The sequence below is a fragment of the Streptomyces sp. NPDC018833 genome, from assembly GCF_044390825.1.
In the GTDB taxonomy this organism is placed as follows: domain Bacteria; phylum Actinomycetota; class Actinomycetes; order Streptomycetales; family Streptomycetaceae; genus Streptomyces.
This window is the reverse complement of the sequence record NZ_JBIRZM010000002.1, coordinates 304,057-361,727: the sequence shown is the minus strand read 5'-3', so window position 1 is coordinate 361,727 and position 57,671 is coordinate 304,057. Positions and strand designations below refer to the sequence as shown.

45 protein-coding genes (2 of these 45 only partly in view) are annotated in these 57,671 nt (G+C 70.8%); 27 read left to right on the top strand and 18 right to left on the bottom strand.

The features are described 5' to 3' along the window. On the top strand, positions 1 to 159 hold the final stretch of the coding sequence (locus ACH5AF_RS05540; protein ID WP_398900125.1) for a HAMP domain-containing protein. The gene continues 2,787 nt to the left of window position 1, outside the view; 159 of the gene's 2,946 nt are visible here — the last part of the coding sequence; the start codon falls outside the window, past its left edge; its stop codon occupies positions 157 to 159. An 89-nt stretch (positions 160 to 248) separates the two neighbouring features. On the opposite strand, the gene ACH5AF_RS05535 is transcribed toward ACH5AF_RS05540, so the two are convergent. Then, positions 249 to 2,507, bottom strand: a complete 2,259-nt coding sequence (locus ACH5AF_RS05535) for a SpoIIE family protein phosphatase (RefSeq protein WP_398900124.1) — start codon at positions 2,505 to 2,507, stop codon at positions 249 to 251. A 259-nt stretch (positions 2,508 to 2,766) separates the two neighbouring features. Between ACH5AF_RS05535 and ACH5AF_RS05530 the strand changes: the two genes are divergently transcribed. Then, positions 2,767 to 3,090 carry a plasmid stabilization protein gene (locus ACH5AF_RS05530; RefSeq protein WP_215180035.1) on the top strand — a complete coding sequence of 108 codons (324 nt, stop codon included), beginning with the start codon at positions 2,767 to 2,769 and terminating at the stop codon, positions 3,088 to 3,090. A gap of 214 nt (positions 3,091 to 3,304) precedes the next feature. Here ACH5AF_RS05530 and ACH5AF_RS05525 read toward each other — a convergent pair whose 3' ends face one another. Together ACH5AF_RS05525 and ACH5AF_RS05520 are read right to left on the bottom strand one after the other, a co-directional pair. Continuing rightward, positions 3,305 to 4,009, bottom strand: coding sequence for an endonuclease (locus ACH5AF_RS05525; protein ID WP_398900123.1), 705 nt, complete (start codon positions 4,007 to 4,009; stop codon positions 3,305 to 3,307). Further along, positions 4,006 to 5,130, bottom strand: coding sequence for a Vms1/Ankzf1 family peptidyl-tRNA hydrolase (locus tag ACH5AF_RS05520; RefSeq protein ID WP_398900122.1), 1,125 nt, complete (start codon positions 5,128 to 5,130; stop codon positions 4,006 to 4,008). Before ACH5AF_RS05520 ends, ACH5AF_RS05525 begins: the two co-directional genes overlap by 4 nt. Before the next feature lie 128 nt (positions 5,131 to 5,258). On the opposite strand from ACH5AF_RS05520, the gene ACH5AF_RS05515 reads away from it, so the two are divergent. Then, entirely contained in the window at positions 5,259 to 5,495 is a 237-nt protein-coding gene (locus tag ACH5AF_RS05515) for a DUF6158 family protein (RefSeq protein WP_215180030.1), read from the top strand. Positions 5,496 to 5,670: 175 nt separating this feature from the next. On the opposite strand, the gene ACH5AF_RS05510 is transcribed toward ACH5AF_RS05515, so the two are convergent. The 4 genes from ACH5AF_RS05510 to ACH5AF_RS05495 form a co-directional block, all read right to left on the bottom strand. Continuing rightward, the gene (locus ACH5AF_RS05510; RefSeq protein WP_398900121.1) at positions 5,671 to 6,228 is read right to left on the bottom strand and encodes a type 1 glutamine amidotransferase domain-containing protein; all 558 of its coding nucleotides are present in this window, start codon (positions 6,226 to 6,228) and stop codon (positions 5,671 to 5,673) included. A 191-nt stretch (positions 6,229 to 6,419) separates the two neighbouring features. Beyond that, entirely contained in the window at positions 6,420 to 7,409 is a 990-nt protein-coding gene (meaB, locus tag ACH5AF_RS05505; protein WP_398900120.1) for a methylmalonyl Co-A mutase-associated GTPase MeaB, read from the bottom strand. A gap of 3 nt (positions 7,410 to 7,412) precedes the next feature. After that, positions 7,413 to 9,617, bottom strand: coding sequence for a methylmalonyl-CoA mutase (gene scpA, locus ACH5AF_RS05500; protein WP_398900119.1), 2,205 nt, complete (start codon positions 9,615 to 9,617; stop codon positions 7,413 to 7,415). Further along, a complete protein-coding gene (locus tag ACH5AF_RS05495) occupies positions 9,617 to 11,500 on the bottom strand; it encodes a methylmalonyl-CoA mutase family protein (RefSeq protein WP_398900118.1) in 1,884 nt (627 codons plus the stop codon). Before ACH5AF_RS05495 ends, scpA begins: the two co-directional genes overlap by 1 nt. 177 nt (positions 11,501 to 11,677) lie before the next feature. Here ACH5AF_RS05495 and ACH5AF_RS05490 point away from each other — a divergent pair, with 177 nt between their 5' ends. The 7 genes from ACH5AF_RS05490 (at position 11,678) to ACH5AF_RS05460 (ending at position 21,025) form a co-directional block, all read left to right on the top strand. Continuing rightward, the gene (locus ACH5AF_RS05490; RefSeq protein ID WP_398900117.1) at positions 11,678 to 11,905 is read left to right on the top strand and encodes a hypothetical protein; all 228 of its coding nucleotides are present in this window, start codon (positions 11,678 to 11,680) and stop codon (positions 11,903 to 11,905) included. A 126-nt stretch (positions 11,906 to 12,031) separates the two neighbouring features. Further along, positions 12,032 to 13,891, top strand: a complete 1,860-nt coding sequence (locus ACH5AF_RS05485; RefSeq protein WP_398900116.1) for a transketolase — start codon at positions 12,032 to 12,034, stop codon at positions 13,889 to 13,891. Further along, positions 13,888 to 14,793 (top strand): non-homologous end-joining DNA ligase, encoded by a 906-nt coding sequence (gene ligD / locus ACH5AF_RS05480; RefSeq protein ID WP_398900115.1) that lies wholly within the window; start codon positions 13,888 to 13,890, stop codon positions 14,791 to 14,793. The genes ACH5AF_RS05485 and ligD overlap by 4 nt, the downstream gene beginning before the upstream one ends. Positions 14,794 to 14,883: 90 nt before the next feature. Then, on the top strand, positions 14,884 to 15,414 hold the full coding sequence (locus ACH5AF_RS05475; RefSeq protein ID WP_398900114.1) for a DUF6328 family protein: 531 nt from the start codon (positions 14,884 to 14,886) through the stop codon (positions 15,412 to 15,414). Positions 15,415 to 15,528: 114 nt separating this feature from the next. Beyond that, on the top strand, positions 15,529 to 16,128 hold the full coding sequence (locus tag ACH5AF_RS05470) for an LAETG motif-containing sortase-dependent surface protein (protein WP_398900113.1): 600 nt from the start codon (positions 15,529 to 15,531) through the stop codon (positions 16,126 to 16,128). A 595-nt stretch (positions 16,129 to 16,723) separates the two neighbouring features. Beyond that, positions 16,724 to 20,185, top strand: coding sequence for a phosphodiester glycosidase family protein (locus ACH5AF_RS05465; RefSeq protein WP_398900112.1), 3,462 nt, complete (start codon positions 16,724 to 16,726; stop codon positions 20,183 to 20,185). A gap of 540 nt (positions 20,186 to 20,725) precedes the next feature. Further along, entirely contained in the window at positions 20,726 to 21,025 is a 300-nt protein-coding gene (locus ACH5AF_RS05460) for a DUF6506 family protein (protein ID WP_398900111.1), read from the top strand. Positions 21,026 to 21,110: 85 nt separating this feature from the next. Here the strand turns inward: ACH5AF_RS05460 and ACH5AF_RS05455 are convergent, their stop codons facing one another. Together ACH5AF_RS05455 and ACH5AF_RS05450 are read right to left on the bottom strand one after the other, a co-directional pair. Beyond that, on the bottom strand, positions 21,111 to 22,391 hold the full coding sequence (locus tag ACH5AF_RS05455) for a hypothetical protein (protein ID WP_398900110.1): 1,281 nt from the start codon (positions 22,389 to 22,391) through the stop codon (positions 21,111 to 21,113). 158 nt (positions 22,392 to 22,549) lie between these two features. Continuing rightward, positions 22,550 to 23,602 carry an enoyl-CoA hydratase/isomerase family protein gene (locus tag ACH5AF_RS05450; protein ID WP_398900109.1) on the bottom strand — a complete coding sequence of 351 codons (1,053 nt, stop codon included), beginning with the start codon at positions 23,600 to 23,602 and terminating at the stop codon, positions 22,550 to 22,552. 181 nt (positions 23,603 to 23,783) lie between these two features. Here ACH5AF_RS05450 and ACH5AF_RS05445 point away from each other — a divergent pair, with 181 nt between their 5' ends. Continuing rightward, the gene (locus ACH5AF_RS05445) at positions 23,784 to 24,965 is read left to right on the top strand and encodes a serine hydrolase domain-containing protein (RefSeq protein WP_398900107.1); all 1,182 of its coding nucleotides are present in this window, start codon (positions 23,784 to 23,786) and stop codon (positions 24,963 to 24,965) included. 93 nt (positions 24,966 to 25,058) lie between these two features. Then, positions 25,059 to 26,270 (top strand): acyl-CoA dehydrogenase family protein, encoded by a 1,212-nt coding sequence (locus ACH5AF_RS05440; RefSeq protein ID WP_398900106.1) that lies wholly within the window; start codon positions 25,059 to 25,061, stop codon positions 26,268 to 26,270. 207 nt (positions 26,271 to 26,477) lie between these two features. On the opposite strand, the gene ACH5AF_RS05435 is transcribed toward ACH5AF_RS05440, so the two are convergent. From ACH5AF_RS05435 to ACH5AF_RS05425, 3 genes are all read right to left on the bottom strand, one after another. Beyond that, positions 26,478 to 28,094 (bottom strand): ADP-ribosyltransferase domain-containing protein, encoded by a 1,617-nt coding sequence (locus ACH5AF_RS05435; RefSeq protein WP_398900105.1) that lies wholly within the window; start codon positions 28,092 to 28,094, stop codon positions 26,478 to 26,480. A gap of 645 nt (positions 28,095 to 28,739) precedes the next feature. Next, a complete protein-coding gene (locus tag ACH5AF_RS05430) occupies positions 28,740 to 29,420 on the bottom strand; it encodes a macro domain-containing protein (protein ID WP_398900103.1) in 681 nt (226 codons plus the stop codon). 348 nt (positions 29,421 to 29,768) lie between these two features. After that, positions 29,769 to 30,464 carry an NADPH-dependent F420 reductase gene (locus ACH5AF_RS05425; protein WP_398900102.1) on the bottom strand — a complete coding sequence of 232 codons (696 nt, stop codon included), beginning with the start codon at positions 30,462 to 30,464 and terminating at the stop codon, positions 29,769 to 29,771. A 64-nt stretch (positions 30,465 to 30,528) separates the two neighbouring features. On the opposite strand from ACH5AF_RS05425, the gene ACH5AF_RS05420 reads away from it, so the two are divergent. The 4 genes from ACH5AF_RS05420 to ACH5AF_RS05405 all read left to right on the top strand — a co-directional run bounded on the left by ACH5AF_RS05420 (position 30,529) and on the right by ACH5AF_RS05405 (position 36,072). Continuing rightward, positions 30,529 to 30,963 (top strand): winged helix-turn-helix transcriptional regulator, encoded by a 435-nt coding sequence (locus tag ACH5AF_RS05420; protein ID WP_398900101.1) that lies wholly within the window; start codon positions 30,529 to 30,531, stop codon positions 30,961 to 30,963. Between the two features lie 313 nt (positions 30,964 to 31,276). Next, the gene (locus ACH5AF_RS05415; protein ID WP_398900100.1) at positions 31,277 to 32,221 is read left to right on the top strand and encodes an oxygenase MpaB family protein; all 945 of its coding nucleotides are present in this window, start codon (positions 31,277 to 31,279) and stop codon (positions 32,219 to 32,221) included. Further along, on the top strand, positions 32,203 to 34,467 hold the full coding sequence (locus tag ACH5AF_RS05410) for a tetratricopeptide repeat protein (protein ID WP_398900098.1): 2,265 nt from the start codon (positions 32,203 to 32,205) through the stop codon (positions 34,465 to 34,467). The genes ACH5AF_RS05415 and ACH5AF_RS05410 overlap by 19 nt, the downstream gene beginning before the upstream one ends. 72 nt (positions 34,468 to 34,539) lie before the next feature. Then, complete coding sequence (locus ACH5AF_RS05405; protein WP_398900097.1) at positions 34,540 to 36,072, top strand: phytoene desaturase family protein; 1,533 nt, start codon at positions 34,540 to 34,542, stop codon at positions 36,070 to 36,072. A 19-nt stretch (positions 36,073 to 36,091) separates the two neighbouring features. Here the strand turns inward: ACH5AF_RS05405 and ACH5AF_RS05400 are convergent, their stop codons facing one another. Next, entirely contained in the window at positions 36,092 to 37,909 is a 1,818-nt protein-coding gene (locus ACH5AF_RS05400) for a serine hydrolase (protein WP_398900096.1), read from the bottom strand. A gap of 149 nt (positions 37,910 to 38,058) precedes the next feature. Here ACH5AF_RS05400 and ACH5AF_RS05395 point away from each other — a divergent pair, with 149 nt between their 5' ends. Further along, positions 38,059 to 39,168, top strand: coding sequence for an NAD(P)H-dependent flavin oxidoreductase (locus ACH5AF_RS05395; RefSeq protein WP_398900095.1), 1,110 nt, complete (start codon positions 38,059 to 38,061; stop codon positions 39,166 to 39,168). Further along, entirely contained in the window at positions 39,165 to 40,928 is a 1,764-nt protein-coding gene (locus tag ACH5AF_RS05390) for an acyl-CoA synthetase (protein WP_398900094.1), read from the top strand. The genes ACH5AF_RS05395 and ACH5AF_RS05390 overlap by 4 nt, the downstream gene beginning before the upstream one ends. A gap of 440 nt (positions 40,929 to 41,368) precedes the next feature. Here ACH5AF_RS05390 and ACH5AF_RS05385 read toward each other — a convergent pair whose 3' ends face one another. Further along, entirely contained in the window at positions 41,369 to 41,647 is a 279-nt protein-coding gene (locus tag ACH5AF_RS05385; RefSeq protein WP_398900092.1) for a hypothetical protein, read from the bottom strand. 754 nt (positions 41,648 to 42,401) lie between these two features. Continuing rightward, positions 42,402 to 44,018, bottom strand: coding sequence for a phospholipase D family protein (locus ACH5AF_RS05380; RefSeq protein ID WP_398900091.1), 1,617 nt, complete (start codon positions 44,016 to 44,018; stop codon positions 42,402 to 42,404). Positions 44,019 to 44,459: 441 nt separating this feature from the next. Between ACH5AF_RS05380 and ACH5AF_RS05375 the strand changes: the two genes are divergently transcribed. Continuing rightward, positions 44,460 to 45,620: a BTAD domain-containing putative transcriptional regulator gene (locus tag ACH5AF_RS05375; RefSeq protein ID WP_398900089.1), complete on the top strand. Its 1,161-nt coding sequence runs from the start codon at positions 44,460 to 44,462 to the stop codon at positions 45,618 to 45,620. 29 nt (positions 45,621 to 45,649) lie between these two features. Then, a complete protein-coding gene (locus tag ACH5AF_RS05370; protein WP_398900087.1) occupies positions 45,650 to 46,441 on the top strand; it encodes a hypothetical protein in 792 nt (263 codons plus the stop codon). 289 nt (positions 46,442 to 46,730) lie between these two features. Here ACH5AF_RS05370 and ACH5AF_RS05365 read toward each other — a convergent pair whose 3' ends face one another. Further along, positions 46,731 to 47,246, bottom strand: a complete 516-nt coding sequence (locus ACH5AF_RS05365) for a hypothetical protein (protein WP_398900085.1) — start codon at positions 47,244 to 47,246, stop codon at positions 46,731 to 46,733. A gap of 627 nt (positions 47,247 to 47,873) precedes the next feature. After that, positions 47,874 to 48,290, bottom strand: a complete 417-nt coding sequence (locus tag ACH5AF_RS05360; protein ID WP_398900083.1) for a hypothetical protein — start codon at positions 48,288 to 48,290, stop codon at positions 47,874 to 47,876. 630 nt (positions 48,291 to 48,920) lie between these two features. Between ACH5AF_RS05360 and ACH5AF_RS05355 the strand changes: the two genes are divergently transcribed. Both ACH5AF_RS05355 and ACH5AF_RS05350 read left to right on the top strand, forming a co-directional pair. Next, positions 48,921 to 49,445, top strand: coding sequence for a hypothetical protein (locus tag ACH5AF_RS05355; protein WP_398900081.1), 525 nt, complete (start codon positions 48,921 to 48,923; stop codon positions 49,443 to 49,445). A 902-nt stretch (positions 49,446 to 50,347) separates the two neighbouring features. Next, positions 50,348 to 50,881 carry a VOC family protein gene (locus ACH5AF_RS05350; protein WP_398900080.1) on the top strand — a complete coding sequence of 178 codons (534 nt, stop codon included), beginning with the start codon at positions 50,348 to 50,350 and terminating at the stop codon, positions 50,879 to 50,881. A gap of 479 nt (positions 50,882 to 51,360) precedes the next feature. Here ACH5AF_RS05350 and ACH5AF_RS05345 read toward each other — a convergent pair whose 3' ends face one another. After that, positions 51,361 to 53,145, bottom strand: coding sequence for an acyl-CoA synthetase (locus ACH5AF_RS05345; RefSeq protein WP_398900078.1), 1,785 nt, complete (start codon positions 53,143 to 53,145; stop codon positions 51,361 to 51,363). A 187-nt stretch (positions 53,146 to 53,332) separates the two neighbouring features. On the opposite strand from ACH5AF_RS05345, the gene ACH5AF_RS05340 reads away from it, so the two are divergent. From ACH5AF_RS05340 to ACH5AF_RS05320, 5 genes are all read left to right on the top strand, one after another. Further along, positions 53,333 to 54,142, top strand: coding sequence for a crotonase/enoyl-CoA hydratase family protein (locus tag ACH5AF_RS05340; RefSeq protein WP_398900077.1), 810 nt, complete (start codon positions 53,333 to 53,335; stop codon positions 54,140 to 54,142). Between the two features lie 32 nt (positions 54,143 to 54,174). After that, a complete protein-coding gene (locus ACH5AF_RS05335) occupies positions 54,175 to 55,260 on the top strand; it encodes a Zn-ribbon domain-containing OB-fold protein (protein WP_398900076.1) in 1,086 nt (361 codons plus the stop codon). Then, the gene (locus ACH5AF_RS05330; RefSeq protein WP_398900075.1) at positions 55,257 to 56,312 is read left to right on the top strand and encodes a thiolase domain-containing protein; all 1,056 of its coding nucleotides are present in this window, start codon (positions 55,257 to 55,259) and stop codon (positions 56,310 to 56,312) included. Before ACH5AF_RS05335 ends, ACH5AF_RS05330 begins: the two co-directional genes overlap by 4 nt. A gap of 1 nt (position 56,313) precedes the next feature. Then, the gene (locus ACH5AF_RS05325) at positions 56,314 to 57,480 is read left to right on the top strand and encodes a thiolase domain-containing protein (protein WP_398900073.1); all 1,167 of its coding nucleotides are present in this window, start codon (positions 56,314 to 56,316) and stop codon (positions 57,478 to 57,480) included. A gap of 154 nt (positions 57,481 to 57,634) precedes the next feature. Continuing rightward, a protein-coding gene (locus ACH5AF_RS05320) for a DUF397 domain-containing protein (protein WP_398900443.1) crosses the window boundary here: on the top strand, positions 57,635 to 57,671 show its beginning. 179 nt of this gene lie beyond the right edge of the window; 37 of the gene's 216 nt are visible here — the first part of the coding sequence; its start codon is at positions 57,635 to 57,637; its stop codon lies beyond the right edge, outside the window.

Here is a 57,671-nt window from a genome sequence, read left to right as displayed (position 1 = left end):
CGGCACGTGCCGATCGTCGTCGTCACCGCCAAGGCCATGCCGGGCGACAGGGCCGAGGCGCTCGCCGCCGGGGCCGACGACTATGTGGCCAAGCCCGTCGACACCCTCCAGCTGCTGACGAAGATCCGGACCCTGCTGTCGGGAGAGCCCCGCCCGTGACGCGTGACCCGTGACTCGCCGGCACCCGGCACGGGCACCCGCACGGCAGCCATGTGCGTACGTGGCGGGGCCCACCGGCCGACCCCGGCTCAGCGCAGGCGGATGGCGATCAGGCTCGTGTCGTCGTCCGTGTCCCCGGTGGCCCCGCCGAGCAGCCGGTCCACCTGCTCCTGGACGGAGCAGGGCCCGAGCTCCTCGGCGGTCAGGCGCAGTGCGTCCAGCCCCTTGTCCAGGCCGTCGTGCCGCCGCTCGATGAGACCGTCCGTGAACAGCAACAGTGTGTCACCGGGGACCAGCCGGGTCGTGCGCTCCTCGTAGGAGGACGTGGGCAGGGCGCCCAGGAGGATGTCGTGCGGCGGCTCCAGCAGCCGGCCCCGGCCCTCGCGCACCAGCAGCAGTGGCAGATGACCCGCGCTCGCCCAGCGCAGCACACGGTCCGAGGGGTCGTACAGCGCGCAGACCGCCGTGGCCGTGGGGTGCCCCGGCGCATGCAGCGTCACCTCGTTGAGCCAGCCCATGAGCCGGCCCGGCGGATGACCCGTGAACGCCAGTCCCCGCAGCGCGTTGCGCAGCGCGACCATGCCCGTCGCCGAGTCGATCCCGTGCCCCGCGACATCGCCGACCGCGACCAGCACCTGCCCGCCCGGCAGCGGCAGGATGTCGTACCAGTCGCCGCCGACCCGGTACTCCGCCGCCGCCGGCCGGTAGCGGGCCGCGGCGCTCAGCCCCGGCAGCACGGCCGGTGACGGGATCTCGGGCACGATGGCCTGCTGCAACTGGAGCACCACCCGGTGCCGCAGCAGGGCCTGCGCGCGCACGGCGTTGAGCTGGTCGAACGTCGCGGTGAGCGCGACCTCGGTGTGGTACTCGGCGGAGATGTCCTGGTAGACGCCCGTGATCCCGGTGAGCGTGGACTCGCGCAGCAGCGGCTCGGCGGCGATCCGCACATGCCGCGGCCCGCCGTCCTGCCGCAGCACCCGGACCACGGCCGCCGCGCCCTTGCGGCGCTCCACCACATCGGCCAGCAGCTCGGCGAGATCGTCCGCGTCCTCGGGGTGCACGCGCGAGCCCAGTTCGGCGAGGGGGATGGGGGTCGCGTCCCGGGGCATGTCGAAGATCGCGTACGTCTGTTCGGTCCACGCCGTCCGGCCCGTGACCAGGTCGTCCTCGAACAGCGCGAGCCCCTGCAGCCGCCCCACCGCCCGGCCCACCGCGGTGCGGCGGTCGCTCGCCGTGTGCCAGAGGACGACGGCGCGGTCCCTGCCCGCCGGCAGGACCCGCACGTCCAGCAGCGGAGCGGGGGAGTCGCCGTTGTGCTCGGCGGGCAGTCGCGCCGCCCGCTGGAGGAACCCCGCGTACTGGGCGCGCCGGGCCATCGCCGACAGGTCCTTGTGCACCAGCGGGAACGCCACTTCGATGGGACGCCCCGCCACCCGGTGGGCCCCGCCGAGAGCCTCGGCGGCGTGCGCGTTGACGTGCTCGATGGACAGCTCCGAGGTGCCAGGGTCCCGGTGCAGGGTCATGGCGGGGTGGACCAGGGAGTCCAACAGATCGTCCAGCGCGGGGAATTCGGCGATCGGCTCGGCCGTCGCGCCCAGCAGCCGGCCGGCGACCTCCACCAGACCCGGCAGCACCATGCGCACCTCGTCGTCCAGCTCGGTGCTGTCCGGCCACACCGCCAGGGCAAGGCCCACCGCCGAGCCGCGCACCCGCAGCGGGAGGACGGCCCGTGCCGCCCGCTCGGAGGGGCCGGGCAGCACATGGCCGTCGGTGGTGCCCGACGGCAGCCAGACCGGTTCGCCCTCCATGAGCGCCTCGCGTACGGGCAAGGGGACGGCAGGCGGGATCCACCGCCACTGGGCCGCCTCCAGGGCGCTGACACCCGCATGCCCCACGAGCTCCAGGCAGCCGGACTCCGTCAGCCGCCACAGCCACAGCGCCTCCACTCCCAGCGGACGCAGACCGCCCTCCAGCAGCGTGGCCGCACCCTGCGACACCGAGTCCTCGGCCTCCGCCGCGGCCGTGACCCGGCGCAGCCGGCGTGCATCGGTCCACACCGTGCTGCCGGCGGACGGTGCGGACACGGCCATGGACCCGGCCACACCATTGACGATGTCGGCGGCGATGTCCTCCTGGCGGGTCGCCGCGGACCGCGCCAGCCGTGCCAGATGCTCGGCCGCCTCCGACGGGGTGGTCCGCAGCTGTGCGGCAAGGATGCCGGTGGCCAGATCGGTCAGATGCCGCCGGGTGATGTCGTCCCGCAGCGCGGCGTTCTCCTCGGCGAGCCGCTGGAGGATCGCCGGCGTGCCGTTCTGCCCGCCGCCTCCGAAGGACCCGTGCGCAGGCATGGTCTCGACCACTCCCCTTCCGGGCAGCGGTGGCGACCGGGAAGGATCGCCGCCCGCTGTGGAGTTTACGCGCGGCCGGGAGTCGTGGCACGTGTGCGCGAGCACTGCGGGCGCTGCCGGATTGCCGCCGGACGGCGCGGGTACCCGAAGTACCTAATCGCCGCCGCAGTCCGGTCGCGGCGATTGCGGCGATTGCGGCACCGTTCGGTGCGGCGCACGGTGGACGGGTCGGATTCCGTCCAGGTCAGAAGGAGTGGTCATGCCACGCGGTTCCAGTTCCAAGAGGGAACGGCAGTACGAGCACATCAAGGAGAGCGCCGAACAGCGCGGAGAAAGCACCAAGCGCGCCAAGGAGATCGCGGCGCGGACGGTGAACAAGGAGCGGGCCCGCTCGGGCGAGTCCCGTACGGCGAGTAAGACGTCCAAGCAGGACATGTCCTCCTCGAGCCGGGGCGGGAAGCGTTCAGGGAGCGGCGCCGGAGGACCGACGTACGACCAGCTGTACGCGGAGGCGCAGCGCCGCAATGTGCACGGCCGCTCCTCCATGAACAAGGCGGAACTGAAGCGCTCCCTCGGCAAGTGACGGCCTTCCCCGGCCCGGCCCTGCCCGGCGGTCCGGCCGACCGGGCACGCGTACGTCACCCGGCCGGCCGAACCTGCCGGATGTCCGTCGGCGTCCCGATGCCGTGAGCGTTCGGGTCGCGATGACCGTCACCGTCCCGATGCCGTGAGCGTTCGGGTCCCGGTGACTGTCACCGTCCCGATGCCCGTCACCGTTCAGTCCCGATGACCACCGTTCAGCGGTGCTCCGCCGTCTCCCCGGCCTCGGTCCTCACCGCATCGGCGACCTCGTTGTCCACCGCCGCCCGTACCAGCGCCGCCGCGAGGTGCGCCGGATCGGTGTGCCCCGTGGACTTCAGGCTCCGTGCGGCCTTCAGGAGGGCTTCCCCATCGGCGGGCAGTCCCAGCCGGCGTGCCCCCTCCAGGGCCTTGTCGTCCAGCAGTGGACCCGCCTCGGGCCACACGCTCTGCACCTCTCGCAGGAAGATCTCCACCCCGGCCGGCCCGAGACCGGGCACCTCGCGCAGCAGTTTCCGCAGTTCGCCGGCGTCCCTGCCGGCTTCCTCGCGCATCCTGCGCAGATCTCCGCCGTACTTGTCGATCACCAGCTCGGCCGCCTTGCCCAGCTGGGTCGCCGTGCTCTCGTCGTAGCGCCGGTAGCCGCCCCGGCCGAGGGCGTCGACCCGGTCCTGCCAGGACGCGTCGGCCATGGCGCGTGCGCTGCGCATGCCCGCCCCGCTCAGCTCCCTGGCGGAGGCGACCGCGGCCGAGCTGCGGATACGGGCACTCAGCAGACAGGTGAGCACCAGCAGCCGGTACAGCGGCTGTGGGGTGTCCCGCAGCCGGATCCCGGCCTCCTCGGCGTAGGTGGCGCCGTGCTTGTCCAGCAGCACCCGCAGCACCTCGCGCTGCTCGGGCGGTGACACGGTCCGCGCCGTCATGTCCGCCCACCGTCCCCGTACGGCCCGCGCAGCAGCGCACCGAGACCGCCTGCCGGGATGTCGTCGCCGGCCGCGGGGTGCACACACTCCACCCGGGCACCGGTCATTGCCGCCGACCGCAGCAACGCGTCGTCGGCACGGGCGGGCTCGGGGCGCGTCTCACCGAGGTACCGGACTTCGGACCTGCGCACCGAGAGCTGGTCGGGCTCGGGCCCGATCCAGACCACCTGGCCGTTGTCGGAACCGTCGGGCCGGACGAGGAGCTCGGCGATCCGGTGCTGCCGCGCCGCCTCGACCAGCGCCGGAACACCCTCGGCGGTCGCTTCGTGGGCCGAGCGGAACCGGTCCAGCTCGTGGTCGGCCCGCCGCCGCACATGCTCTTGCCGCGCCCGGTCGACGTCCTCGTCGAGCAGCCGGGTCGACGCGCCCCCGGCCCGGCCGCCGTGCTCGGTCTCCACCACCAGGTCCTGCAACGCCTCGGGCAGCCTGCGGTGCACCGCGGCGCGCTCACGGGGATCACCGGCGAGGACGATCAGATCGGCGTGGGTGTCCGCCTGGCACTGGGCGACGGCCGCCGCGGTCTCGGCCGCGTTGTGTTCCCAGGTGTTCTCGATGCTCCGCTGGAAGTGCCGTGCCGACCAGTCGGCGCGGCCCGTGCGGTGCACGGGATACTCCCTGCCGCCGACCGTCCCGGCGTCGCGTCCGCCGAGGGGCATGCGGACCTCCAGGCCGGCGCCCAGCCGGTCGACGCAGGCGATGACGCACACCGGATCCTGCGCGGCGAGGTCCGGCAGGGGCGCGACCCTGGGCAGCGCGGACCAGGTCACGTCCATGGGAGCGGGCGGCCGCGCGCTCAGCGGCTGGTCGAGCACCACTTCGCCTCCCGCGGCGTAGACGGCACGTCCGGCACCGTCCGCGCCGTCGGGACGGGCGGTCAGCGCCTCGTACACCGCGGCTCCGGTCGCCTCGTCGCAGCCGAATGCGGCGAGTTCGTCGCAGATGTCGCGCGCCTGGAGCTCGCGCCGGGCGGCAGCGGACTCGTCCGTCCACCCCGTGTCGACCTGCACGCTCGCCCAGGGTCCGGGACGCTCGTAGAGAGGTGTGAGAAACGCCGGCTCCATGGTCTTCCTCCCTCGGAGGCCGGGTATCGCGTCACAGGCGGGTACCCGCGAGGTGGCCGGCCATACGCCGGACCCCGCGCCCGTCGAGGCGGCGCGGGAACCGCGAGAATCGGAAGGGACGGTCAGCCGTGAACGAGACCGAGCGCAAGGGTGTCGACCCGGCACGTCTGGACGAGCAGGACCTGCTGCGGGAACTGGAGACCATCCACCGCAGCCGCCACGACACGCTGCTGTACGGATCCGCAGCCGCGCTCGCGGCGCACGACGTGCGCATGAAGGAACTGGAGAGCGAGTACCTGCGCCGTCACCCCGACCGCCCGGTCGCCGCGGGGCGTACCCGTGAAGGCGCCCGGCACCGGACGTGACCCTGGGGCGGGGCCGCTCGTGGCACCGACAACGTGACCGGTGGCGGGCGGCCCCTCGCGGCCTCGCGGATCCGTCCTCACGGGATCGGCTCCCGGGCGCCCCTCGCGGATCAGCCCTCCGGGATTCAGCCCTCCGGGATTCAGCCCTCCGGGACTCCGCCCTCGCGGGACTGGCTCAGCGGCCCGCCGTGACGCCCGCGCTTTTCGCGAACTCGGCGGTGAACGCCTCGCAGAACGCCTTGAGGTCGGCCGGCTTGCGGCTGGTGATCAGGGTGCTCGGCGCGGCCTCGCAGACCCGCACCTGCTCGTCCACCCACTCGCCGCCCGCATTGCGGATGTCGGTGCGCAGACTGGGCCAGGACGTCAGGGTGCGCCCGCGGACGACGTCTGCCTCCACCAGCGTCCACGGGCCGTGGCAGATCGAGGCGACCGGCTTGCCCGCCTCGAAGAAGGACTTGATGAAGGCCACCGCCTTCTTGTCCATGCGCAGGGCGTCCGGGTTGGCCAGCCCGCCGGGCAGCACCAGGGCACCGTAGTCGTCCGCGGACGCCTCGGAGACCACCTGGTCCACCGGGAAGGTGTCCGCCTTGTCGAGATGCTTGAAGGCCTGGACCCGGCCCGGCCGGGTCGAGATCAGCCGGGGCTCGTGGCCCGCGTCCTTCGCGGCCTGCCACGGATCGGTGAGCTCGATCTGCTCCACGCCTTCGTGGGCCGTCACAAACGCGATCAGCATGATGAACGCTCCTTGCTCTGTCCCCTTGCTGCTTCGCCCGGCCGGGTACCCGGAGCGCCCGGCGGCGACACCATCGCCCACGCAGGTTTGGAGCGGACACAGCGGGGGACCCGGCCGTCCGGTCGAGCGGCCGATGGGATGAGGCCGGGTGCGGACGGCGGACCGCACCCGGCCCGCCTCTCGAGCGGGCTCTACTGCGGCCGTGCGAATGCTTCGAGGAGGCGCTCCGCGGCCAGCGTCGCGGTCAGCTTCCCCTCCCGTACCCGCTGTTCGACGTCCGGCGCGAGATCCCGTACGGCCGGATGCCGGTGCAACCGCTCCACCAGCGCGTCGCGGACCATGGCCCACGTCCAGTCGATCTGCTGGTCCCGCCGCTTCGCCGCGAGCCGCCCGGTCGACTCCAGCACCGTCCGGTGCCGCTCCAGCCGCTCCCACACCGCGTCGAGCCCGCTCTCCTCGCGGGCGCTGCACGACAGCACCGGGGGAGTCCACGCCGCGTCGGCCGGGTGCATCAGCCGGAGCGCACCGGCCAGTTCACGAGCGGCGGAACGGGCGTCGCGCTCGTGCGGGCCGTCCGCCTTGTTCACGGCGATCACATCGGCGAGCTCCAGCACACCCTTCTTGATGCCCTGGAGCTGGTCCCCGGTCCGGGCGAGGCTCAGCAGCAGGAACGAGTCCACCATGTCCGCCACCGCGGTCTCGGACTGGCCGACGCCCACCGTCTCCACGAGGACGACGTCGTAGCCGGCGGCCTCCATCACGATGATCGTCTCGCGGGTCGCCTTGGCCACGCCGCCGAGCGTGCCGGCGCTGGGGGAGGGCCGTACGAACGCGGCCGGGTCCACCGCGAGCCGTTCCATCCGGGTCTTGTCACCGAGGATGGAGCCGCCGGTACGCGTGGACGACGGATCGACCGCGAGCACCGCGACCCGGTGGCCGAGGCCGGTGAGCATCGACCCGAGCGCGTCGATGAACGTGGACTTCCCGACGCCGGGCACACCGCTGATGCCCACCCGCCGGGCGGAGCCCGCGTACGGCAGCAACGCGGTCAGCAACTGCTGGGCGAGCACCCTGTGGTCGGCGCGGGTGGACTCGACGAGCGTGACGGCGCGGGCGACGTACGCCCGCGACCCGTCCCGCACGCCCTTGACATAGGCGTCGATGTCGATCTTCGGCGGCATGGCCTACAACTCGTGGCCGAGGGACGCGGCCAGGGTCGCCACGAGATCCCGCGCCGCGTCGGGGATCACCGTCCCCGGCGGGAACACCGCCGCCGCGCCCGCGTCGTGGAGCGCCTGGACGTCCTGCGGCGGTATCACACCCCCCACGACGATCATGATGTCCTCGCGCCCCTCGGCCGCCAGCTCCTCGCGCAGCGCGGGCACCAGCGTCAGATGTCCCGCGGCCAGCGAGGAGACGCCGACGATGTGCACGTCCGCCTCGACCGCCTGCCGTGCCACCTCGGCGGGTGTCTGGAACAGCGGACCGACGTCGACGTCGAAACCGAGGTCGGCGAAGGCGGTCGCGATCACCTTCTGGCCGCGGTCGTGCCCGTCCTGCCCCATCTTGGCGACCAGGATGCGCGGCCTGCGGCCCTCTGCCTCCTCGAACGCGTCCACCAGGGCACGGGTACCGTCCACCGCGGGTGACATGCCTGCCTCGTTCCGGTATACCCCCGAGATCGTACGGATCTGGCCCGAGTGCCGTCCGTACACCTTCTCCAGGGCGTCGGAGATCTCCCCGACAGTCGCCTTCGCGCGCGCCGCGTCCACGGCCAGCGCCAGCAGATTGCCCTCCAGGCCGCCGCCCTGCCCGGGCCCGGCCTCCGCGGCCGCGGTCAGGGCGCGCAGCGCGTCCTGACAGGCCGCCTCGTCGCGCTCGGCGCGCAGCCGGCGCAGCTTCTCCACCTGCTGTGCCCGGACCTGGGAGTTCTCGACCTTGAGCACGTCGATCTGCTCGTCCGACTCGACCCGGTACTTGTTCACGCCGATCACCGGCTGGCGGCCGGAGTCGATCCGGGCCTGGGTCCGCGCGGCGGCCTCCTCGACCCGCAGCTTGGGGATGCCCGCGTCGATGGCCTTCGCCATGCCGCCCGCCGCCTCGACCTCCTCGATGTGCTGCCAGGCACGGCGCGCGAGATCGTGCGTGAGCCGCTCCACGTACGCGCTGCCGCCCCACGGGTCGATGACCCGGCACGTCCCCGACTCCTGCTGGAGGAGCAGCTGGGTGTTGCGGGCGATGCGCGCCGAGAAGTCGGTCGGCAGGGCCAGCGCCTCGTCAAGGGCGTTGGTGTGCAGCGACTGTGTGTGGCCCTGCGTCGCGGCCATCGCCTCGATGCAGGTACGAGTGACGTTGTTGAACACGTCCTGGGCCGTCAGCGACCAGCCTGATGTCTGCGAATGGGTGCGCAGCGACAGCGACTTGGGGTTCTTCGGGTCGAACGTTTTCACCAGCTTCGCCCACAGCAGCCGCGCGGCGCGCAGCTTGGCGATCTCCATGAAGAAGTTCATGCCGATCGCCCAGAAGAACGAAAGCCGCGGTGCGAACGCGTCCACGTCCATGCCCGCCGCGATACCGGCCCGCAGATACTCCAGACCGTCGGCCAGCGTGTAGGCGAGCTCCAGGTCGGCCGTCGCTCCTGCCTCCTGGATGTGGTAGCCCGAGATGGAGATCGAGTTGTAGCGGGGCATCTTCTGCGAGGTGTACGCGAAGATGTCCGAGATGATCCGCATCGAGGGCGACGGCGGATAGATGTAGGTGTTGCGGACCATGAACTCCTTGAGGATGTCGTTCTGAATGGTCCCGGCCAGCTTCTCGGGCGGTACGCCCTGCTCCTCGGCGGCCACGATGTACAGCGCCAGCACGGGCAGCACCGCGCCGTTCATCGTCATCGACACGCTCATCCGGTCCAGCGGAATGCCGTCGAACAGCTGCCGCATGTCCAGGATCGAGTCGATCGCCACACCCGCCATGCCGACGTCGCCGGTCACCCGCGGATGGTCGCTGTCGTAGCCCCGGTGCGTCGGCAGGTCGAAGGCCACCGACAGGCCCTTCTGCCCGGCGGCGAGGTTGCGCCGGTAGAAGGCGTTCGACTCCTCGGCCGTGGAGAAACCCGCGTACTGACGGATCGTCCAGGGCTGGTTGACGTACATCGTCGGGTACGGGCCGCGCAGGAACGGGGCGATGCCCGGATACGTGCCGAGGAAGTCGACCCCGTCCAGATCGGCGTCCGTGTACAGCGGCTTGACCGGGATGCCCTCCGGCGTCTCCCACACCAGCTCGCCCGCGTCCTTGCCGGTGGCCGCCTTCAGCGCCGCACGCCAGGTGTCCTCACCCGCCGCGCCCGCCGCGGGCCCCAGCTCGATCCCCGTGAAATCCGGGATTCCCATCACGCCACTCCGATCCGGTCGAGCACCGAGGTCAGCACGGCGACCGCGTCACCGCCCGCGACGACGAACTCGTCGACCCCGGCCTTCTCGTACGTCTCACGCTGCTCGCCGGGACGGCCGGCGAGGAACACCCACCGCGCGCCCGCCGACTTGAGGGCCTCAGCGACCGGCCCGGCCTGCTCCGCGTACCCGGCGTCGCTGGAACAGAGGCACGCCACCTGCGCACCGCTCATGGTGAACGCCGACGCGGCCGACCCCGCGTCGACGCTCACCGGCTCGTGGACCGGCTCGATACCGCCGGCCTGGAACAGGTTGGCCGCGAACGACGCCCGCGCGGTGTGCGCGGACGCGGGCCCGAGAGCCGCGAGGAACACCCTCGGCCGTGCGCCCGTGGCCGCCAGATGCGCGTCCGAGCGGGCCCTCAGCTTCTCGAACGCCTCGTCGCGGCGCACCACCGGCAGACCACCGGCCGGCCGCGCCGGTGCGGCGTCGCGCCGCACCGGGGCCTCGGCCGGCAGCGGGAACTCGCTGACACCGGTGACCGGTTCGCGGCGCGTGGCGAGCCGACGGCTGCGGTGCGCCCACGTGGCGCCGATCCGCTCGCCGATCAGACCGCCGCGGAGCGCGGCCGCCTGCCCGCCCGCCCGCTCGATCTCCTGGAACCACGCCCACGCGGCCTGCGCCAGCTCGTCCGTGAGCTGCTCCACATACCAGGAGCCGCCCGCCGGATCGATCACCCGGCCCAGGTGCGACTCCTCCATCAGGATCGTGGAGGTGTTGCGGGCGATCCGGCGCGCGAACGCGTCCGGCAGGCCCAGCGCATGGTCGAACGGCAGCACGGTCACCGAATCGGCGCCGCCCGCTCCGGCGGCGAGCGAGGCCACCGTCGTACGCAGCATGTTCACCCACGGGTCGCGGCGCGTCATCATCACCGACGACGTCACCGCGTGCTGACGCTGCGCCCCGAAGTGGCTGGCGCCGCCGGACACCTCGGCGACACGGGACCACAGCCGGCGCGCGGCCCGCAGCTTGGCGATCGTCAGGAACTGGTCGGCCGTGGCCGCGAACCGGAACTCGAGCTGTCCACAGGCCGCGTCCACGCCCAGCCCGGCGGCCGTCAGCTCGCGCAGCCACGCGACCCCGGTCGCCAGGGAGCAGCCGAGCTCCTGCGCGGCGCTCGCGCCCGCCTCGTGGTAGGGCAGAGCGTCCACCGTCACCGCCCGGAGGCCCGGGTACGACGCCGCACACCGTCGGGCGAGGTCGGCGGTCGCCGCCATCCGGCCGTCGAGACCCTCGTACCGGCCGGTGCGCGCGGCGAGGCCGAGGGGATCGGCGCCGAGGTTGCCGAGCGCCGCCGCGGGGGCGACACCACGCTCCTCGTACAGCCGCAGCAACGCCTCGGCCGCCGCCTCGAAGCCCTCGCCCGCGTCCAGCACGACCGGGGCGAGATCCAGCAGCACGCCGTCCAGCGCGGCGCCCAGCGCCCCGACGGGCAGCCCGGCGTCCCCGACGGTCAGCCACAGCGAGGTGACGCCGTTCTCCAGGTCGGTCAGCACCGCCTCGTTGGCGGCCACCGGATCGGGCCGGTCGTGGCGCTGGCGTACGTCCCAGCCGGACACCACGCCGCCCTCGGGCCTGCCGCCCCGGGTGAAGGGGGCGAAGCCGGGAAGGCCGGAGCTGTCCGCACCGCCGCGGGCCGTGTACAGGGGACGGGTGGTGAGCCCGTCCTCCAGGGCCGTGGACAGTACGTCCTCGGCCGCCGTGCCCTGGGCGTCCTTGCCTGCCTTGCGCAGCACGCCTTCGACCAGGCGCTGCCACTGCTCATGGGTCGCATCCGGGAACTCGGCGGCCAGTGAGAACCCGTCATCGGGGAGGACCGTCATGCTCGGATGTTAGGACAGGTGCGCAAAGGTGCAGCAGGGGAGAAGGCTGTGACCTTGCCCTCTCCGGTCCGCTCTTGATCCTTTGGGCGGCGTGCCCTATCCGCGGGCATGTCCCTACCGCAGTCGGGTACCTGAAAACGGACGATCCGAGCAGACCGACATGAAGAGGTGAGTCGCATGGGTCTGGGCGGGTGCATCATCCTGATCGCCGCCGGAGCAATACTCACGTTCGCCACCGACTGGGAGGTGGAGAGCGCCAACCTCGATGTCATCGGGGTGATTCTCATGGCCGTCGGATTCATCGGCGTCGCCACGTTCACGAGCATCGCCAAGCGCCGCCGCGTCGTCGTACCCCCGACGACACCCGTCGTGGACGAGAAGCCGAACCACCGCACCTACGAGTGACCTGCCCTTTTCGCCCCTCCCGGCCATGCGGCGAGCCCCGGCCGGCGGTTTGGGAGCCGGGCCCGCGGGCACCCGCACAGCGCTCCGCCTGCGCGTGCGCGGTGTCCCCCTCCAAGGAGCGAGAAGATGCGAGTCCCATCAGCCGAAGCCGAGCAACTCGCCGAACTCGGACAGCAGTTGCGCGTCGACGCGGTGCGCGCGGCCGACGCGGCGGGGTCCGGGCACCCCACGTCCTCGATGTCCGCGGCCGACCTCGCCGCCGTCCTTCTCGCGCGCCATCTGCGCTACGACTTCGCCCGGCCCGAGCACCCCGGGAACGACCGCCTCGTGCTCTCCAAGGGCCACGCCTCACCCCTGCTGTACGCCCTCTACCTGGCCGCCGGGGCGATCGACGAGGATGAGCTGCTCACGTTCCGCAAGCGCGACAGCCGCCTCGAAGGCCATCCGACACCGCGGCTGCCCTGGGTCGACGTGGCCACCGGATCCCTCGGCCAGGGACTGCCGGTGGGCGTCGGCATGGCGCTCGCGGGCAAGAGGCTGGACCAGATCCCGTACCGGGTCTGGGTCCTCTCCGGCGACAGCGAGATGGCGGAAGGCTCCGTTTGGGAGGCCGTCGAGCACGCCGCGCACGAAGGGCTCGACAACCTGACTCTCGTCGTCGACGTCAACCGCCTCGGACAGCGCGGCCCCACCCGGCTGGGCTGGGACCTCGACGCCTACGCACGCCGGCTGGAGGCGTTCGGCTGGCACACCCTGCGTATCGACGGCCACGACGTCACGGCGATCGACGCGGCACTCGCCGACGCGGAGGCCACGACCGGCCGGCCCACCGCCGTGCTCGCCAGGACCCACAAAGGACACGGCGTGGCCTCCGTACAGGACCAGGAGGGCAGGCACGGCAAACCGCTCCCGGAGGCGGACGAGGCGATCAGGGAACTCGGCGGCGTCCGCGACGTCCGGATCGAGGTGGCCCGCCCGCCCGAGGTCCGCGTATTGCACCGGCGCGGCGGCGGACTGACGCTGCCCGTGTACGAGATCGGTGACGAGGTCGCCCCCCGCACCGCCTACGGGCAGGCGCTCGCCGCCCTCGGCTCCGCGCGCACCGACGTCGTCGCCCTCGACGCGGAGGTCGGCGACTCCACCCGCACGGAACTGTTCGCCAGGGAGCACCCGGGGCGCTACTTCCAGTGCTACATCGCCGAACAGCAGCTCGTCGCCGCCGCCGTCGGCATGTCCGCACGCGGCTACGTCCCCTTCGCCGCCACCTTCGCCGCCTTCCTCACCCGCGCGCACGACTTCATCCGCATGGCCGCCGTCAGCCGCTCCTCCATCAACGTCGTCGGCTCGCACGCCGGCGTCGCCATCGGCGAGGACGGGCCGTCGCAGATGGGACTGGAGGACCTGGCGATGTTCCGCGCGGTGCCCGGCAGCACCGTGCTGTACCCCTGCGACGCAGCGCAGACCGCCAGGCTCGTCGCCGCCATGGCCGACCTGCCGAACGTCAGCTACCTGCGCACCACCCGCTCCGACATGCCCGTGCTCTACGGCCGGGACGAGGACTTCCCCATCGGCGGATCCAAGGTGCTGCGCTCCTCCGGCCGGGACCGCGCCTGCGTCGTCGCCGCCGGAGTCACCGTGCACGAGGCGCTCGCCGCCGCCCGTGCACTCGAACGGGAAGGCATCCCGGTCCGGGTCGTGGACGCGTACTGCGTCAAACCCATCGACACCGCGACCCTGCAGAACGCCGCGGACGACACCGGCTGTCTGATCACCGTCGAGGACCACCACCTCGAAGGGGGCCTCGGCGACGCGGTTGCCGAGGCGTTCGCCGACGGACGCCCCGCGCCCCGGCTCGTACGCCTGGGAGTTCGCGGTGTTCCCGCATCGGCGACGGCCGCGGAGCAGTTGCACGCGGCGGGCATCGACGCCGAGTCGATCACCGCCGCCGTACGGCTGCTCGTCGCGGAGGCGATGGTGAGCCCATGAGTCCCCATCGTGTGGCGGCGGGCGGGCGCAGCGTCGAGATCAAACGTCCCGACAAGCTGCTGTTCCCCGACGACGGGATCAGCAAGGCGGACCTCGCCGCCTACTACCGCCGGATCGCGCCGTACATGCTCCCCGAACTGCGCGGCAGACCACTGATGCTGGAGCGGTACCCGGACGGCACCGGCGGACCGCGCTTCATGCAGAAACACACACCGGACCACTACCCGGACTGGGTTGGCAGGGCGGAGGTCGCCAAGGAAGGCGGCACCGTGGTGCACACCGTCTGCGACACCACGGCCACCCTCATGTACCTCGTCGACCAGGCGTGCGTCACCTTCCACCGATGGCAGTCCCAGGTGAAGGCGGCCGACAACCCCGACCGGCTCGTCTTCGACCTCGACCCGCCCGGCGACGACTTCACGGCCGTACGCCGGGCCGCCCACCAGCTCGGCGAACTCCTCGACGAGCTGCGGCTGCCCTCCTGGCTGATGACCACCGGATCCCGCGGACTGCATGTCATCGTGCCGCTCGCCGCCACCACCGGCTTCGACGAGACCCGGGCCTTCGCCCAGGACGTGGCCGAGACGCTCGCCGCCCGCGACCCCGCCCGCCTCACCACGGCGGCGCGCAAGAAGGCACGCGGGGATCGGCTCTATCTCGACGTCCAGCGCAACGGTTACGCGCAGACCGCCGTGGTCCCGTACTCGGTGCGGGCGAAACCCGGCGCTCCGGTGGCCACCCCGATCGGCTGGGACCAACTGGACGACCCCGCACTCACCGCACGCCGCTGGACGATCGCCGACGCACTCGACCAGGCGCGTGCCGAGCCGTGGAAAGGGGTCGCCGGCGGCCGCAGGGCAATCGGCCCGGCCGGTCGCCGGCTGGCGGGCTTGCGTCGGTGAGCGTTCGTGGGCGGTCCGTCGGCCACCCCCGATCCGGCAAGTGCCCGCACGGTGCGGCGAGCACACCTCCCGAGGCGAAGGGAGTCCGTGATGGAACAGGTCAGGGAAAGCGGCCGGCATGGCCGTGACGAGACGGAGGAGGAGCGGGCGGACCGCCGATTCGGTGATCTGCTCCAGGAGTTGCGCGTCGCGCAGACCGGTGTACAGATCCTCTTCGGCTTCCTGCTGACCGTCGCCTTTCAGCCACGCTTCACGGAGCTCTCCGGCACCGACCGCACCATCTACACCGTGACCGTCCTGCTGGGCGCCGCGACCACCGGCGTCCTCGTCGGCCCGGTCTCCTTCCACCGGATGCTGACGGGCAGACGCCTCAAGCCGCAGACGGTCGCGTGGGCCTCCCGGCTGACCATGCTGGGACTGGTGCTCCTGCTGTGCACGATGGGATCGGCGCTGCTGCTCATCCTGCGCGTCGTGGTCGACGACGCGCATGCCGCCTGGCTGGTCGGCGTGATGGTGGCGTGGTTCGTCGTGTGCTGGTTCGTCCTGCCCGTCTGGACCCGTGCGAAGGAACGCCCCAAGGAACACCCGACGAAAGGTCCGGAAGGACGTCCGGAGCACTGACGCGAATTCAGCCGCCGTCGCCGACAGGCCCCGAGGCGGATACGGCTTCATCACTCCATGGCGGTACTGTGCGCGCACGCCAGCAGTGGTGGCGTGTCATACATGGAGGAACCAGTGACAGAAATCAACAGAACGCGGTGGCGTTCCGGGGCTCTCATAGCCGCCGCCGCGGTCGGTGCGCTCGCGGTCGGACTCTCCGCCGCACCCGCCGTCGCCCACACCCCCACGTGGACGGTGACCTGTGACGAGGTCAGCCTCGTACTGACCAACTACGGCCACAACGCCCGGAACAGCGTGACCGTCACGGCCGACGGCAAGGAGCTGCTGCCGACGGAGACGTTCACCAACGACTTCAGCCGGACGCTGAAGCTCCCGGAGCACGACAAGGAGATCGCGGTCCGTCTCGTCATCACGGCCAGCGACGGAGACCAGTTCGGGCGGGACGAGACCAAGACGGCGCCTGTGTGCGAGGAGGAGTCCCCCACGCCTACGCCCACCCCCACGCCTACGCCCAGCACCGCGTCCCCCACACCCAGCGAGACGCCGAGCACCTCCGCGCCCGCCACCCCAGCGCCGAGCACCTCCGCGCCGGGCCTGGCCGAGACCGGCTCGTCCAGCTCGACCCCGCTCATCGCGGGTGCGGCTGCCCTGGTCATCGCGGCCGGCGGCGGCATCACCTGGGCGGCGCGCAGGCGCCGCGGCAGCCAGGACTGACGCACCGCGACCGAGGGGCTGCCGGGCCGGCAACGGCCTGGCAGCCCCTTTTTCGCTCTCCGGGGCGTTGTCGAGGCGCGTCCGAGCGCGCGCCCTCGACCATGCGGCTCTTCCTACCGTCGCCCGCCCACGCAGCGCTGACTCGCCTGTGAGCATGCCGCGTTCGGCGTGACTCGGGGTGGACGCGTACCAGCCGATGCTCCACGCGCAACCGTCCGGCCCCCGTCCGGATCCCTGGTCCCTGTCCGGACCCCGGACCCCGGACCGACCCTGCTCCCTGTCCGGACCTCGGATCCCTGGCCCCCGTCCGGACCCCGGACCCCTGCCTTCCCAACCGGCGCGACGCCTCGTGCACCATCGCGTGGTGACGTGCCCATCGATGTACACGGCCGGGCACAGATGCCGGGCGAAGCGATCGCTCCGCCGCCACCTCCTCAACGATCGCGTAGGCCGCCGTTCTCCCTTGTGTTGCCCGACACACCCTGGTGCGCACGCCCCCGCGCCGCGATGCTGTCCGCCGACAGCGCTTACTACGAGCTCAACCAGCCTCACTCCGGGAGAAGTTGTGGGCCTTGGCAGAGCAAGACACACCGTCGTGCTTTTCGCGACGCTGTCCGCACTGGTGGCCGGGGCGACCGTCCCCGCCACCGCCGATTCCCCACCCGCCCCGCCGCCCCGCGAGACCGCCGAGACACTGCGGCCCATCGCGCCGCCGCCCGCCGGTGACTCCGGCGGAGCACAGACCGCGGTCATCGACGAGAACGGCATCGAGACCGCCCGCAGCAGGCGTCCCGTCGCGCCCGGCGTCCAACTCACCTCCTACGACCGGCTGGAGGCCGCGAAATGGCTCCGCGTCGACGAACTCTCCGTCGACCTCGGCGGCGGCGTCCAGGCCGACTATCTCTCCTCCGGCAAGGTCGCCGACCGCCACAGCGTCTCCGACCTCGCCGCACGTCACGACCCCGGCAAGGGCAGGCGCACGGTCGCCGCCATCAACGCCGACTTCTTCGACATCAACCAGACCGGCGCCCCCCAAGGCGCCGGCATCCGCGACGGCAGGCTCACCCACTCACCCGCACCGGGCGCCCACCGGGCCGTCGGCATCGGCCCCGGCAGCGCGGGACGAGTTCTCCAGCTCTACTTCGACGGCGCCCTGACCGTGCCTGGCGGTACGCACCCGCTCGGCGCCTACAACGCCGCCAACGTGCCCGCCGGCGGCATCGGCGCGTACACCGCGGCCTGGGGCGAGGCCGACCGGGCGCTCACCGTCGACAACGCGGCCCCCGTCGCCGAAGCCGTCGTACGCGACGGCAGGGTCGTCGCCGTCCACGACTGGCCTGGCAGCGGCTCCATCGGCGAGGACACCACCGTCCTCGTCGGCCGTGAGGCCGGCGCCGCCGTGCTCTCGGCCCTGCGGCCGGGAGACCCGGTGTCCGCCGCGTACCGGCCCCGCACCGACGGCGGGCCGGTGCCCCGCACCGCCGTCGGCGGGCGCGAACTGCTCGTCGTCGACGGCGTACCGCAGAACCACGACGGCACGGGCAACAACGCCACCGCGCCCCGCACCGCCGTCGGCTTCTCCGAGGACGGCCGGGAGATGCACATCGTCACCGTCGACGGGCGGCAGGCCGACAGCGGCGGCGTCACCCTCACCGAACTCGGCCTGATGATGCAGAAGGCCGGCGCACACAACGCCCTCAACCTCGACGGCGGCGGCTCCTCCACCCTCGTCGCCCGGGAACCCGGCAGCGACACCCTCCAGGTGGAGAACAGCCCCTCCGACGGCAGCGAACGCGACGTCCCCAACGGACTCGCCCTCACCGCCCCCGACGGCAGCGGCAGGCTGCGCGGCTACTGGGTCGAGACCGCGATGCCCGCGGCCGGCGCCCCCACCGCCGACCCCGTCAAGGGCGGTCACCCCGAGCGGGTGTTCCCCGGCCTGACCCGCCGACTGACCGCCGCCGGGTACGACGAGACCTACGGACCGGCCGCGGGCCGTCCGCACTGGCTCTCCCGCAAGACGTCCGTCGGCCGCGTCGACGCCGACGGCGTCTTCCACGCCCGCGACAGCGGCACCACCGAGATCCGTGCCGAACGCGCCGGAATCCACGGCAGCATCCGCCTGACCGTGCTCGACGACCTGGCCCGCATCGAGTCGACCGTCCGGCGGGTCGGACTCGCCGACAGCTCCGCCACCGGCACATTCGGCATCGTGGGCTACGACGCCCAGGGCAACACCGCTCCCGTCGAACCGGACGACGTGCGACTCGACTACGACGATGAACGGTTCACCGTCCGCCCCGGCGCCGACGGATCCTTCACCGTCAGCTCCCGCGCCGGCGGCGACACCGCCGGGCGGATCACCGTGACCGTCGGCGGCGTGACCACCGTGCTGGCGGTGAGCGTGGGCCTCGCCCAGCAGGCGGTCAGCGCCTTCGACGACGCAGCGCAGTGGAAGTTCAGCCACGCCCGCGCGGGCGGCTCGCTCGCCCCGACACCCGACGGGCACACCGGGACCGGGCTGGAGATCAGCTACGACTTCACCCGGTCGACCGCGACCCGCGCCGCCTACGCCGCCCCGCCGCAGCCGATCGCCGTCCCCGGACAGCCAAGGGCCTTCACGCTCTGGATCAAGGGCGACGGCAACGGCGCATGGCCCACCCTGCACCTCAAGGACGCCGCCGGATCGGACCACTTGCTGCGCGGGCCCTACGTCACCTGGACCGGCTGGCGGCAGGTCACCCTCGCCCTGCCACCGGGCGCGGCCACACCGCTGTCCGTGTACCGCTTCTATCTCGCCGAGACGGCCGCGAACCGGCAGTACACCGGGCGGATCGTCATCGACGGACTCGACGCCCACGTACCGCCGACCGTCGACCTGCCCGATCCGCCGCGTGTCACCGACCCGCTCGTCGACACAGCCGCCGTGACCGGCGCACGCGACTGGCGCTTCGCCGTCATGTCGGACGCGCAGTTCGTCGCCCGTGCTCCCGACAGCCCCATCGTGGCGCAGGCGCGCCGGACCCTCAGGGAGATCAGGGCCGCACGCCCCGACTTCCTGGTCGTCAACGGCGACCTCGTGGACGAGGGTTCCCCGGCCGACCTGGCCTTCGCCCGGCGCGTGCTGACCGAGGAACTCGGGGACGCGCTGCCCTGGTACTACGTGCCGGGCAACCACGAGGTGATGGGCGGGAGGATCGACGACTTCGTGGCCGAATTCGGTCCAGCGCACCGGGTGTTCGACCACCGCGGCACGCGCTTTGTCACGCTCGACACCTCCAGTCTGAGCCTGCGCGGCGGTGGCCTCGCCCAGATCAAGGCGCTGCGCGCCCAGCTCGACGCCGCCGCCGACGACCCGGCCGTGGACTCCGTGATGGTCATCGAGCATGTGCCGCCGCGGGACCCGACCGTTCAGAAGGGGAGCCAGCTCGGCGACCGCAAGGAGGCCGCGCTGGTCGAGGACTGGCTCGCCGCGTTCCGGCGCATGACGGGCAAGGGCGCCGGACTGATCGGCAGCCACGTCGGGGTCTTCCACGCCGCGCACGTGGACGGCGTCCCCTACCTCGTCAACGGCAACTCCGGGAAGGCGCCGGCAGGCCCGGCGGGCGAGGGCGGCTTCACCGGCTGGTCCATGGTCGGTGTCGACGAGGTCTCCCCCGCCGAGCAGGCGGCGGGCCGCCGGGCCCCGTGGGGCCCGCGCCCCGACTGGGTCTCGGTCCAGACCCGGGCCCACACCGACGCGGTGCAACTGGACGCGCCCACTGTGCTGCAGCCCGGAGAAACGGGCGAGGCGCGGGCGACGGTCCTGCAGGGAGCCCGCCGCGTACCGGCGGCATGGCCGGTGAGCGTGGACTGGTCGGGCTCGCCGAACCTCCACATCGGCAGCGCGCACGACGCGGGCCCCCGGCACGCGGCGTCGCTCGACCCGTCGACGGGCCGGATCACAGGCCTGCGCCCGGGCAGCTTCACACTGGCCGTGACGGTGAACGGCACGACGCGCTCGCTGTCGATCGCGGTGACGACCCCATCGGAGTCCCGCCACAGGGACGCGGCGTAAGAGGGCGGGAGTCGCGTTCACGTGGTGGCCGGGGGTGGGCCGTTGCCCAGCGGCCCGTCCTGCTCGCCCCTGGCAGGCGGGCCGGGCGGCCGGGGGGCGGGTGTGCCGCGCCGAGGCACGCCCGCCCCAGTCGCCTCAGCGGGCTGGCTGGACAAGCCCCTTGGCCACCATTCCCGCTCACCGATCTCGGCCTGGTGTACGTCGGTGCGTGTCCCCAAGCGCCGCCGGCGCGGCACCACCCCGCAGTTCACCATCCGGGAACTGGAGAAGCAGCTCATCGCCACCCGCGAGCCCAGCGGCCGTGCGCCCTCCGAGAGGGACTGGCTGTACCACCGGCAACTGACCCACCGTCACGGCAACATCGTTGCCTTACCAGGGCTTGTCCGACGGGTCATGCGAGTGTGGTCCGCGTTGTTGTGCTCGGACGGTGCGGGATCGGGAGTGCGGCGCGGATCACTCACGAATCATCTCCGTTCCAGGCCATTCCAGCCCTGGCTCTGCTTGGCTGGTGGCTCTGACGATCACAGGAGGTCGATACGCATGGCGCTCACGCACTGGGGATTCATCTACACGGCGGACGGCAGCGCGGCAGGTGGCGATGTCAGCGTCGTGGACACGGGTACGTGCCGCAGTGTGTTCGTCGGGGTGGAGAAGCCCGAGGAGAGCATCGAGGCCGCGCGCCGCCTGGTGGGCGAGGGCGTGCAACTGATTGAACTGTGCGGGGGGTTCGGACCAGTATGGGCCGGGCGTGTCATCGAGGCGATCGACGGCGCGGTCCCCGTGGGCGCGGTTGGCTATGGGCCCGAAGCGGTCGACCAGGTACACGCGATTTTCTCTTGACGTGTGCTGACACCTTCACTACCAGGGGGCAGCCCGGGCCCCTCGCACGTCAGCCCGCCCCGGGAGCGGCTCAGGGCTCTGTTGTTCAGTGCCGTTGGAGCGACTTGACTGCCACGTGCTCCGGCTGTTGGTAGGTGCCGATGTACGGCACATGATCAGTGCGCCTCTCCGGACGCAGCAGCGGGCGCCATTGCATCGGCGCGTACAGGGAGTCCATCGATCCCGATGCTCCGTCCACTCGCTGCGCCCGCTGTACTGACGGTTGTGCCGAGCCATAGGGCTCCCTGGGACGGTGAGGGAGCCGGAGCTCGAGCAGCCGGGCGAGGCGGAGGCGTTCTCCCGGAGAGGCCCAGGCCTGACGGCGGTCGAGGAACTGGACGGTGGCGGTGCCGAAGTCGGCCCTTGTTTGCCGGGTGCGGGTGATGGCGCCGAGGTAGAAGTCCAGGTTCGCGTTTCCCGGCGTTCTGGTGGGATCGGTCGCGGTCCGGCCAACCGGGGTGATCCCGAGTTGCAGGGCGGCGAGGCTGGGTAGCGTGATGGCTGCGCCGGGCAGCACGTTGCCTGTTGAGTGGGTCAGTCGCTGACGGCCGCGGGCGTCCCGTGTGTTCAGCAGCGCCATCAGCCTTGTGTTCAGTCTTCGGGCCAATTCCGTTCGGCTGGTTGCCAGCCGTGGCAGCTGGAGAAGCAACTGCCCGTAATAGGCGATGTTCAGGGCCTCGTTGATGGCTTCTTCGTTGTCGTTGTTCGCGTCGGCCCGGTGGAGGGTCTCGTGCGAGAAGACGTCCCCCAGCAGCCGGAAGTCCTCGTAGCGGTACCGCTGGTTGAACACGATGAATGGCCGTGGGTCAGTGGGCGGCCCGGACAGGACCATGGCAATCGCCTCCGGACGCGGCGTGATGCCGAAGACGACGCGCGAGAAGATACCTTGGCGGATCGCTCGGATGCTGCCCTGCCCGGGGCTGCCCGTCAGCGAGGCGAGGGCGGCGCGCAGGCCGGCGTCCGGCACCACGGCGGTGATCTGCGGGCTGCGGAAGACAGCCAGCCCTTCTTCGAGCGCGTGGCGGCCGCGAGGCCTGAGCGTCACCGTGAGCTGCTCGGTCAGCTCCCGGACGCTGATCTCGCGGGGCGGCGCGGGCTCCATCAAAGGGCCATCAGGGTAGGCCCCCGTGCTCAGCAGACTGAGATCGGTGGGCGGAAAGGGCGGCCGTGTCAGCAGCCGCACTGCCTCACGGTCCGGGGTTGTCTGAGCAGTGAGGGCGCCGCTGTCGGCCGCCACGGGGGCGTCTGCCGCCACGGATGCGGGCAGCAGCGTCACGGCGGCCAGCGCGAGGGCGGCGGCACGGTGACGGATGGGGAGTGCGGTCATACGGTGTGCCTATCCAGCCCCGATGGGCATTCGGTAGTACCGCGCCGCCCCGCAACGGGTCATTCATCCGCCTGGCTGATCCCGGTCGGCAGACGGCATCGGCGCACCGGATGAGTGCTCGCGGCCCCATCGGCCGGAGCTCGGTGGATTCAGGCCCGTCAGCCGACGAGTCCCAGACCGGGCACACCGGGCGGGGCGAAGTGACGCTCCACCTCCGAGCGCGTCACCTCGGCCAGGTGCGCCGGGGACCAGCGCGGACGGCGGTCCTTGTCGATGACCTGCGCCCGGATCCCCTCGATCAGGTCGGGCGAGGACAGGGCCGCGCACGAGACGCGGAACTCCTGCTCCAGCACGGGCTCCAGTGCGCCCAGCACCCGCGCCCTGCGGATCGACTCGACCGTCACCTTCACCGACCGCGGGGAGCGCGCGAGGATCGTCTCGGCGGTCTGCTTCGCCTCGCTCTTGCCGCACGCGAGCAGCCGTTCGACGATGTCCTCCACCGAGTCCGCGGCATAGCAGTGGTCGATCCATCCGCGTGCGTCAGCGAGCCGACCCTCCGGCGCGGGCTCCGCGCAGCGCCGTACCGCAGCGGTCACGCCCTCGGACGCGACGGCTGCGGCGAACTCCGCGAGCCGGGCGGACGGGACGAAGTGGTCGGCGAGCCCGAGGAGCAGTGCGTCGCCCGCGCCGACGGCCTCGCCGGTGACGGCCAGATGCGTGCCCAGTTCACCCGGCGCCCGTCCCAGCAGATGCGTGCCGCCCACGTCCGGGACGAAACCGATGCCGGTCTCCGGCATCGCGATCCTGGAGCGCTCGGTGACGACGCGGACACTGCCGTGGGCGGACAGCCCGACGCCGCCGCCCATGACGATGCCGTCCATGAGCGCCACGTACGGCTTGGGGAAGCGGGCGATACGGGCGTTGAGCCGGTACTCGTCGCGCCAGAAGCCGATGGAGGCCCGGACGCCGGTGCGCGCGTCGTCGTGGATGGCGCGGATGTCACCGCCCGCGCACAGCCCCCGTTCGCCGACCCCCGAGAGGACCACGGCCTCGATGGAGTCGTCCCGCTCCCAGGCGGCGAGTGCGGCGTCGATCGTGCGGACCATGGGGTGGGTCAAGGCGTTGATCGCGCGCGGGCGGTTGAGCGTGATGTACGCGGCGCGGCCCTCGGGGCGCAGCAGTACAGGGTCGTCGTGCCGGTCGAGGGCCATCTCGTCGTCCTTCCGGGGGAGGTGTCTGCGGGCGCCGCGCGGGATCTTCCGGCGCCATCCTCGCTCACCCGCCGGCCAACCCTCACGCGCCCCCTTCCCCTTCCATCCGACCGGTCGGTACGTTGCTTCGGGACCGGGCGCGGCGGCATGCCCGGACAGAACTCAGGCGACGGAGGTTCCCATGGCGGTTGGCAGCCACGAAGATGCACCACTGCGGATCGACGGCCACTGCGACGAGCGGTTCGCGGCCGTGCGCGACGCCTTCGAGGAGAACTTCCGCGAACGCGGCGAACTCGGCGCCGCCGTGAGCGTGCTGGTCGGCGGCGAGAGCGTCGTCGACCTCTGGGGCGGCTGGTCCGATCCGGCCCGCACCAGGCCCTGGGAGCGCGACACCCTGGTCAACGTGTGGTCCACGACCAAGGGCGCGACGGCGCTGTGCGCGCATCTGCTCGTCGACCGGGGGCAGCTCGACCTGGACGCGCCCGTGGCGGCGTACTGGCCGGAGTTCGCCGCGGCGGGCAAGGAGAAGGTGCTCGTACGCCACCTCCTGTCGCACCGGGCCGGGCTCGCCGGTCTGCGCGAGCCGCACTCCCTCGACGAGCTGTACGACTGGGAGCTGACCTGCGCGCGGCTGGCCGCTGCCGAGCCCTGGTGGGAGCCCGGTACCCGTTCCGGCTACCACGCGCTGACCTTCGGCCATCTGGTCGGCGAGGTCGTCCGGCGGATCACGGGCAGGCTGCCGGGGGACTTCCTGCGCGAGGAGGTCACCGGGCCGCTCGGGATCGACTTCACCGTCGGACTGCCGGCGGACGAGGCCGTGCGCGTCGCCGAACTGGAGCATCCGCCGGCCGGGCTCACCGGTGAACAGAAGGCCGTCTTCCAGCAGATGGCGCCGGTCGCGCTCGCGGCCATGCTCAACCCGGTGGTCGGCGCCGCCGGGGCCAACACACCGCAATGGCGCGCCGCCCATGTCCCCGCGGCCAACGGGCACGCGACCGCCCGCGCCGTCGCCGCGCTGTACGGAATCTTCGCCGGAAGGGGGATGCTCGGCGGCCGGCGGGTGCTGAGCGCCGAGGCCGCGGAACGGGTGCGCGAGGGGCAGGGCAGCTGCCGCGACCTGGTGCTCGGCACCGGATTCGCGCACGACACCGAGGTCGGCCTCGGCCTGTGGCTGAGCGGCGAGAACGGCTCGTACGGACCCAACCCCCGGGCGTTCGGCCACGACGGCTTCGGCGGCTCGTGCGGACTCGCCGACCCGGAGGCGGACCTCAGCCTGGGCTATGTGATGAACCGCATGGGCCCGCGCATCGCAGACGACCCCCGCAAGATGGCGCTCGTGGAGGCGGTGTACCACTCGCTGTAGATGGAGACGGCACGGCTCTTCCGGATTACTGCAACGCGTTCTACTGTGTGCGCCGCTGCGCAAGGGACGGACCGCGAGACTCCTGGAGGGGCCGTGCACCTTCGATACACGCCGGAGCAGCAGCAGCTGCGAGCCGAACTGCGCACCTACTTCGCCGAGCTGGTCCCCGACCACGCCTACAGCCTCCCCCATGGCCCCAAGGGCATGGGAGGTGCCCCCACCGCCGAACCGGCCGCGCGCAAGCGCTTCTACCGCGAGACGATCCGCCGTCTCGGCACGGATGGCTGGCTCGGTGTGGGCTGGCCGAGGGAATACGGCGGCCGCGGGCTGAGCCCGATGGAGCAGTTCATCTTCTTCGACGAGGCAGCCCAGGCGGGCGTCCCGCTGCCGCTGATGGCCCTGAACACCGTGGGCCCGACGATCATGCAGTTCGGCAGCGACGAGCAGAAGGCCCGCTTCCTGCCTGGGATCCTGTCCGGCGAGATCGATTTCGCCATCGGCTACAGCGAACCCGACGCGGGCACCGACCTCGCCTCGCTCAGGACCCGTGCGGTGCGCGAGGGCGACGAGTACGTCATCAACGGGCAGAAGATCTGGACGACCAACGGCGACACCGCGGACTGGATCTGGCTCGCCGTACGCACCGACCCCGAGGCCCCGCCCCACAAGGGCATCACCATGCTCCTCGTACCGACCTCGGACCCCGGCTACTCCTGGACTCTGATCAACACCCTCGCCTCCCATGACACCACGGCCGGCTACTACGAGAACGTCCGCGTCCCCGTCTCCCACCGCGTCGGCGAGGAGAACAAGGGCTGGCGGCTGATCACCAACCAGCTCAACCACGAACGCGTCACCCTCGCCGCCCACGGCACCATGGCCATCCGTGCCCTGCACGACGTCCAGCGCTGGGCCGCCGACACCAAGCTCGCCGACGGCCGCCGCGTCATCGACCTCGGCTGGGTCCGCGGCCGGCTCGCCCGCACCCACACTCGTCTCGACGCCATGAAGCTCCTCAACTGGCAGATGGTGAACGCCCTCCACAACGGCACCCTCACCCCGCAGGACGCCTCCGCCGTCAAGGTCTACGGCTCCGAGGCCCGCCGCGACGCCTACGCCTGGCTGATGGAGGTCGTGGGAGCGGCGGGCCCCCTCAAGGAGGGCTCCGCCGGATCCGTCCTCCACGGCGAACTCGAACGCGGCTACCGCTCCGCCGTCATCTTCACCTTCGGCGGCGGCAACAACGAGATCCAGCGCGAGATCATCTCCTGGATCGGCCTGGGCATGCCGCGCGTCCGCCGCTGACACGCGTCGCCCGGCCTGCATCAATGTGTCGTTCAGTTCGGTACCACTACTCCAGCCAGTGATCAGGCGGTGGCCGCAGGTCCCACAGCGTGGACCCGGCCCGTTGGCAGGAGGTGTCCGAGGCTCTGATGGCCCGGATCGCGGGCAGGTTCACCCCCCTCGAACCCCGCTGCCGGCCTCCACGCCCGTCGTGTCGCCGGCGCTTGCTCAGGACACGAGGGTCTGCTCTTCGAGTTCGGTCAGTTTCACGGTGCACAAGCCGCCGCGCTGGGCCTGTACGTCCGTCACCTTGAGCTGCGTGCCGGGCGGGAGGATGAATTCCTCCTCGTCGGTGAACGCGGAGAAACTGCGGATGCCCACCGCCCGGACGGGGGCCACCTCGAAGAGCGTCCGCTTGCCGCGGCCACCGAGGAATGCCCGTGCCACGCTGAGCTTGGACGTGCACGAGGACACGCCCCACCAGGTCACCGTTCGACCGAGTGGATACTGCGCACGCAGGTCCAGCGATACTCCCCGCCACAACGGCTCCGTGCGGGCGGGTAGCCGTGACACCGCCGAGAACAGCAACCGCAGATACGGGAGATAGGGAACGACTCTGGCCCGGTCCGGGGCGCGAAGGACGGCGTTGATCTCCCGGTAGAACGCGGACTCGCAGGTGTAGAGGTACAGGGCGGCAATCGCGTCGGCGGACAGGCCGCCGGCCGCTTCGTCCGCCCTCCTCTTGCCGAATTCGTGCGACAGCTTGACGTGCCGGTCAAGACTGGACAGCAGCTTGACGACTGGGCTGACGGCGTTGTGGAAGTCCATGAGCGGGGTGTCGAACACACCGGTGATCGCGGGGAGGACGAGCCCCTCGTCTTTGACGCTGGCGAGCCGTTCGAGGTACAGCTGGTGCAGTTCCATGGTGGACGCGATGAACGCGCCCATGCGTTCGGCGATGTCGCGGTTGGTCCCGTCGGCCTCCGCCGCGACCTCGTTCCATCCCTTGCTCGGAAGCCAGTCGACCTCATCGGCGCCCAGCGATGCGAGGGCCGCGTTCACCATGGCGAAATGGTCGCCTTCGCAGAAGATGTCGCCCTGCGCCGCGGGATTGGGATGGTCGATATGCCGGACTTCGACCTCGGGGTACTTCTTCTGGAGTTGGAGGACGACCTTCTTCAGGTTGCGGGCATGAGCCCCCCACCACGCGAAGACGACGCCACGGTCCTCCTCGTCGGCGTTCTGCTTGGCCCTGAGGATCTCTTCGACGATCCGCTCGGCGACCGGACGCCAGAATGCAGTGTGCCGGTCGGTTCCCGTCGTTCCGTCACTGCTGGCGGTGAGTGCGGCGTTCAGCAGCAGTACACCCTGCGTGAGCATCGCCTGGAACCACTCCGGTGGTTGGACGGTGTCCTGCTCCTTCAGAAGTGCACGAATATCGGCAATGGGCGTCTTCTTGGGAATGCCGTACTTCCACATCGCCGCTGCCTTGATGATGCAGCGGATGCTGACGACCCTGCCGAACTGGCTGTCCTTCCAGTCGTGGAAGGTGTTGTCGAACATGGCTATGCCGGTGGCGCTTTCCGGCCGTGGGTACGGGTTCTGACCGAAGACAACGACCTTCCACTTGTGCGGCGGGTTGGGCTTGAGTGCCTGGAAGGTGAGCTCGCGTACAGGGACGACCTCCGGGCTGCGGCCAGAGCCGATGAACGTGGCTGCGTCAGGCTGCGCTTCGATGACCGGCTTCAGCAACGGAAGCCACGGTTCACCGCCGCCTTTGAAGAGTTCGGCGAGGCCCAGTGGGTCATTGGTGTCGGGCTTGGCCGGGGTGTTGGCATCACTCATTGTGGAGGGACTCCAAATTGTCGAACCGTGCTGATGGGGCATGGTGAGCAGGGTGGTTGACGTACGTGCGCAGGCCCTGATCAGGGCGAAGAGCACCCCAAACGCCATGCATGTGGACCGGCGGACCCTCGTCGGCAGCGTCGGCCTTCAAGGCCTGACCCGCGGAGAACTGGCGGCAGGCCTGCCAGGGCCTGTTCTCCTGTGCGACGATTCCTGCCCGGAGGTGGAATGCCGTACGTGATGTCGGGCCGCTCGCAGCCTTGAGCCTGGCTGTAACGGTGAGTGGGACAGCCGAGCTGCTCGCCGGTTGGATCCATCCCTGGGAGCGAGCCGCCGTCCTGTGGCCTGTATCTCATGGGCTCGGTCAAGTCTTCACAGGATGCGGCTTGGCTGCTTCGTAGGGATTTTGGCCTTCTTTCCGACAGGGCACGTGTTGATGTCGCTCCTCGTAGTGGGCGCCTGCCTGTTCCTCACCGGAAGCGTCCTGCTGGGAGTGTCTCGATCCCCGGGCCGCTAGCACCCTTTGTGACCGGAGCCAAAGGAATCCGAAAGACACGTTGCGGCACGTCCCCCGCAGCCCCACCCGCCCTGTGCCGCACTCGTCATCGACCGACAGTGGCATGAGATCGGCGGAGAACGTCTCAATCAGCGACGGGAGGTGGGCCGCTTCGGCGGAGCGATGCGCACCCGCCCTTCGTCGGGCGCGTTCTCGATGTCGTCGAGTTGCGCAATTACCGTGCTGCGCAGGTCGTCGTAGTCCTCGAAGCAGTAGTCGTTGAACAGCGTGTAGCCGGTCCACATCAGGTTGGCGCACACTCGTGCGGGCACCCGGCCGGTTCGAGCGCCCATGCCGACCAGCGCCACCGACTCAATGCTGCCTGGCGTGTCGTTGTTCTGCCGGTGGATCGCCTGGAACGCGGCGGCGCACGCCAGGGCCACATTCAGCGTCTCACGCACGTTCTGGGAGGACTTCTCCATCGTCGGCGTCGATATCAGGAACTTCGGGTTGATCGCCCCCGACGGAACACACACCGCGCTTCCCACCGGGAGGCTTCCCGCGAACCGGTCGCGGATCGCCCGCTGCACACGCAGTTGGATGCCCGCTCCGAGGTGCCGCTTGATGACCGCGTCGACCCCGCCGTCCATCCGGCCCCGGGAGTTGGTCGGGTTGACCCAGGCATCGACATCCTCATCGAGGATCGAGCCTTTGCGGATCTCGATCCCGGGGGTGTCGGCGAACGCCGCCCGCCACGCCTCCACCACTTCCGTGTTGATGTCGGTCAGTACCACCCTAAGCGGCGACTGCACGCGGTCCACGGTCATCATCCACTCCAATCGAGAGACGGCCTTCCACCGCTCACGACGCTACCGTGCCCCACTGACAACACCCGTCGCAGCAGCAGTTAATGACGTATCGTCACAACTGCAAGCATGCTGACCCGGTGCTCCTGCGGGCAGGTCCGCTGTTCGGGCAGGAACAGGTGGGTGTGAACGGGGTGACGTTGCCGGTGCCGACCGGCGAACGTAGTCGCGAGGAGGACGATCGCATGCCGGATGAATGCTGGGCCCCGGACCCCAGGCGATGCCCGTCGGCGGGATGCCGACGGGCCCCGCGACCCAGACGACCCTGATCAGGAGGGGTGCCCGGCGAAGCACGGCCTCCGAGAGAGGCAGTCACTGGTCGTCGACCGCGCCGGGGGCCAGGGCAGGGGCAGGGAATGCGTGGCGGGCCTCGCCGCCGGACCACCACACCCCGACGGCGAAGACCGTCGTCGCCTCCAGCAGTGCCGCACGGTTCAGACCGCCGCACGGCAGCGGAGTACAGCCCATCGACGTGATCAGCTCCCTCGTCAGAGCGGCGGCTGAAGGGGCGTCCGCGCAGAAAGGCACGGCCAGCGGTGCACCCTCGAAGGCCGGTTGTGGCAGGGTCCAGATGCTCTCGTGGCAGATGCCGAACGCCTTGACGACACGGGCCTGAGGTGCGGCAGCCGCGATGCGCTTGGCGGTCGAGTCCGTACCCCCGGCAGTGGAGGAGACCGGTCCGTCACCGGAGGGCACCATCGGCACCGTGCAGTCGAGGACGGCCCGTCCGGCGAGATCCGGGGCCAGTTCCTTGGCCAACTGCGGCGCGGCCTCAGCGGATACGGCGAGCAGTACGGCTTGACCGTACTGCGCCGCCTCGGTGAGGCCGCCGTGCGCGGCGGCCCCGATGCGGGTGGCCGTACTGGCGGTGGAAGCGGCGTTCCGGCCGCCGACCATGACCTCGTGTCCGGCCCGCACCCAGGCCCCGCCCAGCGCCGCCGCCATTGCGCCTGTACCGAGTATGCCGATGCGCATCGTCCTGCTTCCGTTCGCGTCGTGGAATGTCATGCGGTGGACGCTAGGCGAGCCGACGCACACCGGCTGGTAGGCATCGGCCAGGCAGGATGTGCACATGGGACAGGTGGATCTGGACGAGCGCGAGATGGGTGGGGATCCGTTCGCTGCGGACTGCCGGGCCCGGATGGCCTTCGAGGTGATCGCCAACCGCTGGGACAGCGTGGTCGTCTACGTCCTCGGCGAGAACGGCCCGATGCGGCCCCATGCGCTGCTGGCCCGGATCGGCGGGATCAGCCCGAAGGTGCTCAACGAGGCGCTGCGGCGGCTGGAGCACAACGGCCTGGTGCAACGCCACCGTTATGCAGAGGCGCCGCCCCGTGTCGACTACGCCCTCACCCAGGCCGGCACCGCCCTGCTCACCCCGATCCGCGCTCTGGGCGCCTGGGCGGCGGCCTACGGGGACGATGTGCTGGCGGCGCAGGAACGCTTCGATCGGCGCCGGGGCAGTTCCGATGGTTCCGCGGAGGGTGACCCATTCCGCGGACGGTGACCCATCGGACAGGCCCTGGTAGGGCTTTGTCAGATGGTGCTTCATAGCTGCCAGGCGGTGGATCGTCGCCAGGCGGGGCAGGCGGGGCAGGCGGGGCAGGCGGGGCAGGCGGGGCAGGTCCAGGTGGCCAGGAGGCCCGCCATGCCGGCCCGGGCCCAGGGCGTCGAAGGGCCGGGTGGAGGACGTGACGAACACGGCGCGACGGTGAGCGACCATGGACGACCGGGGGAATGCCCTTGTCCCCGACCGGGCACAACCACAGCAGCGGCCGACGACGCGGCGCCGAGCACCGGAGCGATTCGAGGAGTCGGACATGGCAGACGCCCGCCCGGTGGGCGCAGCGGACCCGGGCCTGTTCGGACCCGACTCGGTCACCTGGAACATCCACTGCGACCCGATGATGTGGATCGCGGGCGTACGTGCGCTCTACCTCCAGGCACTCCACCCGCGCGCCGTCCGCGGTGTCATGCAGAACTCCGACTTCCGGCAGGACACCTGGGGCCGGCTGATGCGCACGGCGAACTTCGTCGGCACCATCACCTACGGGACCACCGACGCCGCCGAGAAGGCCGGTGCCCGCGTCCGCCGCATCCACTCGCTCCTGAAGGCGAGCGACCCCGACACCGGAGACCGCTACGGCGTCGACGAGCCGGAGTTGCTGCTGTGGGTGCACTGCGCCGAGGTCGGCTCCTACCTGGACGTGGCCCGCCGCTCAGGGCTGCCCCTCGACGACGGGCATGCCGACCGCTACCTCCACGAGCAGCGCGAAGCCGCCCGGCTGGTGGGACTCGACCGCGCCCGCGTACCGGCCGGCACCCCGGAGCTCGCCGCGTACTTCGACCGGGTGCGGCCGGAGCTCGCCGCCGGGCCCGAGGCGCGCGAGGTCGACGACTTCCTGCGGCGGCCCCCGATCAGCCCGTGGCTCGTCCCCGCCCGCGCACTGCTGTGGCAGCTCGTGGCACGGCTCGCCTACGACGCCCTGCCACCCTTCGCCCATGAGCTGTACGGCAGACCGGCGCCCGCGCCCGACCGGGTCACCCACCGGCTCGTCGCCACCGGCAGTCTCCTGCGCTGCGTCCCGTCCCGGCTGCGGTGGCGCCTCCCGCCCGGTCACATGGTGAACGCGATGGCACGACTCGGGCCCGGCTCGCGCCCCACCCCGTACAAACTCCGCAGACAGGCCGCCATACTGGACGGGCCGGGGAGGGCGCAGGACAGCGACGGGGGCGACAGCACGAGATGGCGGAAACCAGGCTGATCCACGGCCGGTACCGACTGCTCGATCTCATCGGGCGCGGCGGCATGGGCGAGGTGTGGCGGGCCCGCGACGAATCGCTCGGGCGCCAGGTCGCGGTCAAGTGCCTCAAGCCCATGGGCGTCCACCACGACAAGTCCTTCTCCGCGGTCCTCAGAGAGCGCTTCCGGCGTGAGGCCAGGGTCGCCGCCGCGCTCCAGCACCGGGGCGTGACCGTCGTCCACGACTTCGGCGAAGACGATGGCGTCCTCTACCTCGTGATGGAGCTCCTTCAGGGCCGCAACCTCAGCCAGCTGATGGAGGACAACAAGCAGCAGCCGCTGCCCGTAGACGACGTCGTCGACATCGCCGGCCAGATCGCCGCCGCCCTCGCGTACACCCATGACCAGGGCATCGTGCACCGCGACCTCAAGCCCGCCAACATCATGCGGCTGGCCGACGGCGCCGTGAAGATCTGTGACTTCGGCATAGCGCGCCTGGGCGAGGACATCGGCTTCACCGCCAAGCTCACCGGCACCGGCATCGCCATGGGCACCCCGCACTACATGTCGCCGGAGCAGATCGGCGACGGCGCCGTCGACCACCGCAGCGATCTGTACTCGCTCGGCTGCGTCCTGTACGAACTCGCCACCGGTGCCCCGCCCTTCGACCTGGAGGACACCTGGGCGATCCTCGTCGGCCACCGGGACACCGCGCCGACACCGCTGCGGGAGGTGCGGGAGGAGATCCCCGGCTTCCTGGAGCGGATCGTGCTCGACCTGCTCGCCAAGACGCCCGATGAGCGGCCTCGCGACGCGGACGACCTGCGCCGCCGCATCGAGGCCGCCGCCCGTCCGGGTGGCGCAGGCCACGCCGCCGTCCCCGCGCAGCGCGCACCGCAGGCCTCCGGCGGCGGCGAGCCCCCCCTGCCCGACTGGACACGGGGCATGACGACCGGTCACAAAGCGGTCGACACCACGGCCGTCCGGCCGTCCCTGCCCGACCACACGGCCGCGCTGACCGGCGCGTGGACCAATCCTCCCGCGATCGACCGCGTCCCCGCGCAGGCGGGACCGCCCTCGGTCTCGGTCCACGGCGGGAGCGGGGAACGCACCACCCCGCGGCCCGAGCTCCTGGCCGTCCTCGCCAGCCGTCACAGCGCGGGCCTCTCCCTGGGCCGGCTCGGCCGCTGGGCCGAAGCGGGCGACGTGCACCACGCGGTCGCCGCGGAGCGGTCGGCGCTGCTCGGCCCCGACCACCCCGACACGCTCTCCAGCCGGTACGAGGTCGCCTTCACCTTCAGCAGGACCGGCCGGGTGGCCGAGGCCCTGAGTGAGTTCACGCACGTAAGCGGGGGCCGGGAGCGCGCACTGGGCCCCGACCACCCCGACACGCTCGCGGCGCGCCAGGAGGTCGCGTACGTGCTGGGCCGGCTCGGCCGCCACACGGAGGCGCACCAGGTGTACGAGACGGTGCTCGCCGCCCGCGCCCGCACCATGGGCCCCGACCATCCCGACACGCTGCGCTGTCGTCACAACCTGGCGTTCAACCTCAGCCGCCTCGGACGGATCGAGGAGTCGTACCGCGTGGCCGACGACGTGGCGGCCGCGCGCGCCCGCGTCCTCGGCGCCGGCCACCCCGACACACTCGTCACCCGCTACGAGGTCGCCCACGCGCTCGGCCGCCTCGGCCGCTGGGCCGAGGCGCTCCACACCTACCGGGACGTCGCCGCCGCCCGCGCCGTCGCGCTGGGCCCCGACCACCCGGACACGCTCGCCGCACGCTACGAGGTCGGCATCAGCCTCGGGCGGCTCGGGCGCAGTGCCGAGGCCCTGGACCTCTTCCGGGGTCTCGTCGACGACCGCACCCGCGCGCACGGACCCGCCGACCCCGAGACACTGCGCGCCCGGCACACCCTCGGCGTCAATCTGGGCCGCCTCGCCCGCTGGCCGGAGGCGCTGGCAGAGGCCCGTGAGGTGTGCGCGCTGCGGGAGCGGGTGCTGGGCCCGGACCACCCCGACACACTCGTCAGCCGCCGCGAAGTGGCCGTCGCCCTGGGCTGGCTCGGCCGCTGGCACGATGCGAACACGATCTACCGGCACGTTGCCGAGGCACGGGAGCGGGTCCTCGGCCCCGACCACCCGGACGCGCTGGCGAGCCGCAACGACGAGGCGCACTGCCTGGAACAGCTCGGCCGCCGGGCCGAGGCGGTGGAGCTGTACCGCCGGGTCGCGGCGCTCCGGGAGCAGAGCGGTGCGCCCGAGCACTGACCTGGGCGGCACTCCCGGGAACGAAGCGGCTTCCAGGGCGCGCCGCGGGCCGGAAGGGGTTAGGGTCCGGCCATGCCCGCACACGCCTCGTACGACGCCGTCATCGTCGGCGGCGGCCACAACGGCCTGGTCGCCGCCGCCTACCTGGCCCGCGCCGGACGCTCGGTCCTGCTGCTGGAACGTCGGACGATCATCGGGGGAGCGGCTGTCTCGACCCGGCCCTTCCCCGGCGTCGACGCCCGCCTGTCCCAGTTCTCGTACCTCGTCTCGCTGCTCCCCGACAAGATCGTGCGAGAGCTGGAGCTGGACTTCGCCGTCCGCAAGCGCACCGTCTCCTCCTACACCCCCAAGGCAAACGGCGGACTCCTGGTCGGCGGAGCCGGCACTGCGGGCTCGTTCGCACGGATCACCGGCGGGGAACGGGAGTACGCGGCCTGGCAGGAGTTCTACGGCATCACGCGCGAGGTCGCCCGGCGCGTGTTCCCGACGCTCACCGAGCCGCTGCCCGCACGGGAGGAACTGCGTTCCCTCATCGCGGACGAGGCCGCCTGGCGGATGCTGTTCGAGGAGCCGATCGGCGTCGCGATCGAGAAGCGCTTCGCTGACGACCTCGTGCGGGGCGTGGTGCTCACCGACGCGCTGATCGGGACGTTCGCAGACGCCCACGACCCGTCGCTGGTGCAGAACCGCTGCTTCCTGTACCACGTGATCGGCGGCGGCACAGGCGACTGGGACGTACCCGTCGGCGGCATGGGCGCGCTGACCGACGCGCTGGCCGGTGCCGCCCGCGCGGCCGGCGCGGAGATCGCCGTGGAGCACGAGGTCACCGGCATCGAGACGGACGGCACGCGCGCCGAGGTCTCCTTCCGCACCCCCGACGCCGAAGGCACCGTAGCCGCGGGCCAGGTCCTGGTGAACGCCTCCCCGCAGGCGCTCGCGGCCCTGCTGGGAGAGGAAGCCCCCGAGGCCGCAGAGGGCGCGCAGCTGAAGGTCAACATGCTGCTGCGCAGACTGCCCGGACTGCGCGACCGCGATGTCGACCCGAGGGACGCGTTCGCCGGGACGTTCCATGTCTCCGAGGGCTACGAGCAGTTGGCCGTGGCCTACCGCGAGGCGGCGGCGGGTCGGCTGCCCAGCGCTCCTCCCTCCGAGATCTACTGCCATTCGCTGACCGACCCGTCGATCCTCGGACCCGAACTGGTGGCGCAGGGCCACCAGACGCTCACCCTGTTCGGGCTGCACACCCCGGCGCGGCTGTTCGCCGCCGACAACGACGCCGTGCGGGCACAGTTGCTGGCCGCCACGCTCGCCGAGCTCGACGCGTACCTGGCGGAGCCGATCGCCGACTGCCTCGCCCTCGACGCGAACGGCGAGCCGTGCATCGAGGCCAAGACACCGCTCGACCTGGAGCGCGAACTGCGGCTGCCCGGCGGGCACATCTTCCACCGAGATCTGTCGTTCCCGTACGCGACCGGGGAGACCGGGCGCTGGGGTGTGGAGACCGCGCACGCCAACGTGCTGCTGTGCGGTGCGGGCGCCGTGCGCGGCGGCGGGGTCAGCGGTGTGCCCGGCCACAACGCCGCGATGGCGGCGCTTGGCCGGTGAACAGGGGCGGTGGCCGGGGTCAGTCCCGGGAAGGCGCCCAGCCGACCGCCTCGACCAGGGCGGCGTCCGGGGGGCGCGCCTCGTCGAAGAGCACCTGGCCGCGCTCGTCGTCCACTGTGATCGCGTCGACGTACACCCCGCGTCCGACGTAGAGCCGGTCGGTGGTGTACCGCCAGCGCAGTCGTACGTCCGAGCCGCGCCAGGACGACAGGTCCGCCATGAGCCGGTGCCAGACGCGCCCGGACCAGCCGGTCGCCGTGCCCGCGGGATGCGGCTGCTCCCCGCCGTCCGGAGGCGTGGTGGTGAACGGCACTGGCTGCCAGCTCGCCCCGCCGTCCGCCGACGCCTCAAGGAAAAGCCGGTCCGCACCGGGCTCGGTGTCCCACCACAGGGAGCAGCCGAGCCGCCCGGCCGCGGGCCCGAGCGGGGGCAGGGTGAGCGTGGCGGTCGTGGCGCCCGCCATGCCGGCGAACCACGCGGTGCGCCCGTGCGCCGGGCGTACGGGGACGGCTCGGGCGAGGTGGTTGGCGGCGGCGACCCGGGGCGTGCTGCCTGATCGCCAACTGCGCACTGGATGTACCGAGTTGCCGAGGAGAATCAGGAATGAGTCGGTGGTCGGGTCGAGGACGAGGCTGGTACCGGTGAATCCGGTATGGCCGGCGGTGCGGGGGGTGGCCATGGCGCCCATGTACCAGTGCTGGTACAGCTCGAAGCCGAGGCCGTGCTCGTCGCCCGGGAAGGCCGTGTTGAAGTCGGTGAACATCAGCTCCACGGACTTCGGGCCGAGGATGCGGGAGGGGCCGTAGACGCCTGAGTTGAGCAGGGTGCGCGCCAGGATCGCGAGATCCCAGGCACACGAGAAGACGCCGGCGTGGCCCGCGACCCCGCCGAAGCTGTAGGCGTTCTCGTCGTGGACCTCGCCCCACACCAGCCCGCGGTCGAGCCCCGACCAGGGCGGCCGGGCGTCCTCGGTCGCGGCGATCACCGGCTTCCACTCGGCGGGCGGATTGAAGCGTGTGCGGTGCATCCCCAGGGGAGCGGTGATCTCGTCATGGAGCAGGGTGTCCAGAGTGCGACCGGTGATCTTCTCCAGGACCAGCTGAAGTGTGATCAGGTTCAGGTCGGAGTAGAGGTATCGGCCGCCCGGCGGGTTCGCGGGCCTCTCGGTCCACAGCAGCCGCAGCCGCCCCTCCTGCGTGGGCTCCTTGAACAGCGGGATCCACGCACGCAGTCCCGAGGTGTGCGTGAGCACCTGCCGCACGGTGATGTCCTGCTTGCCGGCGCCCCCGAACTCGGGCAGGTACGAGGCGACCGGCATTTCCAACTCCAGCGCGCCGCGCTCCATCTGCTGCACGGCGAGGATCGACGTGAACAGTTTGGAGACGGACGCCAGGTCGAAAACCGTGTCCTCGTGCATCGCGATCTGCTGATCGGCGGGCAGCTCCACGGCCGTGTCGGTCGTCTCGTCGTACGAGGAGTAGCGCAGCGCCTTCCCGATCGCCCGGTGGAGGGCGACCGTGCCGCCACGCCCGGCGAGTAGCACCGCACCCGCGTACCAAGGGTGTTTGGGGGAGGGTTGCAGGAACGTCTCGGCGTCGCTGACCAGCCGGTCCAGGTGCCGGGCCACCAGCCCGGCACGCTCCGGTGTGCCGCGCCGCAGCGTCGGCCGGTGGGCCGTGCCGCCCCCGCCACCCTCCGGTCCCAGGAGCGCGCCCGCGGCCGGTGCGGCGAAGGGGACGGACCCCAGGGTGAGTGCGCCGCCCAGTGCCAGCATCCCGCTGCCCAGTCTCCGCCGGCTGATCGCCCTGCTCCTTGTGTCCGCTGCGTCCTCGGTCATACGGAATCCTTCCTGAAAGTATCTTTCGGATCTTCCGCGACACGTGAAACTTTCTTGTCGGACCGGTGGGCTGTCAACCACTCCAAACAATCTGACGATGCATCAGAAAAGACCTTCCCTCGCCCGGCGGCCTACGGCATGCTGCGTCCATGGAGACGGAGCTGAGCAGACAACTGGGCATCGAGCACGCCATCTTCGGCTTCACACCGTTCCCCGCGGTGGCTGCCGCCATCACCCGGGCGGGCGGCTTCGGCGTACTCGGAGCCGTCCGCTACACCGCGTCCGACGACCTCGCCCGCGACCTCGACTGGCTCCACGACCACGCCGACGGTAAACCGTACGGCCTGGACGTCGTCATGCCCGCGAGGAAGGTCGAGGGCGTGAGCGAGGCGGATGTGGAGGCGATGATCCCCGAAGGGCACCGGACGTTCGTCCGGGACACCCTCGCCGCACACGGTGTCCCCGAACTGGCCGAAGGGCAGACCTCCGGCTGGCGCATCACGGGCTGGATGGAGGAGGTGGCCCGCAGTCAGCTCGATGTCGCCTTCGACCGCCCGATCCGCCTCCTCGCGAACGCCCTCGGCTCCCCACCGCCCGACGTCGTGGCCCGCGCCCACGGCCACGGGATCCTCGTCGCCGCTCTGGCGGGCAGCGCCCGGCACGCCCGCCACCACGCCGAGGCGGGCATCGACATCGTCGTCGCCCAGGGGTACGAGGCAGGCGGCCACACCGGCGAAATCGCCTCCATGGTGCTCACCCCCGAAGTCGCCGACGCCGTCGCCCCGTTGCCCGTGCTCGCCGCCGGCGGCATCGGCAGCGGCGAGCAGATCGCCGCCGGGCTCGCACTCGGCGCCCAGGGTGTGTGGCTCGGCTCACTGTGGCTCACCACCACCGAAGCCCGGCTCGGCCCCCGCGCCCTGACCGCCAAACTGCTGGCCGCGGGCTCCGGCGACACCGTCCGCTCGCGCGCCCTGACCGGCAAACCCGCCCGCCAGCTGCGCACCGCGTGGACCGACGCCTGGGACGACCCCGACGGCCCTGGGACCTTGCCGATGCCGCTCCAGGGACTCCTGGTCGCGGAGGCCGTCTCCCGCATCCAGCGGTACGAGGTGGAGCCGCTGCTCGGCACTCCGGTCGGCCAGATCGTCGGCCGTATGAACGACGAACGCCCCGTCCAGCAGGTCTTCGACGATCTCACCCGCGGCTTCGAACGCGCCGTCGACCGCGTCAACCGCATCGCCGGAAGGAGCGCGGCATGACCCACCACCCCGACGGCCCGGACGCCGTACATCCGCCCGCCACCACGGGTGCCGGCCGCCCGACCACGGCCCCGACCACGGCCCCGACCACGGCCCCGACCACGGCCGCGACCACGGCTCCGGGCGGCGCGGCCCACCGGCCGGGTGCGCCGGGCGCCACCGGGCCCGCGGGCGCCGCAGGCACGGCCCGGCCCGCGGGTGGTCCGGGCGCGGCCCACCCGCCGGGCGGTTTCTGGGCGCAGGCCGCCGCTGAACCCGGCCGCACCGTACTGACCTGCCCGGACGGCGAGCAGTGGCAGGCGGGACGGCTGCACGCCGCCGCCAACCGGCTCGTCCACGGACTGCGGGCCGCGGGCCTGCGGCGCGGCGACGCGTTCGCCGTGGTCCTGCCCAACGGCGTCGAACTCGTCACCGCCGCGCTCGCCGCGACCCAGGCCGGGCTGTATCTCGTCCCGGTCAACCACCACCTCCTCGGACCGGAGATCGCCTGGATCGTGTCCGACTCCGAGGCCCGGGTGCTCATCGCCCACGAGCGTTTCGCCGACGCCGCGACGGCCGCCGGGGACGAGGCGGGGCTGCCTGCGGACCGGCGCTACGCCGTGGGCGAAGTGGCCGGATTCCGCCCGTACGGCGACCTGCTGGACGAGCAGCCGGAGACCCCGCCCGCCGACCGCACGCTCGGCTGGGTCATGAACTACACCTCGGGCACGACGGGCCGTCCCCGGGGAATCCGCAGGCCGCTGCCCGGGAAACCCCCTGAGGAGACGCACCTCGGCGGATTCCTCGGCATCTTCGGCATCAAGCCGTACGACGGCAACGTCCATCTCGTCTGCTCGCCGCTCTACCACACGGCCGTGCTGCAGTTCGCGACGGCGGCCCTGCACATCGGGCATCCGCTCGTCCTGATGGACAAGTGGGCCCCCGAGGAGATGCTCCGGCTCATCGAGGCGTATCGCTGCACGCACACCCACATGGTGCCCACCCAGTTCCACCGGCTCCTCGCGCTGCCCGGTGAGGTGAGGAAGCGCTACGACGTCTCCTCCATGCGGCACGCCATTCACGGCGCAGCGCCCTGCCCCGAGCACATCAAACGCGCCATGATCGACTGGTGGGGGAGCTGTGTCCAGGAGTACTACGCGGCGAGTGAAGGCGGGGGAGCCTTCGCGACCGCCGACGACTGGCTCAAGAAGCCCGGCACCGTTGGCAGGGCGTGGCCGATCAGTGAACTGGCCGTCCTCGACGACGACGGCAATCGCCTGGCGCCGGGAGAGGTCGGCACCGTGTACCTGCGGATGACGACCGGCGGCTTCAGCTACCACAAGGACGAGGCGAAGACGGCACGCAGCCGCGTCGGCGACTTTTTCACCGTCGGGGACCTCGGTTTCCTCGACGAGGACGGCTGGCTCTTCCTGCGTGACCGCAAGATCGACATGATCATCTCGGGTGGGGTCAACATCTACCCGGCCGAGATCGAGTCCGCGCTGCTCACCCACCCGGCCGTCGCCGACGCCGCAGTGTTCGGCATCCCGCACCCCGACTGGGGCGAGGAGGTCAAGGCCGTGGTGGAACCGGCGGACGGCCACCTCCCGGACGAGACCCTGGCCGCCCGCATACTCGCCCACTGCGCGCACGGACTCGCCGCCTACAAGCGCCCCAGGTCCGTCGACTTCGTGACGGTGATGCCGCGCGACCCGAACGGCAAGCTCTACAAGCGCAGGCTCCGCGACCCGTACTGGGAGGGCCACGAACGGCCACTGTGACACACGGGACCGGGCCGTGTCCGCCGCCCGCGCAGGGTTCGTGCCGGCGCCGATTCACGGTGGAGGCGTCAACTCTCCGTGTCCACAAACGAGGCGCTGTGCTCGATGCCTTGGCGCGTGCCCTGAGGCGGGCTGAACGGCGGCCGGTACCCGGAGCCCGAAGCCGCCGCTCAACCCTCAGTGAAGCGGAGCTGGTACCACGTCGCCGTTCAGTTGCGGTTAACCCGCCGGGCTGCAGACCGCGACGGCAAAGCCCTGAACTCCGGTGGATTCGGCAGTCACTTGCCAGCCCTGCTGGGTGCCCGTAATTTGGACCGGACTACTCTCAATGGGCTGTAGGACGCCCCCTGATGCCTGGAAACCGCCGCCGGTGACCAGTGTGCCGTCAGGGCAGGCGGCAGTCGACTGGAAGCCCAGGGGTCCTTGTACGAATGTAGTGCTCACCACGCCTGGCTCCCCCTGCGTGCCTTGGGCGCCTTGGGGACCCTGGGCGCCGGTGTCTCCTTGGAAGCCCTGTTCGCCCTGCGGGCCTTGGGGGCCGGTGTCTCCTTGGAAGCCCTGTTCGCCTTGCGGGCCTTGGGGGCCGGTGTCTCCTTGGAAGCCTTGCTCGCCTTGCGGGCCTTGGGCGCCGGTGTCTCCTTGGAAGCCTTGCTCGCCCTGCGGGCCTTGGGGGCCGGTGTCTCCCTGGAAGCCCTGCGGACCCTGCGGACCTTCGTCACCCTGCGGACCCTGCGGACCTGTCTTGCCCCGGCACTTGTCGCCGCCACTCTCCGAAGTAAGGCTCGCCTTGTTGTCGGGGCCGTCCTCGTCCGTCTCACAGCGGTCTTTGTCACGGTCGGCTGTAAGGGCACCATTCGGACCCGGCAGTCCCAGGCTGTGCTCGGGACCAGACCTGTGGATCGCGTCGGCGACGGCCACGGTGCTCGGGGCGATATTGAGCACTGCGGCAATGGCGCCGGCCGAAACCATCGTTGCGGTTTTGATGCGGCAACTTCGGGTAGTTTTACTGCTCACCAGAGGACCTTCCTCGCAGAACGTGGAGTTACCACAGCGCAGGGCGCACAGTTGAGATGTGCGCTCATTCCGCACGCGCGTGGCGTTGCCCGTGGTCTCGGGCAGAGCCATCCTTTGCCTTGTGTGATGAAAAGATGACTGCGGTGGCTGAAGATCACCTGAGCGGCCTCACCAACACCTCACATGGATTGGGCCTGCCTCGATCCAAGATCCACACCCGTCCCGCAGCGAAACGTCCTGATCAGGCGGTCCGAACCCACCTCCGACGCCCTGGCGGCCAATCGCTGGGTCCTTTACGCACCACGGCACCGTGGCCGTCGAGATGATCGGCCGTCGGATCGATCTCGGGAGCTACCGAGTGTTCGACGACGTCCTCACGGGTGGAGGCGCGTCCCTGGCGCCTCGAGGACGCCGGCACTGGATGATCGCCCGCCGGTATGAGCCGGCCCCACCGGCTTCTCAGAACGCCTTGCGCAGCCTCAGCCGCAGCGGGCGGCCGTCCGGATCGATGATCACGCGGTACAGCGGCGTCGCGAGAAGTCGCTGCGCCCGCGAAAGTTCCGGTGGCCGGTAGGCGCGCAGACGTCCGGGCGGCCTGGGACCGGACCGCCCCCTTTTGTGCCAGGAGTCCAGAGCGGCCGCCGCCGACGCGAAGGCGTCGAAGGCGCCCACCGGATCGCACAGGACGTCGGGCGCCTGCGGGTCCTTGGCTTCCTCCCGGTCCAGGTGCTCGCGCGCGAGCATCAGCCGCAGGTTCCTGGCGAAGGGGCGCGCGCCGTCGCCGAGGCCGGCGGGATCCTGCGGTTCTCGGGGGTCCGTCGTCTCGTCCAGAACGGCGCAGCTGAGTTCGGAGTCGTGCGTCCAAGAGCGCAGGTTGATGTTGTCGGAGCCCACCGCGGCCCACACGTCGTCGATCACGCACACCTTGGCGTGCACATACACCGGTGTCCCGGCATGGTTCTCCAGCCCGTATACCGCGACCCGCCCGCCGCCCGCCCGCCGCAGTGTTTCCAGAGCGGTGATGCGGCCGATCAGGTTCATCGGCAGAGTGAGCGGGCCGTCCTGTTCGGGGACGGAGGGGATGACTGCGATGAGGCGCAACTCGGGATTCGCTCGGAGCGCCCGGGCGAAGTGCTCCACCACCTGCGGGGACCACAGGTACTGGTCCTCCAGATAGATGAGTGCCCGTGCCCGCCGCAGTGCCTTCAGGTAGGCACGCGCGACGCTGCGCTCGCCGTCAGGGGCGAAGTCGTAGCCTCGCAACAGCCGGTTGGGGTACGTGCGCAGCACCTGCACCGTGTGCGTGCCGCGGGGCGAGGGGTCGGGCAGCTGAGGGGGCAGTGGGTTCGCGTGGATGTCCTCCCGGTGCAGCAATTCGCGCAGCCGGGACAACGGGCTGCGGCTGAGGGGTGCCGGATCCGTCCAGCGCTCCCGGAAGACGGTCTCGATGTCGCCGACAGCGGGGCCCCGGATCGCGAGCTGGATGTCGTGCCAGGGTGGATGTGGTCCGTACGCTTCGGCGATGGGCTGGGAACGGTCGTCGCCGCCGTGGCCGATGTCGTCGTTGCGGTTGTGCGACAGGTCGATGCCACCGACGTACGCGACGTCGAGTTCGGGACGCCCGGGATGGCGCAGGACGACGCACTTCTGATGGTGCGTGCCGCCGGGGCGCACTCGCATGTCCAGCAGGTACTCGCCGCCCCCCGCGCGGATCTCCTCGCCGAGGTGGCGGTTCTCCTCCTCGCTGAACTGGAAACTGTCCAGGTGGGAATGCCACACCAGACCCTTGACGACCACTCCGCGCTCGGCCGCCTCGCGCAGCACGGTGCCGATCTCGGTCCCGGGGCCCGCGAGCCGCTCGTCGGGATCGCCGCGCCAGTCGGTGAACAGCAGCAGGTCTCCGGCCCGCAAGGCGCGGACGGCGGCGAGCAGCTCGGCGAAGTACGTCGCGCCGTGGACCAGGGGGTGAACTTCATTGCCGATCGACCATGCCGTCCCGTCGGGGTGCCGGCGGTCCAAGCGGGTTGTGGGATTGCCGCGCTGACTGGCCGTCAGCAGCCACTCGGTGGGTTCCACGGACGGCACCTCCGACCTACGACCGCAGGGCACCACGTGCGCTTCCAACGGTCTCTTTCGTACCACTCCAGGCCCGATCTCGCAGCCGCAGCCGCAGCCGCTGCCGGTTCCGGTGTGAGCGGCCGACGCCGCTGCGGGTCGGCGGGGCCTCGGTGTGCTGCTCCAAGGTGCGCGAAGGGGTCCCACCGCAGGTAGCACTCACCGCCGTGCCGGCCTGCCACCGATGGCCCTCGGCTGCGGGCGACCTTCGCCGCCGGGGCCGGACGGCCGGCCGTCGACCGCGGCAGGTCGGCCTGTACCGCCTCGAGCGGCTGCCGGAACGAGGGGCCAGGTCGAACTCCGGCCCCACGGCCGCACCGGGTGGTCGAGTCGCTGACCTTCGCCCTCGGCCTGTGGCCGGTCCGGCGCTGTCCGAGTTGACCGGATATCAGTAACTCCGTTATGCAGGTGCGAGGGTGGAGGATCCACTGGTGGCCTCGGGCGAGCTGCCGGCCGAGGCCGAACTCGCCTCGGGCGGGCACGGACAGGCCGTCGCACGGCTGTGGGACTTACCCACATCACCCGCTTCGGGAGCGGCCGCAGGCCCAGCTCATGCGCGCGCTGTACCGGACTGGCCGCCAGACTGAGGCGCTCGTGCTGTACCGGCGCACCAGGACCAGGCTCATCGAGGAGCTCGGCGTCGAGCCGAGCCCGGAACTCGTCGGTGCCCAGCGGGTGATCCTCCGCCGCGACGAGAGCCGTGCACGGTCATACCCGCTCGCCGGGGCGACGGTATCCACCACCGGCCGTCGTGCGAGGAGTGCAACTCCGGGATACGCTGGTGAAAGCCGTCAGGGTGGGGAATTCCTCTGGCCGCCTGGCCAAGACCGCCTGACCAAGTCTTGCGGCAGCATTCATGACAATACGGCAGTGGTGACGCCGCGCCGGTTCGTCCTCTGTCAAGAGGCGTCGGCGGAATCGAGCAGAAGGGCCGACAAGATGCCCGCACAGTTCGACAAGATCGCAATATGGCTCGCCTTCTTCATCCCCATGCCTGTCATCGAGGCAATGCGTGAGTGCTTTCACGGCGACGGCCGGGACTTCACTTCCGATCCCAATGAGCAGCGGTTCCGTGCACGGTCCGAAATAGTCGTGACCGGCTTCCTCGCGAACCAACCGGAAGAGACGGACTTCCATCAGTGCGGCGAATCCATGAAGTTGGAATGCGCGACAGGCGAGGTGCTGGCCAGAGAGACCGCCGGCACCGATGCGATGTCGTTCCACCACTTCAGTGTCGGAAACACCTTCCCCGACCCTCATGGCGGTGTGATAGACAATCCGAACGAGTTCTGCGTCAACTTCAGCTACGACGGAGCTGCCGTCAACCCCCTGGCACCGCCGGGATCCCCCGCCGCGGATCTGAGTGCCTTCTTCACGATCGATCCGGTCGGTCGTACGGTGTCCGTTCGAGGAGCGACCAACGCGTTCCCCAACTACGAGGCGTACGCGAGTGTCGACGACGGCCCGCCCGTGGTCCTGTTTCAGCAGAAACACACGCTCGGACCCGTCGAAGGCCTGCCCGGTGCTGCCGACCAGCCCGTCAGCGCGACTGTTTCCGTATAGGCGGCTGTCCCGTTTGGAGGTCGATCCCCGTGTCCGTCCCCAGGATCGTCACCGCCCAGCTCCTGGAACGCTTCATCTTCAACTTCAGGCTGCGTCCTGACAAGTTGAACGAACGACTTCCCGCCACCTGGTTGCAGCCGCAGGTATTCAACGGATGGTCGGTGGCATCCTTCTGTGTTCTGGTTCTCGACCAGGTGACATTGTGGCCGATTCCTCCGCTGATCAACATCCGCACTGTTTCCTGCGCCTACCGCTGTGGAGCCGTCGATCTTTCGTCTTCGCGGCCGGTTCCGACGGTGTACATCACGGACAGGAACGCGGACCGTCCGCTGATCGCGACTGTTGCGCCCTTTGTCCTGAAGGACGCGATTCCCCTCGTGAAGGCTGACGTGGCCCACTCCGAAGGCGTCACCGAGGTCAGTGTCAGTCACACCGACGGTCAGCGCCTGTTCTCGGCGCTCGTGCATGCGGCACCGAATCCCGGCGAGCTGGAATCCGAAGTCTTCGATTCTCTCGAAGCGTTCGTCTCCTTCATCAAGGGCGGAGTGTCGAGCTGGGCACCGTCAGTTCAGCAGGGGATGCTCGCCAGGGTTGATCTGGCCAAGGAGGATGCCGGATACGAGGCACGCACGGCCAAAGTCGACTTCAGTGCACTGGAAAGTCTTTGGCGCGATGCCGACATGACCCTCGACAGTGTGGTCAGAGCCACCGGAGGCAGCTACCGCTGGACCTATCGGGGGCTTGCCAAAGCCGACCGCCAGGTACGTTCCGACGCGCCCGCGGACCCGGGATTGGCCACGGCCGATCTGTTTCCTTCCTGAACGGCCATCTCCATTTGGTGAGTCGGCGACGTAGGCCTCGCAGCCGTTCTCTTGGCCGCCGCCGTGCTCACAGGCTGCCCAAGCGCCGGGGGCGCGGCGTGGTGAATCTGCTCGGTGATGGCCATACCGACCGACTATGAGGGCCACCGGGCTCGCCTGGTGAGCCAGGCCAGGCCCCTTCGTGGACGGGCGAGGTGGCACTGGCCACCCTAGACTCCTGACCTGCTGAAACGCGTGAGACGCACGGGGCCTCCGGAACCGTATTCGGTCTGCCGGCGCCGCCCCCGGTTCACGGAGAAGCCGGAAAGCGGTATAGACCGACCTCTGGGTCCGGCGGGCCGTCCATGCCGAGATCTCGACGCATGGTCTCGCGGAGGTTGGCGTTCGTGCGCCAGAGTTCTGCCCTTGAACGCAGGTAGGCATCGCTGCTCACGTCAGGGATGTCGATGAGCACATCTCTCATAGTCGTGAGTGCATCGCAGGTGCTCACCGCCAACTGAATGATCTCGGCCGGCGCAGTCAAGGACAGGCTTTGACGGAGTCGCCATACACCTGAGCCATCGAGTGCCTGGTGGAGCAGACCGTAACGGATCTCAGCCGACGACACATCACCCTGGAGGATCACGGACCTCATGTCAGAGTGACTCTGACTCAGAGCCATGAGGAACTCGGAGTACACGTCTCTGCGGGTCTGCGCGGCCTCCTTTTCTCTGTCGCGACGCCAGCGGATCCGCTCAGCGATCAAGGCAGAACTCACACCGACGATGGCACCAGCCAACGTGCTCAGCGGAGATATCCAGTCCACCCTCAGAAGCTAGCTCAGGTGGCTGGCCATGCCTACGGCACGTAGAGGGGCGTCACCCAAGACCGAGGAGTCGGCCTTCCCCGTCGAATACGCGATCCTTGGCTGGTGTTCTTCCCGAGAACGTCCCGAGTTTCGGTGCGGTCTCTCTGCGGTCGGCGCGAGACGACCACCTCGCCACGACCATCCAGATGAGGGCAAATCGTCATGCAGGTTGAAGGAGGGCCGCATATCGCATCATCCTTGCCACCATGAGTCTCGCCTCCACCTCCTTGGACGTGCCCTCCATGGGCGACTACGCCTACGACTGGGCCCTGGTCGATGTGGAGACCTCGGGGCTCATGGCTCGGTGAGACCGCGTACCGTCCGTAGCGGTGATCACGATCGGTCCGGACGGCGAGCAGACTAGGCCGTCGTCCCGGTGGCTGAGCCGGAAGCGGAACCAGTCGTCGGGCCAGTGGAGCTGGGGCCGACCACAACCTCTGCCGCACCCGTTCCGAAAGCAGCAGCCCTCCCTGCGGCCGCCCCCGATGTGTCAGTACCCGCTCCGCGCCGACCGGAGCCCTCCGTCGGCACGATGGACAAGCCTTTGGCGCCAGCCGTCGGTTCCCAGGTGTCCGCCGGCGATGCTCAGGTGCCCGGTGTAAAGCCTTGTGTGCTGCGGAGGCCCATGGAATGGAGAATATCCTCCGTGGGCGCGTCCTGGGCTCGAATGTAAAGGTTCTCGAAGAACGGAAGGAACGGCGCTTGCCGCGCTACTCGTTCGGCGCGAATGTAGGGCTCGAGTGTCTCCCACACTCGACGGATGCGGAAATGGAAGATTCCCAGCGCTATACGGGAGTCCACCATGTTCAGCGCATACATGATGCCGATGTACTCGTACGTGAATATGACGTTTCGCGTTGCAATACGCGCCTGTTCGGGGAGTGCGTCTATACCACCCTCTGGTGGATGCTCTTCGACAAGGCGAGTGAGGACGTACCGCTGGTCATTCTGGAACTCTTTGTCTCGAGTGGCGCTCAGAGCGACTTCAAGGAGGAGTGCCATATTGCTTGCAGATCGCGCGTACCGCAGTTGTCTAATCGTGGCAAAGCCGGATAGTGCCAGAGCAATCAACGAGATTACGAGTGAAGCAGCGTTGTACAAGGTGGCCTCCCGTGGAACCAATGTGCCGCGTGAGAGGGACGTAGGTTCGGATTTGGTGAGCCCGCACCAGCCTCTGACGGTGACTGACCGTCAGGCTTGGCGCAAGGGCGCACGGGGGGTAAACCAGCGCAGGCGAGGCGCGCCAACGAGATCCCGCCAAGTGCAGATCGGTTCGGTTTCAGGGGGCTTCAGTCCACTCCGCTCTCACCAGCCCAGCGCGGTTGTGGTCAGCGGGGGAAGTGCTGGCGCGTCCGAGTCCGTTCCCGCAGCCGCGGGGCCTCTCCGGCTGGCGCTTTGACGAGGCCCCCGCTCAAGTCCTACGTACGGGCTGTCCCGTAGCTGTTGGCACTGGTAGATGAGACTGAGCCGCTCGGTTGGCACCTGCGCACTTGGGTGGCAGCAGTACGCATCTCGGTTGACGCGTGGCTGCTGCACCCTGCACCAGGTGATTCGCAGGCGTCCCGCCCAGCTCCCGTCCTATCCTGTCCGCTGCCGTCCATGCCGGGACGGGCCCGACGGAGGAGTGGCGGAGTGCCGGACGTGTACAAGATCATGCTGGATGCCGAGTTGAGCAAGGCGTTCGACGTGTGGTCCGGCTATCTGAACGCCCGGACTGGCGAGGATGCTCAGGTCCGTGCACGACTGCGCTCCACGTTGGACTCGGCCCGCGCGGCAGCCGCCGAGGGCGATCCCGCGTCTGCACGCGCCTTGTTGGCAGAGATGTACGACGACGCCCGAGGAGCCGGCCTTGCCTGGGCCCCCGTGCAGCCTGGTCCCTGCGCGGCGGACCGGCAGGCGCGCGACTACGCCAAGGACGAACTGCGGCAGGTGCTTCCTGTGCACCTGCGCGAGGATCTCGACAGCATCGCGATCTACCTGCGCGTCACGGCCCGCCGCCTCCAGGCCGCCCCCGGCCTCGACGCCGCCACCCGCCAGGACACCCTCTACATCTCGGCCCGCGCCGGGATGGCCCTTGATCTTGCCCACCCGACAGCAGCGCGACGGGAACTCGAACGCCTGAAGGCAATTGCGCGACGCTGCGGCGTGGAGCCCTGAGAACCGAGCGACAACGGCCGCGATCTGCCCACGGGGCCAGCCCTGCGGCGTACGGCCGCGGCGCCGGACGACGGCATGCGGCACGCATGCGCGCAAAAGGGCAACTGAGCAGCTCCGTTGGAGCGCGATGCCAACTCGGGCGCTCAGTCACATGAGATGATCTTGGTGTGCCTGGTGTGCCTGGTGTGCCTGGTGTGCCTGGTGTGCCTGGCCAGCCGTGGCCTTGCCCGCCGGTCCCGCTGTCCCCCGATGGTGGCCCGAAGGCCGTCTGACGTGACGCTCGAATCTTGCAAGCCCGTCCTCTGGGAGATGGTTCGACGGGTGCCTCGATCAGTGCCCGCTTGTTCGTCTCAGCGTCGCTGTGGCGGTGGGGACGAACGGCACGGTCACTGGGTGCCTCTACCGCCGGTCAGGGCTGGCGTCGGGAGAGGTGGTCCTGGAGTCCGGGGTGGCGGAACTGGTACACCACCCCCGCCTGTCGCAGCACGCCTCGCTGGTGCGCGTCGGCGCAACGAGCCCGATCCGGCCTGGTGGGACCGCCTGGAGTCGATCAAGGCCCCGACCCTGGTGATCGCCGGCGGGCCCGCGAGCAGCGTCTCCCAGGACCGGCTGACCGCGCTGGCCGCGCGGGTCCCGGGCGCACGCCTGGTCACCGTCGAAGCGGGGCACCTTGTCCACAGACCAGGCCGGAGGAGATCTTGGCCGCGCTGAAGGACTTCGGCGTCTGACGGACGCGGCGCCGGGACGTACCGGTCACGCACCGCACCCGTGCGTGACCGGTTGGTACGTACGGACCCATTGTGGAGGCGCCGGCCGCACGCGACGCGGTACTCGGCCAGGATCCGGGGAATATGGCGAAGAGAAGTTGAATTGCGCAATCACCTGAGGTGAAGGAGTCCGCGATGCCTCAGCCAGAGGGAGCCGCGCTCGATGCCGTCCGCGCCCGCCGCGAGGAGCTGCGGCAACGCTATCTGCGGCCACCGGGCGACCGGCCCGCGACGACTACCCGCGGTATCCACCATGTGGCGTTCATCTGCCGTGACGTCGAGGAGACCATCCGCTTCTACCAGGGGTTCCTGGGCTTCCCGCTCGTGGAGATCGTGGAGAACCGTGACTACCGCGGCTCGACCCACTTCTTCTTCGACATCGGCAACAACAACCTGCTGGGGTTCTTCGACTTCCCCGGTCACGAGCACCCACCCGCCACGGAGACGATCGGTGGCGTGCAGCACATGGCCCTGTCGGTGGACGCGCCGCACTACACGGCCGCGCGCAAGAAGCTCGACGAGGCGGGAGTGGAGTACGCGGGGCCCGACCGGGGGGTCGAGGAGAGCCTGTACCTCCACGACCCGAACGGCGTGCCGCTGGAGCTGTACCGCGAGCGGCTCGGCATCTTCAACGGCGAGCAGATCCTCGACAGCGTCGCCGACGACTGAGCGGGGCGCCGGGTCCTTCGCGACAGACGGCACCCCGCCCGTGGCCTTCGGGTTGCCAGCCCCCTGGACCGGCCGGAGCCGCACGTCAGCCCGCCGCGCAGCTTTCGGCCTCCCTCGCCGCCCTTCGTACGATCGACACGCGTGATCCGCGTGATCCGCGTGATCCGCGTGATCCGCGTGACCGCGTGACCGCGTGACCGCGTGACCGCGTGATCCGCGTGATCCGCGTGACCGCGTGACCGCGTGACCGCGTGACCGCGTGATCCTGTGATCCGTCGATCCGGGAAGTGAACCCGTACAAATCGCCGACCCCGCGGCGTCGCGGCGGGAGCCGCCGTGCGACGGCCGGCTCGTCGCGGCCGCAGCGCACGTGCGCCACGAGCGCCGCCTCGACTCCCCGCAGACGGCCGCCCCGGCACGGGCCGTCGGTCGGCGCCTGCCGAAGCCGGGCCTGGCGGGCCGGGGGAACGGGCGGCCGTTCAGGCCCGGGGCGCCGGATCCGGGCGCCGATCCGGACCGGCATCCGCATCCTGGTCCGGAGCCGGAGCCGGAGCCGGAGCCGGAGCCGCTGCCGCAGCCGCATCCGGAATCGCATCCTGGTCCGGCTCCGTAGCCGGCTCTGGGGTGGCCGCATCCGCAGCCCGATCCGGGCCCGGATCCGACGCCACCGCACGCGCCCAGCGGTAGTCCGCCTTACCGCTGGGCGAACGCCGGATCTCCTCGGTGATCACCAGTCGGCGGGGGATCTTGTAGCCCGCGAGACGGCCGCGGCAGTGCGACCGCAGATCCTCCAGAGTCGGCGCGGCGGCTCCCGCGCGTGGCTGCACCACCGCTGCGACCTGGTTGCCCCATGTCCCGTCCGGCACCCCCGCGACCAGCGCGTCGTACACGTCGGGATGGGACTTCAGGGCCTGCTCGACCTCCTCCGGGTACACCTTCTCGCCGCCCGTGTTGATGCATTGGGATCCGCGGCCGAGGACCGTGACGATGCCGCTCTCGTCGACCGTCGCCATGTCACCGAGCAATACCCATCGCTCGCCACCGCGCCGGAAGAACGTCTCCGCCGTCTTCCGCGGGTCGTTGTAGTAGCCCAGCGGGACATGACCGCGTTGCGCGATGCGGCCGGGCTCGCCCGGCTTCACCGGCTCGTACGTCACCGGGTCCACCACCGCCGTACGGGAGTTGACCCTCAGCCGGAAGCCGTTGTCCGGTCCCGAGTCGTCGGTCGCCGTGCCGTTGAAACCGGACTCGGACGAGCCGAAGTTGTTCAGCAGCAGTACCTTCGGGGCGAGCGCGGCGAACTGGGCGCGCACCGTCTCCGACATGATCGCGCCGGAACTGGAGACGCTGAACAGCGACGACAGGTCGCAGCCCTTGAGCGGACCGCTGAGCGCGTCGATCAGCGGCCGCAGCATCGCGTCGCCGACGAGGGACACGCTGGTCACCTTCTCCCGCTCGATGGTCCGCAGCACCTCGTGCGGCACGAATTTGCGGTGCAGCACGACCCGTTGGCCGAAGTTGAATCCGATGAACGCGGTGAGGGTCGATGTGCCGTGCATCAGCGGGGGAGTGGGGAAGAAGGTGATGCCGTCGCCGCCGGCGCCGACCCGCTGGGCCAGCTCCTCGGGCGACGACACTGGCTCCCCAGTCGGCGCCCCGCCTCCGAGGCCCGAGAAGAACAGGTCCTCCTGACGCCACATCACCCCCTTGGGCATGCCGGTCGTCCCGCCCGTGTAGATGATGAACTGGTCGTCCCCCGAACGCGGCGCGAACCCGCGGCCGGACGACGCCGCCGCCTCGGCGTCGGCGAAGGCCACCGCGCGGACGAGCGGCGTGCCGTCGGGCGGCGTGCCGACCCGCAGGAGATGGCGGAGCCGGTCAGCACGGGGCAGGACGCCGGCGACCCGCTCGGTGAACTCGGCGTCGAAGACGAGCGCCGCCAGATCGGCGTCGCGGTAGAGGTAGACCAGTTCCTCCTCCACGTAACGGTAGTTGACGTTCACCGGCACGATGCGTGCCTTGAGGCAGCCGAGGACGGTCTGCAGATACTCCACGCCGTTGTACAGATGCAGGCCCAGGTGCTCGCCGGGCCGGAGCCCCGTGTCCAGCAGATGGTGGGCGATGCGGTTGGCCGCCGCGTCGAGCCCGGCGTAGGTGAGGCGACGCTCGGCACCCGTGCCCGGGTGGTCGATGTACACCAGCGCCTCGCGGTCCGGGACCGCGTCGACGACCGACTCGAACAGATCGGCAAGGTTGTACTCCACCGCTCCTCCTGTCATCGGCGAACACGGCCTGTCATCGGCGAACCAGGGCCCGGCCGTCATTAGAGCGCCGGGCGGCACCAGGGGGAAGGCCCGCTGCCCCAAAAATCTGACTGATTGTCAGAAAACTCTTGAACTGGCACCCGGCCTACTGCAACCTGTTCCAGGTCACCGGACGGGAGGTCCGCGCATGGGACGAGACGGCGGTACCGAACACCTCACCGTGCGGCGCGAAGGCGCCACACTCGTGCTCACCCTCAACAGGCCCGAGGCGAAGAACGCCCTGTCCATGGCCATGCTCGTCGGCCTGTACGACGGCTGGCTGCAGGCGGACGACGACGACACCGTCCGCTCCGTCGTCCTCACCGGCGCCGGCGGCAGTTTCTGCTCCGGCATGGACCTCAAGGCGCTCGCCGGCCGGGGCATGGCCGGGCAGCAGTACCGGGACCGGATGGCAGCCGACCCCGATCTGCACTGGAAGGCGATGCTCCGCCACCACCGGCCCCGTAAACCGGTGATCGCCGCCGTCGAGGGCCACTGCGTGGCGGGCGGCACCGAGATCCTGCAGGGCACCGACATCCGTGTCGCGGGCGAAGGCGCGACGTTCGGACTCTTCGAGGTCCGCCGCGGACTGTTCCCGATCGGCGGCTCGACCGTACGGCTGCCGCGCCAGATCCCGCACACCCACGCCCTGGAGATGCTGCTCACGGGCCGCCCCTACAGCGCCGACGAGGCGTTCCGGATCGGGCTCGTGGGCCGTGTCGTCCCGGACGACACCGCGCTGGAGACGGCACTCGGCATCGCGGAACGGATCAATGCCTGCGGCCCGCTGGCCGTGGAGGCCGTCAAGGCATCCGTCTACGCCACGGCCCACATGGCCGAGGCGGAGGGACTGGCCGCCGAACTGAAGCGGGGCTGGCCGCTCTTCGACACGGCCGACGCCAAGGAAGGCGCCCGCGCCTTCGCCGAGAAACGTCCCCCGGTCTACCGCCGGGCCTGACCCCGTCCGTCGCGCAGAACGGAGCGCCTCCCATGACACCCGGACCCGGACCCGCGACAGGGGCGCTCAGTGCGCCGATGGTCGTCGAGTTCCCCTTCACCCGCTCCCTCGGTGCCGTGCAGAGCGCCTTCCTCACCGGGCTGCGCGAGAAGGCCGTCCTCGGCGTGCGCACCGGCGACGGCAAGGTGCTCGTGCCACCCGTCGAGTACGACCCCGTCACCGCCGAGGAGTTGAGCAGCCTGGTCGAGGTCGGCGCCACCGGCACGGTCATCACCTGGGCCTGGAACGCGGTCCCGCGCCGCGGCCAGCCGCTGACCACCCCCTTCGCCTGGGTGCTCGTCCGCTTCGACGGCGCCGACACCGCGCTGCTGCACGTCCTCGACGCGCCCGGCCCCGATGCCGTACACACCGGTATGCGGGTGCGCGTCCGATGGGCCGTGCAGCGCACCGGCGCCATCACGGACATCGCCTGCTTCGAGCCGTACGACACGGAGCCGTACGACACGGAGCCGTACGACACGGAGCCGTACGAGAAGGAGCCGTACGCCACGGAGAACGATGCGGGCCATGGCGCGGGGCGCGTCGGGGAGCCGTACGGCACCGCAGCCGCCGCCCCCGCCCGCCCTCACAGCGGCGCCTTCGACGACCCCGTCACCACCATCGTCACCCCCGCCCGGCTCGACTACACCTACGCTCCCGGGCGCGCGCAGAGCGCCCACCTCGCCGCGCTTTCCGAGCGCAGGATCGTCGGCGAACGCTGTCCACGCTGCCGGAAGGTCTACGTCCCGCCCCGCGGCGCCTGCCCCACGTGCGGGGTGGCGACCGCGGAACAGGTCGAGGTCGGCCCCAGCGGCACCGTGACCACGTTCTGCATCGTCAACATCAAGGCCAGGAACGCCCTGAACGACGCCATCGAGGTGCCCTACGTCTACGCGCACATCGCCCTCGACGGCGCCGACCTCGCGCTGCACGGGCGCATCGCAGGCATCCCGTACGACCAGGTGCGCATGGGGCTGCGCGTCGAACCGGTGTGGCGGGACGGCACGCTTCACCCCGACCACTACCGGCCGACCGGCGAGCCCGACGCCGACTACGACACGTACAAGGAGCTCCTGTGACGCGGTACGCCAGGGACGTCGCCATCGTCGCCTTCGCGCAGACCGACCACCGGCGCCGCACGGACGACGTGTCCGAGGTCGAGATGCTCATGCCGGTGCTGCACGACGTCCTCACCCGTACGGGCCTGACGGCCGGCGACATGGGCTTCACCTGCTCCGGGTCCAGCGACTATCTCGCCGGACGCGCCTTCTCGTTCACCATGGCCCTCGACGGAGTGGGCGCCTGGCCGCCGATCAGCGAGTCGCACGTCGAGACGGACGGCGCCTGGGCCCTGTACGAGGCGTGGGTGAAACTCCTGACGGGTGAGGCGGACACCGCGCTCGTCTACGCGTATGGCAAGTCATCCCCCGGTGACGTACGCGAGGTGCTGAGCCGTCAGCTCGACCCGTACTACCTCGCCCCGCTCTGGCCCGACTCGGTTGCCCTCGCCGCCCTCCAGGCGCAGGCGGTCATCGACGCGGGCATCGCCGACGAGTCCGTCTTCGCGGCGGTCGCCGCCCGCAGCCGTGCCGACGCGACCGCCAACCCTCACGCTCAGCTCAAGGGCGAGCTTCCCGCCACCGAGCACCTTGTCCGGCCGCTCAGGGCCGCCGACTGTCCGCCGGTCGGCGACGGCGCGGCCGCGGTGGTCCTCGCCGCCGGCGACACCGCCCGCGCACTGTGCCCCCGGCCTGCGTGGATACGGGGCATCGACCACCGTGTCGAGGCCCACTCCCTCGGCGTACGGGACCTCACGCACTCGCCGTCGACGCGCCTCGCGGCCGAGCACGCCGGAGCGTTCGAGCGACCGGTCGACACCGCGGAACTGCATGCGCCGTTCAGCTCGCAGGAGATCGTCCTGCGCCGGAGTCTCGCCCTCGACGACAGCGTGAGGGTCAACCCGTCCGGCGGAGCGCTGGCAGCCAATCCGGTGATGGCCACCGGCCTGATCAGGCTCGGCGAGGCGGCCGCCCGCATCCACCGCGGCACGTCCGACCGGGCGCTCGCCCACGCCACGTCCGGCCCGTGCCTGCAGCAGAACCTGGTCGCCGTCCTCGAAGGAGAGGTCTGACATGCCCCGAGAGCCCGTGGCCGTCGTCGGCATCGGCCAGACCAAGCACGTCGCCGCCCGCCGCGACGTCTCCATCGCCGGACTCGTCCGCGAGGCCGCGCAGCGGGCCCTGGACGATGCCCGGCTCGGCTGGGCCGACATCGACGCCGTCGTCATCGGCAAGGCACCGGACTTCTTCGAGGGCGTGATGATGCCCGAGCTGTATCTCGCCGACGCGCTCGGCTCCGTTGGCAAACCCGTGCTCCGCGTGCACACCGCCGGATCGGTCGGCGGTTCCACCGCGCTCGTCGCCGCAGGCCTGGTCACCGCACGCGTCCACCGCACCGTCCTCACGGTCGCCTTCGAGAAGCAGTCCGAGTCCAATGCCATGTGGGGCCTGTCGCTGCCGATCCCCTTCCAGCAACCCCTCCTCGCGGGGGCCGGCGGCTTCTTCGCCCCCCACGTACGCGCCTACATGCGGCGTACCGGCGCACCGGGCACGATCGGTTCCCTCGTCGCCTACAAGGACCGCCGCAACGCGCTCAAGAACCCGTACGCCCACCTGCACGAGCACGACATCACCCTGGAGAAGGTGCAGGCGTCGCCCATGCTCTGGGACCCCGTCCGCTACTCCGAGACCTGCCCCTCCTCCGACGGCGCCTGCGCCATGGTCCTCACCGACCGCAGGGGCGCGGCCCGTTCGCCCGCGCCGCCCGCCTGGATGCACGGTGGTGCCATGCGCAGTGAGCCGACGATGTTCGCGGGCAAGGACTTCGTCTCCCCGCAGGCCGGAAAGGACTGCGCCGCCGATGTCTACCGGCAGGCAGGCATCACCGACCCGCGCCGCGAGATCGACGCGGTCGAGATGTACGTACCGTTCTCCTGGTACGAGCCGATGTGGCTGGAGAACCTGGGCTTCGCCGCGGAAGGCGAGGGGTGGAAGCTCACCGAGTCCGGAGCGACCGGACTCGACGGCGATCTGCCTGTCAACCCGTCGGGCGGCGTGCTGTCCACCAACCCCATCGGGGCCTCGGGCATGATCCGTTTCGCCGAGGCGGCATTGCAGGTGCGCGGACAGGCCGGGGAGCACCAGGTCGACGGCGCCCGCAGGGCGCTGGGCCAGGCCTACGGCGGCGGATCGCAGTTCTTCTCCATGTGGCTCGTGGGGGCGGAGCCGCCGACCGCATGACGCGGCACGCATCGGCCGGCCGGTCAGCCGACGCCGCGCCGCGCCGCGTGTCCGCGCCCTGTCCGCGACCCGGCACCGTCGCTAGTCTTGCCCGGGAGTCGATGCGGTGAGGAGCAGGGACGTGGCCGACAGCACCACCACCACTACCACGCACATGTTTTCGGGCTGGGACAAGCCGGAGCTTGATCTCA

Excerpts from the sequence above, each read along its gene's own strand:
- ACH5AF_RS05535 (WP_398900124.1), bottom strand. The coding sequence starts at position 2,507 with ATGCCTGCGCACGGGTCCTTCGGAGGCGGCGGGCAGAACGGCACGCCG.
- ACH5AF_RS05530 (WP_215180035.1), top strand. The coding sequence starts at position 2,767 with ATGCCACGCGGTTCCAGTTCCAAGAGGGAACGGCAGTACGAGCACATC.
- ACH5AF_RS05525 (WP_398900123.1), bottom strand. The coding sequence starts at position 4,009 with ATGACGGCGCGGACCGTGTCACCGCCCGAGCAGCGCGAGGTGCTGCGG.
- ACH5AF_RS05520 (WP_398900122.1), bottom strand. The coding sequence starts at position 5,130 with ATGGAGCCGGCGTTTCTCACACCTCTCTACGAGCGTCCCGGACCCTGG.
- ACH5AF_RS05510 (WP_398900121.1), bottom strand. The coding sequence starts at position 6,228 with ATGCTGATCGCGTTTGTGACGGCCCACGAAGGCGTGGAGCAGATCGAG.
- meaB (WP_398900120.1), bottom strand. The coding sequence starts at position 7,409 with ATGCCGCCGAAGATCGACATCGACGCCTATGTCAAGGGCGTGCGGGAC.
- scpA (WP_398900119.1), bottom strand. The coding sequence starts at position 9,617 with ATGGGAATCCCGGATTTCACGGGGATCGAGCTGGGGCCCGCGGCGGGC.
- ACH5AF_RS05495 (WP_398900118.1), bottom strand. The coding sequence starts at position 11,500 with ATGACGGTCCTCCCCGATGACGGGTTCTCACTGGCCGCCGAGTTCCCG.
- ACH5AF_RS05490 (WP_398900117.1), top strand. The coding sequence starts at position 11,678 with ATGGGTCTGGGCGGGTGCATCATCCTGATCGCCGCCGGAGCAATACTC.
- ACH5AF_RS05485 (WP_398900116.1), top strand. The coding sequence starts at position 12,032 with ATGCGAGTCCCATCAGCCGAAGCCGAGCAACTCGCCGAACTCGGACAG.
- ligD (WP_398900115.1), top strand. The coding sequence starts at position 13,888 with ATGAGTCCCCATCGTGTGGCGGCGGGCGGGCGCAGCGTCGAGATCAAA.
- ACH5AF_RS05475 (WP_398900114.1), top strand. The coding sequence starts at position 14,884 with ATGGAACAGGTCAGGGAAAGCGGCCGGCATGGCCGTGACGAGACGGAG.
- ACH5AF_RS05460 (WP_398900111.1), top strand. The coding sequence starts at position 20,726 with ATGGCGCTCACGCACTGGGGATTCATCTACACGGCGGACGGCAGCGCG.
- ACH5AF_RS05455 (WP_398900110.1), bottom strand. The coding sequence starts at position 22,391 with ATGACCGCACTCCCCATCCGTCACCGTGCCGCCGCCCTCGCGCTGGCC.
- ACH5AF_RS05450 (WP_398900109.1), bottom strand. The coding sequence starts at position 23,602 with ATGGCCCTCGACCGGCACGACGACCCTGTACTGCTGCGCCCCGAGGGC.
- ACH5AF_RS05445 (WP_398900107.1), top strand. The coding sequence starts at position 23,784 with ATGGCGGTTGGCAGCCACGAAGATGCACCACTGCGGATCGACGGCCAC.
- ACH5AF_RS05435 (WP_398900105.1), bottom strand. The coding sequence starts at position 28,094 with ATGAGTGATGCCAACACCCCGGCCAAGCCCGACACCAATGACCCACTG.
- ACH5AF_RS05430 (WP_398900103.1), bottom strand. The coding sequence starts at position 29,420 with ATGATGACCGTGGACCGCGTGCAGTCGCCGCTTAGGGTGGTACTGACC.
- ACH5AF_RS05425 (WP_398900102.1), bottom strand. The coding sequence starts at position 30,464 with ATGACATTCCACGACGCGAACGGAAGCAGGACGATGCGCATCGGCATA.
- ACH5AF_RS05420 (WP_398900101.1), top strand. The coding sequence starts at position 30,529 with ATGGGACAGGTGGATCTGGACGAGCGCGAGATGGGTGGGGATCCGTTC.
- ACH5AF_RS05415 (WP_398900100.1), top strand. The coding sequence starts at position 31,277 with ATGGCAGACGCCCGCCCGGTGGGCGCAGCGGACCCGGGCCTGTTCGGA.
- ACH5AF_RS05410 (WP_398900098.1), top strand. The coding sequence starts at position 32,203 with ATGGCGGAAACCAGGCTGATCCACGGCCGGTACCGACTGCTCGATCTC.
- ACH5AF_RS05405 (WP_398900097.1), top strand. The coding sequence starts at position 34,540 with ATGCCCGCACACGCCTCGTACGACGCCGTCATCGTCGGCGGCGGCCAC.
- ACH5AF_RS05400 (WP_398900096.1), bottom strand. The coding sequence starts at position 37,909 with ATGACCGAGGACGCAGCGGACACAAGGAGCAGGGCGATCAGCCGGCGG.
- ACH5AF_RS05395 (WP_398900095.1), top strand. The coding sequence starts at position 38,059 with ATGGAGACGGAGCTGAGCAGACAACTGGGCATCGAGCACGCCATCTTC.
- ACH5AF_RS05390 (WP_398900094.1), top strand. The coding sequence starts at position 39,165 with ATGACCCACCACCCCGACGGCCCGGACGCCGTACATCCGCCCGCCACC.
- ACH5AF_RS05375 (WP_398900089.1), top strand. The coding sequence starts at position 44,460 with ATGCAGGTGCGAGGGTGGAGGATCCACTGGTGGCCTCGGGCGAGCTGC.
- ACH5AF_RS05360 (WP_398900083.1), bottom strand. The coding sequence starts at position 48,290 with ATGGCACTCCTCCTTGAAGTCGCTCTGAGCGCCACTCGAGACAAAGAG.
- ACH5AF_RS05350 (WP_398900080.1), top strand. The coding sequence starts at position 50,348 with ATGCCTCAGCCAGAGGGAGCCGCGCTCGATGCCGTCCGCGCCCGCCGC.
- ACH5AF_RS05340 (WP_398900077.1), top strand. The coding sequence starts at position 53,333 with ATGGGACGAGACGGCGGTACCGAACACCTCACCGTGCGGCGCGAAGGC.
- ACH5AF_RS05335 (WP_398900076.1), top strand. The coding sequence starts at position 54,175 with ATGACACCCGGACCCGGACCCGCGACAGGGGCGCTCAGTGCGCCGATG.
- ACH5AF_RS05325 (WP_398900073.1), top strand. The coding sequence starts at position 56,314 with ATGCCCCGAGAGCCCGTGGCCGTCGTCGGCATCGGCCAGACCAAGCAC.